Origin of the sequence: Streptomyces thermospinosisporus, assembly GCF_039526425.1 — a bacterium.
GTDB classification, from domain to species: domain Bacteria; phylum Actinomycetota; class Actinomycetes; order Streptomycetales; family Streptomycetaceae; genus Streptomyces; species Streptomyces thermocarboxydovorans.
In genome coordinates, this window is record NZ_BAAAIZ010000030.1 from 1 (window position 1) to 48,686 (window position 48,686).

The window sequence follows — 48,686 nt, forward strand, 5'->3', positions numbered from 1 at the left end:
ACCAATCACACGAACGAGCGATCACGAACCCAGAGAGATGGGACTTAACGCCCTCTCAGTTCCACCGTGGTCAGCGTCTGGAACTTAGCCATCGCCTTGCGGACGCCGGCCCGCACAGGCTTGTCCAGCTGCTCGTACTCGGCCCAGAGGGTGTTCGCGACGGCGAGCTGCGGCAAGAGTAACTCCCCTGAGATACAGGTCTGATGGCAGGTTCGTCAGGATATCGCTGCTGCACGGAGAGGTGCTTAGGGCTGAGTGGCAGAGGCGGGAGACCTCTGTCGTACGGATGAGGAGTGGCGTCGTTGCGTCCGGGCGCGCGGTGTCCGGGGCCACCCGTGCGAAGGGTCATCACCCTTCGTCTCACAGATTCAGTTCCGCTGCCCTCAGCGCTTGCAGCAGGGATCTTCACTTGGCCGCCGCGTTCACTCCCTATGGCGAGCGTGGTCCCTTGCCCCGCCGTGTGGTGCGCGTCGACTGTGGGCGGCGCGACCTCGCCACGACGAGGCGTTGCGCTGAAAAACCGCTGGCGCATCGTCTGGCCAGGTGGCTAGGGTCGGGTTCGTTCCTGTGGCTGCTTCGTGCCGCCGCCGTTCGTTGCGTGTGACCTGGGAGGTGTGACCGATGGCTGTCGTTGCGATGGGCGTTGCCCGCATCCGGAAGTTCATTCAGTCCACCTTCGTGGTTTCCGGCTGACCTCACTCTTCTCCCGCGCCAGTGGGCGCGGTGCCGGGGCCACCCGTGTGAAGGGTCACCCCTTGTCTTTCTCTTCTTCTTCGGTTTCGTCGCACCCTCTCGCCACCTATGGCTGGGACGAGGGATGGGAAGCCGAGTTCGCTCCCTACGCCGAGCAGGGTCTCCTGCCCGGCCGCGTCGTACGCGTCGACCGCGGCCAGTGCGACGTTGTCACCCCCGTCGGCACTGTCCGGGCCGACACCGAGTTCGTCGTCCCGCGTGACCCGATGAAGGTCGTGTGCACGGGGGACTGGGTCGCCGTCGATCCCGAAGGCAGCGATCCGCTGTACGTGCGGACGCTGCTGCCGCGCCGCACCGCCTTCGTACGGTCGACGTCGTCGAAGCGTTCCGAGGGCCAGGTGCTGGCCACTAACATCGATCACGTCGTCATCTGTGTGTCGCTCGCGGTCGAACTCGACCTCGCGCGGATCGAGCGGTTCCTGGCTCTGGCCATGTCCAGCTCGAACGGTGAGGCACTGCTGCATAACGCGGCGGACTCCTGGGAGTCCGGGGCGCAGCCGGTGGTCGTCCTCACCAAGGCCGACCTGGTGCCGGACCCGGTCACCCGGTCCCATCTGGTGCAGGACGTCGAGACCAGCGCGCCCGGCGTGCCCGTGTTCGCCGTCAGCGCCCAGACCGGGGAGGGGCTCGACGTCCTCGCCGCGGTCGCCGCCGGCGGCACCTCCGTGCTGCTCGGCCAGTCCGGCGCGGGCAAGTCCACCCTCGCCAACGCGCTGCTCGGCGAGGAGGTCATGGACGTCCGGGCCGTCCGTGACGTGGACGGCAAGGGCCGGCACACCACGACCACCCGCAACCTTCTCGTTCTGCCCGGCGGCGGCGTCCTCATCGACACACCGGGACTGCGCGGCGTGGGTCTGTACGACGCCACCACCGGCGTCGGCCAGGTGTTCGCCGAGATCGAGGAGCTCGCCGAGGGCTGCCGCTTCCACGACTGCGCCCACGAGAGCGAGCCGGGCTGCGCCGTCCAGGAGGCCATCGCCGAGGGCGAGCTGCCGCACCGCCGCCTGGAGAGCTACCGCAAGCTGCTCCGCGAGAACCAGCGCATCGTCGCCCAGTCCGACGCCCGGCTCCGGGCGGAGATCCGCAAGGACTGGAAGCGCAAGGGCGCGCAGGCCAGGGCGGCGATGGAGTTCAAGCGGGGTGGTCACTGGCGATAGCCGGTCGTCCACCGGCCTGCGTTCACCGTCGGCGCCGCCCGGACGGGGAGACGGAGAGCGACGTCCATGTCCGATTTCCGCCAGCCGCGGGCTCCCGCATGGCGGAGACTGGACCCTGTGACGGACGAAACCAGCAGGTACGAGGCGGTACGCAGCCGCGACGGGCGTTTCGACGGCGTGTTCTTCTTCGCCGTCGAGACGACCGGCATCTACTGCCGGCCCAGCTGCCCCGCGGTCACCCCGCGACGGCGCAATGTGCGCTTCTTCCCGACCGCCGCCGCCGCGCAGAGCGCCGGATTCCGGGCCTGCCGGCGGTGCCGGCCGGACGCCGTGCCCGGGTCCCCCGAGTGGAACGTGCGCGCCGACGTCGTCGGCCGCGCCATGCGGCTGATCGCCGACGGCGTGGTGGACCGCGAGGGCGTCGCCGGACTCGCCGCGCGGCTCGGCTACAGCCCCCGCCAGGTGCAGCGGCAGCTCACTGCCGAGCTGGGCGCGGGGCCGGTCGCGCTGGCACGGGCGCAGCGCGCGCACACCGCGCGGGTCCTGCTGCAGACCACCGGCCTGCCGATCACCGAGATCGCCTTCGCCGCCGGATTCGCCAGCGTGCGGCAGTTCAACGACACCATCCGGGCCGTCTACGCGGCCACGCCCAGCGAACTGCGCGCCGCCGCGCCCAGAAGCCCCGGCCGCACGACGCGCCGGGCGGCTCCCGACGCCGGTGTTCCGCTGCGCCTCGCCCACCGCGGCCCCTACCGCGCCGGTCCCGTCTTCGACCTGCTGGAACGGGAGGCCGTACCCGGCGTCGAGGAGGTGAGCGGCCAGCGGGGTGCCCGCACCTACCGGCGTACGCTGCGCCTGCCCTACGGCACCGGCATCGCCGCAGTCGAGGAGCCCGGCGAGGCGGGCCGGAAGGGACGTGCACCGTCCGGCTCCCGGCCCGGCGGCTGGCTCGAGGCCCGCATCCACCTCACGGACCCGCGCGACCTCACCACGGCCGTGCAGCGCCTGCGCCGCCTGTTCGACCTGGACGCCGACCCGTACGCCGTCGACGAACGCCTCGGCGCCGACCCCGACCTCGCCCCGCTGGTCGCCGCCCGGCCCGGCCTGCGCTCACCCGGTGCCGCCGACCCGGAGGAACTGGCCGTACGGGCGCTGGTGGGCCGCGAGGAGGCCGCACGGCTGGTCCAGCGGTACGGCAAGGCGCTGGACGCCCCCTGCGGCGGCCTCACCCACCTGTTCCCCGAGCCCGCCGTCCTGGCCGGCGCGGAACCGGACGGCCCCCTGGGCGCGCTCACCGCCGCCCTCGCCGACGGCACCCTGCGCCTCGACCCGGGCGCCGACCGGGATGCCGCCGAGGCCGCCCTGCGCGCCCTGCCCGGCATGGACGGCCCCACCATCGCCGAGATCCGCATGCGCGCCCTCGGCGACCCCGATGTGGCGCCCCCCGGCCGGGACGCCCCCGACGTCCCCGACCGCTGGCGCCCCTGGCGCTCCTACGCCTTCTGCCACCTGCGCGCGGCAGCCGAGCCCGCAGCCACCGAGCCCGCGGCGGCCGATCGCAGGGCCACCGAACACGCGACCACCGACCTCGCGACCACTGACCTCGTGACCACTGACCTCGTGACCACTGACCTCGTGACCACTGACCTCGCGACCACCGACCTCGTGACCACTGACCTCGCGACCGCCGACCTCGCGACCACCGACCTCGTGACTACTGACCTCGCGACCGCCGACCTCGTGACTACTGACCTCGCGACCGCCGACCTCGTGACTACTGACCTCGCGACCACCGACCTCGTGACCACCGACCTCGTGACCACTGACCTCGCTGCCACCGACCTCGTGACCACTGACCTCGCTGCCACCGACCTCGTGACCACCGACCTCGTGACCACCGAACCGGAGCACTGATGAGCACCTACTGGACGACCCTCGACAGCCCCCTCGGGCCGCTTCTCCTCACCGCCGGCCCCGACGGCGAGCTGACCTCGCTCTCCCTGCCCGGGCAGAGGAACGCCCCGGCCGTCCCGCCCGGCGGGCGGCTGGACTCCGGCCCCTTCCGCGAGGCCGAGGAGCAGCTCGGCGCCTACTTCGCCGGCGACCTGAAGGAGTTCCGGCTGCCGCTGCGCACCACCGGTACGCCCTTCCGGGAGAAGGTCTGGGCCGCCCTCGACGCCATCCCCTACGGGGCCACCACCTCCTACGGCGAGATCGCGGCGCGGGTCGGCGCCCCGAGGGCCGCGGTGCGGGCGGTCGGCGGTGCGATCGGGGCGAACCCGCTGCTGATCGTCCGCCCCTGCCATCGCGTGATCGGCGCCGACGGCTCCCTCACCGGGTACGCGGGCGGCCTGGAGAACAAGGTGCGGCTGCTGACGCACGAGGGGGTGCTGCAGGGGGCGGTCTGAGAGCGGATCCCCGCCCCCGCCCCCGCTACCGCCTCACCGCCGTCAGCCCCAGAAGACCGCGCCCAGCCAGGCCGCGGTGATCAGCTGGCAGGTGAACAGCTCCGTCAGCACGCTCCAGCCGCCCGCCCGCATCGTGGTGCGCAGCGACGCCACCGCCTCGCCGTGGCGGCCCAGACGGATCCGCTCGCAGAGGTAGATACCGGCGAGGAACCCCGGGATCGCGCCCACCACCGGCAGCAGCACGAACCCGGCCAGTGAGCCGACCCCCGCGAACGTCATCATCCGGGCGTCGTCGCCGGTGGGCTGCAGGTGCCGGGGCGGCAGCGCCCAGCGGATCACCTGGGAGAGCAGCAGGACCGCCGTCGCGCCCACCAGCACCCACCAGGCGACCGGCCGCGGGTCCTTCAGCGCCCACCACATGACCGCCGCCCAGACCAGCCACGACCCCGGCACTCCGGGCAGCAGCACTCCGCACAGACCGAAAAGGATCACCAGTCCGGCCAGCAGGAGTTCCCACGCTCCCATCTGTCCAGGGTGCAGGAGGGTGAGGGGCGGCGCAGAACCGCGCCGAACAGCTGTACCGGCCGTCACCCGACGTGTGGTCCCTGGCCGGGGGAGGGACGGGGATTTTCCGGATGCCCCGTTTTCATCAGGGCTGTGCGGTGGACAATTGGGGGCATGAGCCAGCAGGGGGGAAGGCCCACCGGCCCCGAGGACGACTGGTGGGCGCAGCTGTACGACGACTCCACGGGCGACACGGGCGCCACACCGGCCCCCGACTCCCTGGACGACCGCTTCGCCTCGGCGAGGGTGACCCTGAACGGCCCCCCGCCCCCGCAGGACGCGGCCCCGTCGCCTCCGCAGGGCACGCCACCGCTGCCCCCGCCGCGCACCCCCTGGGAACCCCCGTCCTCCACCTCCACCACCACCCACCCCACCGTCCCTCTCACCTCCGCGCCCCCTGCGCCTCCCTCCTCCGGCTTTTCCGACCCGGCGCCCCCGGCAGCACCGGCCGACGCACCACCGGGTTCCACCCCGCCGGACGCTCCGTCCGACGGCCCGCCCCGCGATGCTTCGTCAGCCGGTGAGCAGGCCCAGGCGTTGCCCCACGACACGGCCGAGACGGCTGACGCGGCCGACACGACCGAACCCGTCGATCCGGCCGACACGACCGACGCCCCGCCCGTCCAGGCGCCGCCCCCGTCACCGCCCACCGAGGCACCGCAGCCCTCACCCCACCCTGCCCCCTCCGGCACCGAACCCGGCACCGACCCCCGAACGCCCCCTCGTACCGACACCGACCCCCGAACGTCCCCTCGTACCGACCCCGACCCGCGCACCGACCCCCACGACGCCCAGCCCCCAGGCGCGGCGCCGGCGCCACCCCCCGCCCGCGCCTACGTCGGTTCCCGGCCGCCCACCTACGACCCCGAGCCCACCGCGCTGCCCGCCGCCGATCCCGAGCGGCTGGACGATCTCGTACCGGACACCGTTCTGGACGGCGCCCGGTACGGGGCCTGCACCTTACGGGCGGCTTCCGTGCGCGGGGATTCCGCCCGGTACCGGGGGGAGCAGCGCCGGGACGCCCTGCTCACCGCCCGTTACGGCAACGGCGAGCACGCGCTGCTGCTCGTCGCCGTCGCGACCGGTGCCCGGACCGCGCCGCTCGCGCATCGCGCAGCCGCCGAGGCCTGCCGGTGGATCGGCAGGGCCGTGGGCCGCAGTCACCCCCGGCTCGTCGAGGACATAAGAGCCGCCCGGCGCGGCGACCTGAAGTCCGGGCTGCAACGGCTCACCGACCGCAGCCTCGGCCGGCTCCGCGCCGGCGCCGCCGAACAGGGGCTCGAACCGGAGGAGTACGCGGCGACCCTGCGCTGCCTGCTCCTGCCCGCCGACCCCGACTGCCGCACCCGGGTCTTCTTCGGCGTCGGGCCCGGCGGGCTGTTCCGGCTCCGGGACGGGATCTGGCAGGACATCGAACCGCAGGTCAGCGAGGTCAAGGGCGAGCCCGTGGCCGGTTTCGGCTCGCCGCCCTCCGAGACCGCCGAGGGCGACCGTCTCACCATGGACCTCGGCATCCCGACACCCCCGGGCCCGTCCTACGAACCGGCCCCCGAACCACCGCGGGAGCCCTTCCGCTTCCGCACCTCGATAGCCCGCCCGGGTGACACCCTGCTGATGTGCGGCCCCGGGTTCGCCGAACCCCTGCGCGGCGAGGAGGAACTGCGCGCCCACCTGGCCGGCCGGTGGTCCCGTCCCGAACCGCCCGGGCTCGCCGCGTTCCTGGCCGACACCCAGGTGCGGGTCAAGGGTTACGCCGACGACCGTACGGCTGTGGCCGTCTGGGAGGCGTGAGCGTCCGCCATGTGAATTCATGGATTCCATGGCCAAACAGAACGTCGCGGAACAGTTCGTCGACATCCTCACCCGCGCGGGCGTCAAACGCCTGTACGGCGTGGTCGGCGACAGCCTCAACCCCGTCGTCGACGCCGTTCGCCGCAACCCCGCCATCGACTGGATCCACGTCCGGCACGAGGAGACCGCCGCCTTCGCCGCCGGCGCGGAGGCGCAGATCACCGGGCGGCTCGCCGCCTGCGCGGGCTCCTGCGGGCCGGGCAATCTGCACCTCATCAACGGCCTGTACGACGCCAACCGTTCCATGGTGCCGGTCCTCGCCCTGGCCTCCCACATCCCGTCCAGCGAGATCGGGCTCGGCTACTTCCAGGAGACCCACCCCGACCAGCTGTTCCGGGAGTGCAGCCAGTACTGCGAGCTGATCTCCAGCCCGCGGCAGATGCCCCGTCTGCTGCAGACCGCCATCCAGCACGCCATCGGCCGCTCCGGCGTCGCCGTCGTCTCCATGCCCGGCGACATCGCCGACCAGCCCGCACCGGAGCAGGTCGCGGCGTCCGCCCTCGTCCCCGGCCGGCCGACCGTCCGCCCCGGCGACGCCGAGATCGACCGGCTGGTCGACATGATCGACGCGGCCGAGAAGGTCACCCTCTTCTGCGGCAGCGGCACCAAGGGCGCACACGCCGAGGTCATGGAACTCGCCCAGCGCATCAAGTCCCCCGTGGGCCACGCCCTCAGAGGCAAGGAGTGGATCCAGTACAACAATCCCTTCGACGTCGGAATGAGCGGTCTGCTCGGATACGGCGCCGCCTACGAGGCCACCCACGAGTGCGACCTGCTGATCCTCCTCGGCACCGACTTCCCCTACAACGCCTTCCTCCCCGACGACATCCCGATCGTCCAGGTCGACATCCGGCCCGAGAACCTGGGCCGCCGCTCACGCCTGGACCTCGCGGTGTGGGGCGACGTACGGGAGACGCTGCGCTGTCTGATCCCCCGGGTCCGCGTCAAGGACGACCGGCGTTTCCTCGACCGGATGCTCAAGAAGCACGCGGAGGCGCTGGAGGGGGTGGTGAAGGCCTACACGCGCAAGGTGGAGAAGCATGTGCCGATCCACCCCGAGTACGCGGCCTACGTCCTCGACGAACTCGCCGACGACGACGCCGTCTTCACCGTCGACACCGGCATGTGCAACGTCTGGGCAGCCCGCTACATCTCGCCCAACGGCCGCCGCCGGGTGATCGGTTCCTTCTCCCACGGCTCGATGGCGAACGCGCTGCCCATGGCGATCGGGGCGCAGTTCACCGACCGGAGCCGTCAGGTGGTGTCGATGTCCGGCGACGGCGGATTCGCCATGCTCATGGGCGACTTCCTCACCCTCGTCCAGCACGACCTGCCGGTGAAGGTGATCCTCTTCAACAACTCCTCCCTCAGCATGGTCGAGCTGGAGATGCTGGTCGCCGGGCTGCCGTCCCACGGCACCGCAAACAGGAACCCGGACTTCGCCGCCGTCGCCCGGGCCTGCGGCGCCTTCGGCCTCCGGGTGGAGAAGCCCAAGGACCTCGCCGGGGCCCTGAAATCCGCGTTCAAGCACAAGGGCCCCGCCCTCGTCGACATCGTCACCGACCCCAACGCCCTGTCCATCCCACCCAAGATCAGCCGCGAAATGGTCACGGGCTTCGCCCTCTCCGCCTCCAAGATCGTCCTCGACGGCGGAGTAGGCCGCATGCTCCAGATGGCCCGCTCCAATTTGCGCAACGTGCCTCGGCCTTAGGGCCTGTCGTCCCGCTCACCGGTGCTGACAAGGCGCCGGCGATTCCCGCAGGCTGATCCAAACGAAAGGCCTTAGGAGTCCTCACGCAGACGCCAGCGGCGGTTCAGGGTGTCGTACTCGTAGTGGGGGAGGCCGGTGATGGCGGATGTGCGGAAGGGGCGGCCGTGGTCGTCGATGCGGACGGTGCCGGTGCGGCCCTGGGAGGACCAGTCCAGCTCCAGATACCAGCGGCAGTCGCAGGTGCCGGTGCGGGCGGTGACCAGCAGTACCTCCGGCTCCTTGGAGGAGACCCGGTAGGGCAGGCGCACGGCCGGGATCGGGGTGCCCGCGTCGTTCCCGGCGACCGCGCGGGCGATGGGCCGGTCCTTGTCGAGGTCCACGTCGAAGTAGCGGGGCGTCAGCGCGCCACCGCAGCCCTGGTCCATGCCGTACGCGTTGCCCGCCACCGGCTTGGAGCGGCCGGCGACACGGACCCGCAGCGCGGTCAGCACGACCGCCGCCTCGGACTTGCCCTGGACGGACACCTCCACCCGCGTTTTCCCGCCGTGCACGGCTCCCTGCGCGGCCGCCCAGGCGGGGGCGTCCTGCGCGGCGGGCGGCGGCGGGACCCGTGCCGGTGGCTTGCCGATGACGTAGTCGTGCCCGCAACCGCCCTCCCACACATGGGAGTCGAGGGTCCAGACGAGCGGCGGGCCGGCCGCGCCCGCGCCGGGTGCGTTCGAGGCTGGCCCGCCGTCCTTGGAACCGCGGGAGGAGGGCTTGGTCTCTGAGCCGTGCTCACCGTCCTTGGTGTCCGGGCCGGTGGAAGGGTTCTTGGAGGGTGAGCCGGAGGCGGGGGACGAAGGGGACTTCGACTGGCCGCGCTGCGGGCCGGTCGCGGCGCCGCCGGTCGTCGGCTCGCCCGTGGCCTGGACATCCTGGGAGGCCGAGCGCTTTCCGGAGTCGGGCAGGGCGGACAGGCTGCCCACCGCGGCCAGTACGGCGCAGGCGGCGGCGACGAGGGTGCGCTTGCGGCGGTACCAGCGTCGTCCGGGAGCGGTGCCGGCCGGAGATGCGGGGGCGTTCGACGACGGTCGGTGGGTGGAGGGGGTGACAGGGCCGCGCACCACACCGCCGTCCAGGACGTGTCCGGTGTCCTTCGCGGTGTCGGGTGTCGGTGTGTCGGGTGCGGGTGCGTCCGTGGGGCCGGTGGGGGGTGTGGCGTCTGCTGGGGGACGGGGGCTCGTCTGCTCGGAGGGGGCGTCGGGTGCCGGCTCCGGGCGGTCCGTTGCCTCCTCCGCTCGGTCCGTGGCCGATGTGCCCGTGTCCGCCGCAGGGTGGGCCGGCTCGTCGGCCGGTTTCGATTCCGTGTCCATGCGCTGCCGGTCGCTCGCCTCGCCCGTGGCGGCACCGCCGGAACGTGCGGAAGCGGCGGTCGCGGACCTGCCGTTGCCCCGGGGGCGCCGGCGGGCCGCCGTGGCCTGGAGCCAGCGGCGGTGGAGTTCGAGGCGTTCCCCGGGGCTCGCCCCGCACAGCGCGGCGAAGCGTTCGATGGGGGCGAAGTCGACGGGGACCGCATCGCCGGCGCAATAGCGGTGCAGGGTGGAGGTGTTCATGCCGAGGCGGCGGGCCAGCGAGCCGTAGCTGCGGTCGGTCCGTTCCTTCAGCTCCCGGAGCAGCGCCGCGAAGCCGGCCACCTCGTCCTGGCCGCCGCCCTGTGCCGACACCGTCATCCTGCCTCTCGTCGCCTCACGTTCACTCGTTGGCGGGGCCTCAGCGCCTGGGACGGCATCCCAGGCACCCCATATATCTGCACGTCAGACGGGCTGGGATGGTTCCATGCCCGCCGGAACGCCACCGGTGCTTGCACCGGCCGCACGGGACGTCCGATGCTCATGGCACCTGACCGCACCGCCCCGGCGGCCGCCGGACGGACCATCAGGGCCGTCGCGGTGACCCCGGCCCGCGCACCACGGGGACCCTACGGTCCCCGCACCTCGCGCCGCGGTCTTTCCATCCATCCACTCACTCCGTACGGGGACACGTATGACCAACCGCACCCGGGCCAGAGCTCTCGCCACCGCTGCCGTCGCGGCGCTCGCCGCCGGTACCGCGCTCACCGCGCTCACCGCACCGGCCGGAGCCGCCTCGGCCAAGGGCAAGGAGCCGCGGTTCCTCTCGGCGTCCCAGCTGCCGCCGCACCCGTCCTCCGGCTGGACCGCCGGCCCCGTCACCGGCGGCTTCCCCGAGCAGCTCGCCTACTGCCTGGGCGAGGGCGTGCCCGCCTACGACTACCGGCACCGCCTGTTCCACACCGACCTCGACACCCAGGCCGTGCAGGTCACCACCGTCACCGGCTCGGCCGCCAAGGGCAAGGCGCTGGCCGACCGCCTGGCCAAGGAGATCCGCACCTGCGCGGACCGGCTGGAGCGGCAGTACCCGGACATCGAGGCCGAGGGCCGCTACTACGGCGCGCTGAAGGTCGAGGAGGGCGCCAAGGTCTACGGCCTGCAGACGAAGAGCTCCTACGGCGCCATGGACATCAACCTGCTGTCCGTCGGCCGGGACGGACGGACCGTGACGATCGTCGGCTGGGGCCAGATGGGCGACTTCGGGGACGCCCCGGTGGCCGCCTTCAAGAAGACGACGAAGACCGCCGTCGACAAGCTCTACTAGACCGCCGTCAACAAGCTCCGCGGACAAGCCCCACCGACCCGCACACCCCCCACCACCGCGAGAAGCCGGGGCCGTCCTCCCGCCACGGGGGCCGGGAGGACGACCCCGCGCAGCCCGGTGGCCGTCGCACTTCGGCCAACAACCGGCCGTGAGCACCCGGACATGCGTGCCCTCCTGCCGACGGGGCATGGATTCCCGTGTACGTGTTCGAGACGCCGGGGGAGCCGAACGGCACACGGACGGGGGGTCATGACGAGTCAGGTGCGAGAGGGCAGGCCCGGCACGGGCGGATCCTCGGTGAGAAAGGGGCAGGACCAGCCCGGCGGAAGGCGGGGCCCGGCGGCCCAGCTCCGGCGCAGACTGGGGCGCGCCGACTTGAGGGCGGTGCCGGAGTCCCGCCGGGCGCTGCGCGAGCTGCTGCGGCACTGGGGCCGGCCCGGCCGCTCGGAGATCGCGGAGCTGCTCACCAGCGAGCTGGTCACCAACGCCCTGGTGCACACCGACCGCGAAGCGGTCCTGACGGCCACCGTCGGGCCGCGCCGACTGCGCGTGGAGGTACGGGACTTCGTGGCACGCGAGCCCCGGCCGTGCGTACCGGGCGCCGGCGACGGTACGCACGGCCGGGGCCTCGTTCTGCTGGAGTCCCTGGCCGATCAGTGGGGGGTACGGCCGCACGCCGTGGGCAAGGCCGTCTGGTTCGAACTCGGCGCCGACGCCGCCTGAGACGCGGGCCGTACGGGACCGAGCAGGGCCGTACGCGACGGAGCAGGGCCGTACGGGACGGAGCAGGGCCGTACGCGACGGAGCAGGGATGCGTGCGTGCAGAGACGCGGAACGCGAACCCGCGGTGCGCGGACGCCGCGGACGTGGTCAGCCGAACTGCTGCTCCAGGTCCTTCAGCTTGCGCTCCAGGGAGTCCAGCCGCGGCAGCGCCTGTGTGTCGTCCTCCGCCGTCAGATCCACGGTCACCGCGTCAGTGGTGCCGCGCACCGGCTGGAGGGAGGGCCGCGTGCGCACGGGCAGGGGCTCCGGCGCGGATATGGCAGGCTCCGCCGTGACCACCTCGTCGTCGCGCTCCACGGTCGTGGTCGCCGTCTCCAGCTGACGCCCGCCGCGCCCCACGAAGCCACGGTGCCCGCGGCTGATGGCCTTCAGCTGGGCCCGTTCCACCCGCTCCTGCTCCCGCCTGCGCCGGCGGGCCTCCTGCTTCTGCCGCTGGTCCTCGCGGACCTCCTCGACCGCCTCGTCGAGACTGCGCACGCCCTCCAGCAGCATCAGCGACCAGGCGCGGTAGGTCTCCCGGGGAGCCCGCAGCCAGCGCACGATACGGATCTGCGGCAAGGGGCGCGGCACCAGGCCCTGTTCGCGCAGGGCCGCCCGGCGGGTCTGCTTCAGCGCACGGTCGAACAGCACCGCCGCCGACAGCGACATGCCCGCGAAGAAGTGCGGGGCGCCCGCGTGCCCGGCACCGCGGGGCGCGTGCACCCAGTTGAACCATGCCGCCGCGAACGCGAACGTCCATACGAGTATGCGGGAACCGAGTGCCGCGTCGCCGTGGCTGGCCTCGCGCACGGCGAGCACCGAGCAGAACATGGCCGCTCCGTCCAGGCCGAAGGGGACGAGGTACTGCCAGCCGCCCGACAGGCCGAGGTTCTGTTCACCGAAGCCGACCAGGCCGTGGAAGGAGAGCGCCGCGGCCACTGCCGCACAGCAGAACAGCAGGACATAGGAGACGGTGCCGTAGATGGCCTCCTTGCGCCTGCGGCGCTCCTCGCTGCGCTCCCACGAGTCGTCCACACTCGTGTCCTTGACCGAGGAGCGCTTGCCGCGCGCCAGCACCGCCACCGCCGCCAGCATGCCCAGGAGCAGCACGGCGCCCGGAAGCAGCCAGTTCAGCGATATGTCGGTCAGTCTCATCTAGGGGTCCCTTGCATTGGGATAGGGCGTAACGCCCGTCATAGTGGCCCAATCCCCACAGCTCTCAGGGGGTTTCGGGGCAACAGGCCGCCAAGGAGGGGCAAGGGGCCGTCCCAGACGCCTCGGGACTCGAACTCCCGCTTGAAACACGGCAGTTGCGTTCGAATAACTGTGACCGTGCGAGTGGTTCGTGCGGCGGGTGGTTGCGGTGGGCGCGGTGATGCGGGAAGCCGCCCGGAGGGTCAGCCGGCCTTCGCCAGCTCCCGGCCGCGCGCCCGCTGGGTCGCACAGGTGCGCGGGCAGGTGGCGCACACCTCGTCGGGGCGCAGCGTGTAGAACATGCAGCAGCTGACCCGGTCGCGGGTGTGCGCGGGCTCACCCGCCGGACCGGTCGTGGGGCGGAAGGCCGCGGCACCCACGTACGGCTTGGTCGTGCCCGGCAGCAGCAGCTCCAGTTCGTGCCTCGCCCGCTCCTCCTCGCCGAGCAGCTGGGCCACGTACCACAGGCTCTCCACGACCTCGTCGGTCGCCATGCCCCACAGGGCCCGGCCGCGCCGCCGCATCCGGGGCCCGAAACCGGTCAGGACGGGTTCGAGGTGCTCGGTGACCGCCGCCCGCACCTCGGCGCGCAGCGCGTCCTCGTCCGGGACGACGCGGGCGCCGGGCAGGTCCGCGGCCGGATCGCCGGGCAGGCAGGCGAAGCCGGCCGGGCGCACCGCCATGCGGCCGACGGCGAGGCCGGGCGCGGTGCGGTCGAAGGAGACATGCGTCACGGGGTAGCGCGGCACCCGGCGCAGCAGGAACCACGGCACGGTGATCAGCAGGCAGGCGGGCCAGGCGTAGCGGTGCAGCCCGAAGCCGGCCACCACGTCGGGGCGGGCCCGGACACCGTAGTCGCGCCGCACCTGGCTGTCGTCCCAGCTCAGAAACCTCTCAAGGCCCGCGCCGCCCTCGGCGAGCTCGGACGCCGAGACCCAGCCGCCGCCGGCCGGCGCCTCCTCGCCCGCACGGAGCTCGGTGACGGCGAGGGCCGGGAAGGCCGCGGCCAGGCGGTCATAGGCGTCCGCGACGGCCGAACCGGGCACAGGCATGGGGCCACCCATTCACATGTCGTGGGACCGAGTCGTTGCACGAGCCGGACAAGGTAAGGCTCACCTTACCCAAACTCGGTGAGATGTGAACCGGCGGGCCGGTCGCTTAGGGTGCTTGACGGACGGACAGCAACCCGCCGTAATGACCCGAAGTACCGACACGTCCGCCGCCCAGTCCACTGCCTACTCCGTCGCCGTCAGGAGGACCCCGTGAAGCAGGGCACCCAGGGCTCCGCCGAGCCCGGCATACGCCGCGCGCGGGTGCCGGCCCAGCCGGGACGCGAGGACGTGGACCGGGCCTACCGGCAGCGCGGGCCCGAACGCCGGACCGAGCCGCCGCAGACGGCAGGACCCGGTCACGACACGGCGGTACGGGGCGAGCACACCCACAGCGAACCGGCACCGGTGCGGCCCGCCCGGCCCGCGGTGCAGCGCACCTCGGTCCGGGAGCAGATCCTCACCGCGCTGCGCACCGCGCTGGTGAGCGGGGAGCTGCGGCCCGGCGAGGTCTACTCGGCGCCCGCGCTCGGCGAGCGGTTCGGCGTCTCCGCGACGCCCGTGCGCGAGGCCATGCAGCAGCTCGCGCTCGAGGGCGCGGTCGAGGTCGTCCCGAACCGGGGCTTCCGGGTCGTCGAGCGGGACCGCCGGGAGCTGGCCGAGCTGGCGGAGGTCCGGGCGCTCATCGAGGTCCCGGTGATGCTGCGGCTGGCCCGCACCGTCCCGGCCGAGCGGTGGGCCCAGCTGCGGCCCCTCGCCGAGGCGACGGTCCGCGCGGCCTCCTCCGGCTGCCGGGCGACCTACGCGGAGACCGACCGGGCCTTCCACCGCGCGGTGCTGTCCCTCGCCGGCAACGACCAGCTGGTCCGCATCGCCGAGGACCTGCACCGCCGCGCCCAGTGGCCCCTGGTCGGCACCGCCCCCGGCTCCCACAGCCGCGCCGACCTCATAGCCGACGCCCACGAACACACGGCCCTGCTCGACGCCCTGATCGCCGGCGACGCCGGCCTCGTACGAGCCTTGGTGGAAGAACACTTCACCGGCGCCCGCTGACGCCACCTGACAACTCCGGCCGACTGCAACTCCCTCAGGGACGGGGGAACCTGCGGCACGACTCAACCCCGCACAGCCGCAACTCCCTCAGGGGCGCGGGGAACTGCGCGAGCAACCCTCACGCGCCCGCACGCGGTCCTCACCGGAACCATCCCTCACGCGCTCGCCGCCCCCTCCGCCGGAGGCACCCGCCCCGGTGATGACACATGTCCCAACTGCCCCGCCAACCACGTCGGCACACCCCCCAGCAGCCGGAACAACCGCCGCGCCTCCTCCCGCAACCTGGACGCCTCCGGCTCCTCCTCCGTCTCCGCCAGCGACACCAACGCCGGCGCCGTCCCGACCAGGTACCCGAGCTCCTCCCGGATCCGCAGCGACTCCGCGAACCCGTGCCGCGCCTCCGCCAACTCCCCCTCCCGCAACGCCAGCCCCGCAAGGTGCCGCCAGGTGGCCGAGAGCAGCAGCGGATCCGCGTGCGCCGCAGCCCCCGCATGCGCCCGGCGGTACGCCGCCCGCGCCGCCTGCGGCGACCGCGTCAGGTTCTCGGCGATCAGCCCCCGCCGGAAGTCCAGCAGCGCCCTCCCCGCCGCCCCGGGCGCGATCAGCGCCGCCGCCCGGCCGAGTGCCGCCCGCGCCTCGTCGGCCCGGTCGCGGACCTGGAACAGGGTCGCCGCATAGGCCAAGTACCCGCGTTCACAAGCGGCCGCCCCCCGCTCGTCGTCGGTGTGGGCCACCGCCTCCGCCGTGCGCAGCGCGTCCTCCGCCTCCTCCCAGCCGGCCTCGGTGTACAGGCACCGTTCCACCAGCAGGGACGCCCGCTGCAGGGCGGCGGCCGGAGTGGTCGGCGTGATCATGGCGGCGGCGTCGGCCCAGCAGGCGCGCGAGCGCAGCCGCCATACCGCGGTCTGGAGAGGATCGTCACCGGCGGTCGTTCCGTTACCAGACATGGCGGTATGCGCCACGTTGCCCTCCCCGAGCACGCCATCGAGCTGTTGAGTGGTGGCCGCATCTCAGCACGAACAACGTGGCTCGGCCAAGAGGGTGGGTGAAGGATTTCACAAAGTCGTGGGGCAAGAGCCCGGAACGCGGAAGCGGGCCGGGTGGCGCGCTGGATCACTCGCGCCCCTCGGCCCGCCCCTGCCCCGCGAACTCCCCCCTCAGCAGGGCTTGACCGGGATGTCCCCCGCGTCCAGATGGCCGTTGCAGACCCATCCGTCAGCACTTCAGCCGCCTCTTCCGGGCCGCCTACGGGATGCCGCCGCGGGACTGCAGAAACGTGGCAGGCGGAACCGCCCCCCGCCTCAGCTCATCCGCAGCGCCAGGAAGAAGTCCAGCTTGTCCTCCAGCCGGGACAGGTCACGTCCCGTCAGCTGCTCGATCCGGCCCACCCGGTACCGCAGCGTGTTGACATGCAGGTGCAGCCGCGAGGCGCACCGGGTCCAGGAGCCGTCGCAGTCCAGGAACGCCTCCAGCGTGGAGATCAGCTCGGCGCGGTGACGCCGGTCGTACTCGCGCAACGGGTCCAGCAGCCGGGCGGTGAAGGCCCGGCGCACGTCGTCCGGCACGAAGGGCAGCAGCAGTACGTGCGAGGCCAGCTCCTCGTGGCCCGCCGCGCAGACCCGGCCCGGGCGCGCCGCCGCCACCCGCCGTGCGTGCCGCGCCTCCTCCAGCGCTCCGCGCAGCCCCTCCGCGGAGTGCACGGCGGCGCTCACGCCGAGGGTGATCCGGCCGTCGCCGTCGAGGCCGGCCGACAGGGGGCCCTGCACGGCCTCGAGCAGCACCTCCGCCGGCATGCCCTGCTCCGTACCGTCCTGCTCGCTGGTCACCGCGGGCAGCGGGACCAGGGCGATCGCCTCCTCGCCGTTGTTCGCGACCGCGATCCGGTCGGAGGGCTCGGGCCCGGTGGCCTCCGGGTCGACCAGGATCTCCTCGAGCAGCGCCTGGGCGACCGGTCCGCTCTCCAGCTCCGCGTCGTCCCACTCCACGCGGGCCACGACCACCTGCCAGCGGGGTGCGGCGCCGAGACCGGGCAGCAGCACGGGCGCCGCCACCCGCAACCGGGCGGCGATCTCGGCCGGTACCGCGCCCGTCTGCACCAGCTCCAGCACCTCCTGCGCCAGCCGCCGCCGCACCGTGCGGGCGGCGTCCCGGCGGTCGCGCTCCACCGCGATCAGCTGGGTGACCCCGTGCAGCAGGTCCAGGCGCTCCTCGGCCCACTCCCCGGCGTCCGCCTCGACCGCCAGCAGCCAGTCCGACAGGAGCGTCTCGCGCACGTCCCGGGCGGGCTGCGGGTCGCGTCCGGTGCTGCGCACCGGGAACAGGCTGTACGTGGTGTGCCCGAGGGTGACCCGGTGCGGTCCGCGCCGCCCGGTGCGGGCGGCCGCCAGCTGCTCCGTCGCCAGCCGAGCGCACACCTCCGGGGGCAGTGCCGGGCCGCCCTCCTTGGCGCCGGCGATCAGCCGCCCGGTCGGCGACAGCACCCAGGCCCGCAGGTCCAGGTCGGAGCGGAGCAGGTCGAGCACGACGTCGGGGCCGCCGCCCGCGGGGCCGGAGGTCATCATCCGCCGGTGCCGGTCCACCACGGCCGCCAGGTCCCCGGCCCGCTCGCCGGACACCTGCCGCACCACGTGCTCGGTGATCGTCGCGAACGCCACCGACTCGTGTACCGCGAACAGCGGCAGCCGGTGCCGGGCGCAGGCCACCACCAGGTCGTCCGGGATCTCGTTGAGCTCCGCCTCGCCCGCCGCCAGCGCCGCCACCCCGGACTGCACCAGGATGCGGACGAACGGCTCGGAGTCCGCGGCGTCACGGCGCCAGGCGAGGCCCGTGAGCACCAGTTCCCCGCCCGAGAGGTAGCGGCTGGGGTCGCGGAGGTCGGTGGTCATCACACCGCGCACGGTGCGGTCCAGTTCCTCCTCGCCGCCGAGCAGCTTCAGGCCCAGCGCGTCGGTCTCCAGCAGTGCGCGCAGCCGCATTCTCGTCGCCGCCGTTCCTTGTCTCGATACTTACGATGAAGGGTGAGGGGTCTTCCACGGATCTTCGGAATCTTCGGAGCTTCGGCGAGGGCCCGTCCTTGGCTGAGCAGAGGTGCCGGCCGTCTCCTGGACTGTGTCCTCAGTTTTCCGGGGGAAGGTGGGAGGCTACCGCGGCCTCCGTTCATATGAATCTACAAGATAACCCGTCTGGCCAGCCAACTCCTTCATGCTTTCCGTGACTGACCCGTGCGGGCACTCGGCGGTGTACTGAGTCCACTCCGAGTGAACTTCACGTGAACGAGCCGGCCCCCACCGCACGCGGAGTGGCTCGATCTGCACGCCCCACCCGAGACGCAACGAGAGAGCAACAAGAGAGTCGGTCATGGACTTCCTTCGCCCCACCAGCTGGGAGGAGGCGCTCGCCGTCAAGGCCGGGCACCCTGCCGCGGTGCTGATCGCGGGGGGACCGATGTGATGGTCGAGATCGACTTCGGCCACCGCCGGCCCGAGCTGCCCGAGCGGGCCGGGCTGCCCGGCCTCGCCCTGGGTTCGTGGACGCGGTCCGCCTGGCCGCCGCCCGCCGCCCAGAGGGGGTCTGGGATGCCCGCCACCGGCACACCCGCCCGGATCACCCGGATCACCCGGGACGCCGAGGGCGGCATCGGCGGGTCCACCCTCCACCCCGACGGCGTCCACGAGGTCACCGGAGAGTTCGCCGACGACCACGCCCCGCACGGACCGCGCGGCGCCGGCGAGGCCCCCACCCTGTCCTCGACTCCGGCGATCCCGGCCGCCACCCGCGACGCCACGGGCCCGGAGCCGAGCAGGGCTCCGGTACGACCGGAACACCTCACAGGCACGGTGTAGAGCCTCTCGACACCGCCGCCGATGCGGCCGGCCGCGCCGCTCCCGGACCCTCGACGGCCCGGGACGGCCTGGGAGACCCCCAGGACAGCGGACGGACGCACCGGCACCCCGGCGCCGCAAGCCGCACGCACGGTCACCGGCGCCGGTTCCGCACAGTTCCTCACACACAGGTGCAGTACCGGGCCGTCCCCCGGGTCTGGCACCTCCCAAATCCCGGCACGGCGCAGTGCCGGGTGCCCCTATGAACCTTGGGAGATGGCACCATGACCCAGCAGTCCGTGGAGCCCAGGACCGCCGAGGACGCGGGCGCGGGAACCCGCGTCGCGGCCGGACGGTCCTGGCTCGACCGGTACTTCCACATCACGCACAGAGGATCGACGGTCGCGCGTGAAGTGCGCGGCGGCATCACCACCTTCATGGCGATGGCCTACATCCTCCTGCTCAACCCGCTGATCCTGTCCGGCGAGGACGCCGCGGGCAACACCCTCGAACAGACCGCGGTGATCACGGCCACCGCGTTCGCCGCCGCCCTGACCACCCTGCTGATGGGATTCATCGGCAAGGTGCCGCTCGCCCTCGCCGCCGGCCTGTCCGTCTCCGGAGTGCTCGCCGGCCAGGTCGCGCCCCAGATGACCTGGCCGCAGGCCATGGGCATGTGCGTGATGTACGGCGTGGTCATCATGCTGCTGGTCGTCACCGGCCTGCGCGAGATGATCATGAACGCGATACCGCTCGCCCTCAAGCACGGCATCACCATGGGCATCGGACTGTTCATCGCCCTGATCGGCCTGGTGAAGGCCGGCTTCGTGCACGAGAACCCGGCCCCCGGCGGCGGCCCCGTCGTGCTCGGCCCCAACGGCGAACTCGCCGGCTGGCCGGTGCTGCTGTTCGCCGTGACCCTCCTCGCCATCTTCATGCTCCAGGCCCGCGGCGTCCCCGGCGCCATCCTGATCGGCATCGTCGGCGGCACCATCCTCGCCGTCGCCCTCAACGCCTTCGGCGTCATCAGCCCCAAGCAGTGGGCCAGCGGAGCGCCCGAACTCCACGGCAGCGCCGTCTCCATGCCCGACTTCTCGATCTTCGGCCAGGTGGAGCTCGGCGGCTGGGGCGAGGTCGGCGCGATGACCGTCGGCATGATCGTCTTCACCCTGGTCCTCGCCGGGTTCTTCGACGCCATGGCCACGATCATCGGCGTCGGCACCGAGGCCAGACTCGCCGACGACAAGGGCCGCATGCCGGGCCTGTCCAAGGCGCTGTTCATCGACGGCGCCGGCGGCGCGATCGGCGGCATCTCGGGCGCCTCCGGCCAGACCGTCTTCATCGAGTCGGCGACCGGCGTCGGTGAGGGCGCCCGGACCGGCCTGTCCTCCGTGGTCACCGGACTCTTCTTCGCCGCCTGCCTGTTCTTCACCCCGCTCACGGCGATCGTGCCGGGCGAGGTCGCCGCGGCGGCGCTGGTGGTGATCGGCGCCATGATGATGATGAACGCCCGGCACGTCGACTGGGCCGACCGCGCCACGGCCATCCCGGTCTTCCTCACGGTCGTCCTGATGCCGTTCACCTACACCATCACCACGGGCGTGGCCGCGGGCGTCATCTCCTACGTCGCCATCAAGGTCGCCCAGGGCAAGGCGCGGGAGATCGGTGCGTTCATGTGGGGACTCACCGCGATCTTCCTGATCTACTTCGCGCTCAACCCCATCGAGGGCTGGCTCGGCGTCCACTGACCGACCGGCCGGCCCGCCGTCCCCCGTGCCCACCGCTGCCGCCCCTAGGGGAGGCGGCGGCGGTGGCACGAACGTCAGGAGGACGAGGAGGACGAGGAGGACGGCGAGGACGGCGAGGACGGCGAGGACGGCGAGGACAGGGCGACGACGGCCCGGCGGACCTCGTCGAGCAGCAGGGTGAGCGCGTTGGTCAGATCGTCCTGGTGCCGCGGGGTCTGCCGGGCCGCCAGCGTCTGCATGCGCAGCACCGGGTTGACCAGGAACTGGTGCAGCGGCTTCGCCGCGGTCGCCACGTCGAGCAGCAGATCCTTGACGCGGCCCAGCCCGACCTCGCCGGCCGCGGTCACCTCGCCGGCCGCCGTCACCTCGCCGAGCGCCGTCGACGAGGCCGACGGCATCTGGGCCCGGGTCAGCTCCGTCCGGAACTGACCGGCCCTGCGCTGGACGAACAGCACCACGTCCGCCTTGAGTTCGCCGAACCCCGTGCCGGACACGTGCTGCGTGGGCCGCTCGAACGTGCTCCAGATCTCGTGCAGTACGACGGCGACCCGTCCTCGAGCGCCGGACGGAACGGGTTGCCGACCGCCGGCCTGAACGAACGCCGGACTGCCGGCCGGTGCACGACTGCCGTCACTGTCCGGGACAGGCACCCATCTGCCGGCCTCGGTCCGCGGCGAGACCACCGGGGCCTTGGACGGCGCGACACCGGGACGGGCGGTCTCCTCCCGCGCACCCCCTTCTGGCCCGTCCGGGATCACCACTTCGGGGGATCCGGGACGCTCCCCACCCGCGAGATCCACGTACGCCCCGCACGCGTGCGCCGCGAGCCGGAAGAACCACGAGCGGTCGCGGTCCGGGTACCGCTCGCGCGCGGTGAACATCAAGGCACACGCCTGCAGCGCCAAGAACCACTGAGCACGCCACGCCTGGGTGACACGCCGGGTGGCAGCCCACCCGGTCAGCTCCGTGCGCACCCGGACGACCAGCTCGGCCAGCCCCTGCGGAATCAGCAGCCCGTCGCACCGGGACTCCGGCTCCGCGCCGGTGCCGGTGAGCGCGCCCAGCAGTTCGGCGCGGGCCTCCTCGGACAGATGAGGCAGGTAATGGTCGGCGATCAGGCACAGCAGCAGGTGCACGGGGTCACGGGCCAGCAGCGCACCCTCGCTGAACCGGGACAGGTCGATGAGCCAGTAGTCGTCCTCCGGGGCGTCGTCGCGCACCGGCACCATGATGTTGCCCGGATGCAGGTCCCCGTGGCCCCTTCCCCGGGCGGCGAACTTGACCGGCAGCCGGACGAGCGGTGAACCGTCGCCCAGCGCCAGGGGATTGGGCAGCACGGGGCCCTGGCCCTCCGCCGCGAACCAGACGCAGTCGTGCACCCCGTCACCGAAGTGACTCCTGACCCAGGTGTGCAGCGGGCTGTCGTCCTTGCAGCGCGCACCGAGGAGCTCCCGCACGAAGGCGGCGGCCGTCAGGCCCTGGTCGATCTCCGGATCTCCGGGATTCCAGCCGCTCAGCAGCCCCTTGACGATCTGGGCCGCCAGTCCGGGCAGGCGTGCGCTGCGGCCGAGCGCGGCGAGCGTGACCGTCGGGTCCTTCCCGTCCCCGGCGGGCTCCTGGAACATGACCCAGTACTCGCCCAGTCTCCAGTGCCTGCCCGCCAGTCCGACCAGGTGCCGGTCGACGAAGGACGCGTTGCCGGAGGAACGGCTGCGCAGCGCGGCCTTGTGGTTCCGCGGTTCGGCCTGTGCGTCAGGAGAGGGAGCCACCAGCTTGATGATGCGCATGCCCCCGGTCTGCTCCTGGTCCAGCTCCCGGAGGAAGGCCGACACCAGCTTGCCGCCGCTCTGCCCGGTCTCCAGCAGCTCCGGGTGCACCAGCTCGAGTTCGTTGGCGTCCAGCCATTCGGCGAGGGCCCGGTCCACCTCGGGCATGCCGAAGATTCGTAAGACGTGGGGGGACTGGGACGGGAAACGTTCCATGAACCCAGTATGACCGGAGTGCCTGCATGGTCCGGATCTGTGTCGGGCGCCGGCCCGCGGATGTGATATTCCATTCCGTTGGGACGGCAGAGGGGGATCAACGTGGCACGGCTCGGGGGAAGTCGGCGCACGCGCCGTGCGCTCCGCTCCGGCGAGATCGACGCCGGAACGCTGTGCGACCTCATCACGGAACGCGGCACGGACGACGGGCAACCGGTCCAACGCTACGAGGGGTTGCGAATCACGGGCGCGCTGCGTCTGGACCGCCGCCGCATTGCCACCGCGCTCTCCCTCGTCAACTGCGTGTTCGAGGAACCGGTCGACCTGACCGGACTCACCGTCCCCTCGCTGGACCTCTCCGGCTCCACCCTCCCCGGCCTGCGGGCCGACCGCCTCACCGTCGACGGCGAACTCCGCCTGGCCGGCACGAGAGTGGGCGACGGCACCGGCGACCCCCGTCCGATGGCCGACCCGACCGACTCCCGCACCGGGCGACGCGCACCGCGGCGCCTGTACGAGGACTCGGCCACCGCCGCCGTACGCCTGACCGACGCGCACATCGCGGGCAACCTCGTCGTCGAAGGGCTCACCGTCGCCGACGACAGCCCCTGGTCCCTGCTCGCGCCCCGCCTCACCGTGGAGGGCTCGCTCCACGGCCGCGGCCTGATGGCCAACGGCGCCCTCTACCTGCGCGACGCCCGCGTCACCCACGCCGTCAACCTGCACGCCGCCGACGTGGGCGGCATCGACGCCACCGGCATCGTCTGCACCGGCTTCTACGCCGACTGGGGCTTCCGCAGCACCGGCCAGGTGCTGCTGCGCGCGGCCGAGGTCGCCGGGGTGGTCACCTTCCACGACGCCGTCCTGGCCGCGCCCGCCGGCTCCCTGCTGTGCGGCCGGCTCCGCGTCCCGCGGCTGAGACTGGACCTGCGCGAACCGCCCGCCGGCAAGGTGGTGCTGCAGGACGCCGCCGTCGACGTCCTGGTGGACTCCGAGGCCACCTGGCCCGCCCCCGGCGCCCTCTCCCTGGAGGGCTTCACCTACCAGCGGCTGGAGACCGAGCGGCCCGTCGGCCTCCGCGCCCGCGTCGCCTGGCTCACCCGCGACCCCCGGGCCGGCGCCCGCGCCTTCGAGCAGCTCGCGAGATCGTACGAGAGCGGGGGCGACGAACGCTCGGCCCGCGCCGTACGGCACGCCAAGGAGCGCCACCTCAGCCGCAACGACCGCCTCACCGGCCGGATCTGGGGCCTGGTGCAGGACGTGCTCTTCGGCTACGGCTACGCGCCCCGGCGGGCGCTGCTGTGGCTGCTGTCCCTCGTCGCCCTGGGCTCCGCCTGGTTCGCCTCCCATCCGCCCCGCCCGGTCGGCGGCGACTCCAGACGCGCCTGGGACCCCGTCCTCTACAGCCTCGACCTGCTCATCCCCGTCGCGAGCCTCGGTCACCGCGGCGCCTGGGACCCGACGGGCCCGAGCAAGGCCGTCGCCCTCCTCCTGGTCGTCTCCGGCTGGGTCCTGGCCACGGCCGTCATCGCCGGCGCGCGCAGGGTGCTGGGCCGGGGCTGACCTTTCGCGCACAAGCCACCACAGATCGGGCGGCAGCCGGTACGCTCGACGCGGCCCCGTCCCACCCGTGGTGCATGAGGCGGTGCCGGCCTGCGTACGAGGACGCGGCATTGCCGACGAGCGGGACCCGAGGTACTTCATGGCGCACGACGACTACTGGGTGGCCGTATCCCGGGAGGGAGCCCTGCTCGGTGGCGGCTTCTTCGTGACCGGATCCCATGTGCTCACCTCCGCCGCCTGCGTGCCGGGACTGGAGGTGCGGGACCCGGTCGACGTGTACACCGCGCGGGGACTGCAGCTGCGGGCCATGGTGTACGAGTTGGCCGAGGACGTCGGCCTCGCCCTGATCAGTGTCCTGTCGGACCCCGGAGCCGACCACGGGGCGCCGCAGGCCGACAGCGCCGCCAAGGGCGACCCGTGGTACGCCCCCTACCGTCCCGGCCCCGCCCGGTCCGCCCTGCGCGGCACGGTGGACGCGGTCGTCCCGGACACGCGGGGTGGGCGCCCGCTGTGTCTCGTCCAGCTCGCGGGCGACCAGCCGCTGGACGACTGCGAGGGGTACGCGGGAGGACCGGTCGAGCGGCGGACGGCAGGGCACGATCCGGCCGTCTTCGGCATACTCCTGGACGCCGAGGCCTCCGGCCGGCTGAGCGGGGCCGGTGAGGGCACCTTGACCGCCGGCATGCTCAGCAGCGCGTTCAAGCTCTTCGAGAAGCTGTCGGCCGGCTACCTGATGGGGCTGCTGACCGAGGGGCTTCCCACGGTGCCGGCGTCCGACGCAGCACCCGGAACCGGCATCGCCCGTGCCTCCGGCACCATGCCGGCCCCCGACACCGTGTCCCCGCCTCGCACCATGTCCGCATCCGACGCCGTGTCCGCGCCCGAATCCGCCGCCGCACCCGCTCCTCCCGACCCGGCCGGCCCCCTGCGGGAGAGGCGGCTCAAGGTGCGGGAGGTGTTCGATACCGGCCGGTTCGTGGCCCGTGAGTTGGAGGCCCTGGCCGCCGACGTCCCGCACCTGGCACGGGACTTGGAGCCGTACTACATGCGCCTGGCGAGCGAGGTCTGCGACGAGGCGTTCCGTGTCATGTGGGGAGAGCAGGACGGTGATTGACTCCTTCGGCGCAGCGGCACAGTGCGCGGAGGAGGCACTGCGCGATCCCGGCGGCCTCCGCTTCGCGCATGTGCCGAGCCTCGTCGCGTTCGTGTCCGGCTTACGGACCGGTGGGGACTGCGGCCCGGCCTGGGACGCCGGCGAACTCGCCCAGGGGGTGCGCCTGGACCGGCTCCTGTGGGAACTCGGTCTGCGCGAAGAGGCCAACCGGCTGTTCGACGTGCTCGCGGAGCGCGTCCAGAGCGCCCCGGAGGGCGCCGCGCACGCTCTGGAGCTGCACAACTCCCTGGCCGTGGTGGCCTTGGCCCTCGGCCTGCCGCACCGGGCGCGGCACCTTCTGCGGACGGTGTCGGCCGACGCCGCGGGACTGCTGGGCACCATCACCTGGATCAACCGTGCGGTCGTCGAACTGTCCCTCGGCGACACCGGATCGGCCAGGATCGCCTCACTGGTCGCCCGGGCCCGGCTCGCTGCCCTGGACGCGGAGCGCAGCGCCGAGCCGGACGAGGTCCTCGCCACCGTGGAGCTGCGCCTGGCCGTCCTTGACGGCCACCGTGCCGCCGGGGGCGGAGACCGCCTTCCGGCGCAGCCCGAACCGGTTGCCGCGAGGGGCGATGCGCGCCTGGGTCAACTTGCCCACCGCGCAACCACGTTCGTGAGAGAGGCGGGGGAGGACGACCCGCGCGCGTTCCTCTCGGTCGCCGGCTTCGCCCTCGCCCGCATCGCCGCCGCGCTGCGCGACCAGGACCTCGAGGCGCTGACGACGTCCGTGCATGTGCTGGAGGTGGCGTCCCAGCGGCTCTCGGCGATGCTCGGTGCCGACCATCCTCAAGTCCTCGGTGTACGCGCCGACCTCGCGGCCGTGCATGTGGAGTCCGCTCGGGTGACGCGCTCGGCGGACCGGCTGGAGCGCGCGCTTGTGCGGCTCGCATCCGTCTCCGAACGCCTCGACGCGCGACTCGGCCCCGAACACCCCCGATCGGTGGCGGCACTCACCAACCTGGTCACCGCCCAGGTGGATTCGGTCCGGGCCACCGGCGAGGCCGAGCGGGCCGTGCGGGCCGAGCGCACGGCCGATGAGCTGGCGGAGCAGGCGCGCCGTGCGGAGAGACGGCTCGGCGAACGGCATCCGGTGACCCGTCTGATGCGTGCCTCCTCACAGACCTGCCGCAGAATCGCCTCGCGCGGCGACGCCCCGTGGAACAGCGGCAGTACGTTGCTGATGACACTGACCGAGGCACCACACGGCTGGGCGACCGACGCCGGGGCCTATCGCTCGTTCGACGAGGCGGTGGAGCGGCTCTCCACCCGCGGGACGGCGCGGGCGTTCGGCAGGCCGCTCGTCCCGGGGCATACGGCGAGGCGCATGCGGATGCTGCTCGGCGTCGGCCGGGCCGCGCCGGCAGCGGGGCAGATCGTGCCCGGCACCGTCGCCGCCTTTCGCCCTGAGGGCGTGGTGCTGTCGCTGGACCACGGCACGGGTTTCGTCCCCGCCTCGGAGCTGTCGCTCCGAGGCGGGGCATGCCGACTGGCGGCGGGCCAGCACGTCGAGGCGATGACCCTGGGCCGCCGGGACGCGGAGGGCCGTGCCGTCATGTCCGTCCGGCGTGCCCGGGCCGAGCGCGCGTGGGACAGTCTCGCGCACCTCGGGGGGACGGGCGGCGAGGTGAGCGGAACCGTCATCGAGGCCGTCAGAGGAGGCCTCGTGGTCGATGTGGGCTTACGGGCCTTCCTGCCGGCAGGCCTCGCCGACTGCGGCCAGGGTGCCGACCTTGGTGATGTGGTCGGGGCGGAGCTGAAGGCGAGGATCGGCGAGCTCGACCGGAGGCGTGGCCTGGTGGTGCTCACCCGTCGCGAGCAGGCGGAGCAGGTTCCCACCCGGGGGAGGCGCGATCGGGTGCCGGTCCGGGTCCGGCAGCTGTGGACAGTTCGTGCTGTGAAGGTCTCCCCACGGGGAGTGCTCGTGGAAGAGGCGGATGCTCCGCACCGGCGCGGGCTGATTCTCCGCACGGAGCTGTCGTGGCTGCACGTCGAGGACCCGGCGCACTTCGTCGGGGTGGGGGAGATGCTCCGCGCCCGCGTCGTCGGCCGCGACAGCGGCACCGGCCTGTGGCTGCTGTCCCTGCGGGCGGCCCACGACGACCCTTGGCGGGCGTTCACCCTCGTGCACCGACCCGGCGAGATCATCGAGGCCACCGTCGTCAAGGCGCTCGCCGGCGGAGTCCTCGTCCGCGTGGAGGACGGCATCGATGCCCTGGTCCGCCGCCGCAGCGCGCCCGGCGATCGGGAGGGCACGGCCCGCGACGGCGTCATGCCCCCGGACGAGCGGGTCTTCGTCGCCCTCACCGGCATCGGCCACGAACACCAACGCCTGTCTTTCTCCTTCGAGGAGGCCGATGCCGTGGGCGTCGAGGACGGGGAACCGAACCCTGTCCGGTACGGGATGGGCGCGTACTGCGACAGCAGAGGGGAGCTGATGCTCCCGGACGGCTATGACGAGGAGGCGGGTGTCTGGCTGCCGGGCTACGAGGACCAACGCGAGTACTGGGAAGGCATGTTCACCGAGATGACGGAACGCTGCCTCCGGCACCGGGCATGGGTCGCCGAGCGGCAGCGCCGTCGTCGCACAACCGGTACCTAGCAGCGCATCAGCAACTCACCCGTGCCACCTGGGCGGGCCCGCAGGTGTTCGTTCACTCGGCATCGAGCTGGTGATCCGCCCAGACGTAGGTCTCCGGCAGCAGGTCGGTGACGGGGACGGCGCGTTGGGCGTCGCCGTTGCCGACGATGACCTTCAGGGACGGGAAGTAGTCGAGGAGGACCTGGCGGCAGCGGCCGCAGGGTGGGACCACCCCGCGGTCGCGGTCGCCCACGGCGACGACGGTGGTGAGCTCGTAGGCGCCCTGGGCGGCCGCCGTACCGATGAGGACCAGCTCGGCGCAGGGGCCGCCCGTGAAGTGGTAGGCGTTCACGGCGGTGATGATCCGTCCGTCGGCGGCGCGGGCCGCGGCCGCCATGGTGTGGTTGTCGCCCCGGCAGCGGGTGCGGGCGATGTGCGCCGCGGCCCGGACGAGTTCGTGGTCGACGGGGTGGGACCGGGGCTGCGGGACCAACTCTCCTCCTTTGTACGGGTGTTGTTGCGCGGCCTCGCTCACGGCTGCCTCAGCAGCCGGTTCACCGTGCGCCCGAACACCTGACGGCCCGCGCGGCCCAGTACCGGGTCCAGTACGCCGGGGACCCCGCGGACGCGGATCTGCTCGCGCCACACCACGCGGGCCCGGCCGCCGGGACCCGGGCGCACCTCCAGCTCGGCCCAGCCCCTGACGACCCGTCCGCGCTTCTCCAGGCGGCACCTGCCGGGGACGTCGCCGTCGGGCGGCTGCCAGAGGGTCACCTCCATGGGGTCGTCGAAGGCGAGCGGGCCGAGCCCCGTACGGGCGACGATGCGGGTGCCCTCGCCGGTCGGCGGGGGAGTGGTGACGGTGACCCGGGTCAGGGGGACCGCTTCGCCGTGCCGGTGCCACCGGGTGAGCCGGCGCCAGGCCTCGTCGAGGGGGAGCGGCACGGTGCGCTGGAGCAGGAATTCGGCCACATGAAGATCTTATGGAATCCGCCCCGACCTGGGGCCCGCCCGGGTCGCCGTCACCCGGTCGGCGCAGTCGCCGGCGCAGAGTTTGCCTCCGGTACGTCGTCGCGCGGGCGTGCGTGGGCCGCCTACCCCGCCCGGCGGGCCGTGAGGGCCTCCACCAGCCGGTCGGCACCGTCGGCCGCCCTGCCCTCGCGGAAGGCGTCGCGGGCCTGGCGTGCGGCCACGCGGCCCGAGGTCAGGCACCAGTCCCACCAGCGTTCCAGCCGCCGTTCCGTCAGCTCCTCGGCGGGCACCAGGGCGGGCCAGCCGCACACCCGGGCCTGCGCCGTCACCGTCGCGCCGCGCGCCACCGGGTCGATCGCCAGCACCGGTGTGCCGACCCGCAGCGACAGCACAAGGCCCTGCAACTGGTCGGTGACCACCAGATCGAGCCGCGCCAGCACGGACTGCACCTGCGCGGGTGTCGCGCTCAGATGCCAGTCGCGGGTGTCCAGCCGGGTGTCCAGCTCCAGCCGGGCACAGTCCTTGCCGGCCAGCCAGTGCGTCACCTTCCGGGCGACCTGATCGTGCCGCCGCTGCTCGCCGTACTCCTGCTCGCCGTAGGTGAGGATCACCCCGACCACGGGCCGGGCCGGCACGGCCGGAGCACGGGCCGCCAGATCCTCCGTCGGCTGGACGTCCGGGACGTCGCGCGCCAGCACCCGGTGGAACCCGCGCACCGCCTCCGCGCCCGGATCGATCACCGAGGCCCCCACCGCGATCCGCACACAGTGCGCGAACCGCCGGTGCAGCTCCTCGATCTGCGGTCCCTCCAGCGGGCCGCACACGAACACCAGATGCGAGTAGTCACGCGGCCGCACATCGTCCAGATGCCGGGCCTCGGGCCGGAAGCCAGGGCTCCACGCCACGTCGTAGGGGATCCCGGCGCCCCGCAGCACCTCCTCCACCCGCTGCAGCGCCAGCACGTCCCCGGCGGTCGCCTCCCCGTCCCGGAAGCTGAACCACCCGGCCAGCAGGACCCGCTTCGGTCCCATGAGCTCACTCACCTGCACAATGCCCCCCGAGTGCCCCACCCGCCCCAGCCGCAACCGTCCCTCGGGCCACGGACCGCGAGGACCGGAGTGGTGGCGTCCGCGGACCACCGCAAGCCCGACGGCTCCGGCTGGGTGATCCTCGCCGACCCCGAGGGGAACGAGTTCTGCGCCCTGCGCAGCGAGTCGGACCGAGCCGAGCAGGAGCGCCGCACCCAGGGCCGCTGAACCCCGGGGTTGCCCAACCTAGGGCTGCTGAACCTAGGGCTGCCGAGGGGCGGCCTGGGTCCGGGACTGCTGCCGGGGGCCGGACTGCTCCTGGGGGCGGGACTGCCCTTGCGGGCCGGGCCTTCCCTGCGGACCAGGCCTGCCCTGGGGGCCGGGCTGCCCCTGGGGGCGGCGGCTGGGGAGGGGCTGCTGGGGGCGGGGGCCGGCGGGAGGCTGCTGCTGGGGGCGGGGGCCGGCGGGGGGTTGCTGCTGGGGACGGTGATCAGTGGGGGGTTGCTGCTGGGGGCGGGGGCCGGTGCGGGGTTGTTCCTGAGGGCCGGGACCATTGCCGGGTTGCTCTGAGGGGCGGGGACCGTTGCCGGGTTGTGGCTGGGGGCCGCGCCCGTCGGGGGACTGCTGCTGCGGACCGGGTCCGGCGAAGGGCTGCTCCTGGGGTCCGCGTCCGGCGAAGGGCTGCTCCTGGGGACCGCGTCGGCCGAAGGGCTGCTCCTGGGGGCCGTGCCCGTCGAAGGGCTGCTGCTCGGGACCGCGACCGGCGGGGGGCTGCTGCCGGGGCTCGTGACCCGCGAAGCGCTGGTGGGGGCGGTGGTGGCCGGAGAGGGCCTCGTGGGCCTCGCGCTGCGTGCGCTCGGCGACCTCTCGGGTCTCGGTGAGGACGTCGCCGAGTTCGCGCACCAGGCTCTCGTAGACGGGCAGGCGGTCGTGAGCCGAGGGAGGGCGTGTCACAGGGCTGGTCCTTCGTGTGGGAGGTCGTTCCGATCATGGGCGCCACCGAGGGCCCTGGAGAGTCAGCGTCCCGCGGCGCCCCGGATGTCACGGGCGTTGCGAGATGTCCCGGAAACGGGCACACGCTCTCCACTTCTCATCGCGGCCCTCACTGCGGGGCTCTCCTTGCGGACGGAAGCTGACCGCAAGCGGCGTTAGCGTGCCGGCATGACCCAGACGAAGCGCACCGCCACCCCGGCCGGCGGCCCCGTACTCGGCACCCGCGCCCTCAACCGGGCCACCCTCGCCCGTCAGCTGCTGCTGACCCGCTCCCCGATGTCCGCGAAGGAAGCGGTGGAGCATCTCGTCGGACTGCAGGCCCAGGAGGTGAAGCCGCCGTACCACGCGCTCGCGGCCCGCCTGGAGGGCTTCCGGCCCGAGGAGCTGTCCGGGCTGCTGGAGCGCCGCGAGGCGGTGCGCATCGTCACCCTGCGCTCGACCATCCATCTGCACACGCCGGACGACTGCATGGCGCTGCGGCCCCTGGTGCAGCCGGTGCGGGAACGGGAGATCGGCATCTTCCGCAAGGGGCTGGCCGGTGTCGACCTGGAGCGGCTGGCCGTGCTCGCCCGCGCCTTCGTGGAGGAGGAGCCGCGCACCATGAAGCAGCTGCGGGAGATGCTCGGCGACGAGTGGCCGGACGCCGACCCGCAGGCGCTCGCCATCGCCGTCCGCTGCACCCTCCCGCTCGTCCAGGTCACCCCGCGCGGGATGTGGGGCCGCGGCGCCCAGGTCGCCCTCACCACCGCCGAGCACTGGCTGGACCGCCCCACGGAGCCCGCCCCCTCGCCCGACACCGTCGTCCTGCGCTACCTGGCCGCCTTCGGGCCGGCCTCGGTGAAGGACCTGCAGACCTGGTCGGGGCTGACCCGGATGCGCGCGGTCTTCGAACGGCTCCGCCCGCGGCTGCTCACCTTCCGCGACGAGAACGGGGTCGAGCTGTTCGACCTGCCCGACGCACCCCGCCCCGACCCGGACACCCCGGCGCCGCCCCGCTTCCTGCCCGAGTTCGACAACCTGATGCTCTCCCACGCCGACCGCACCCGGGTGATCCCGCCCGCCGACCGCCGCAGCACCTGGCAGGCGAACACCTTCTACTGCCCGCTCCTGGTCGACGGCTTCCTCTCCGGCGTGTGGCGCATCATCGGCCAGGACCTCGTCATCGAGCCGTTCCGCGAGCTGTCGAGGGCCCGGCGCACGGAGGTCCTCGAGGAGGGCGCGCGGATGCTGGACACGCTCTACCAGGGGGCCGTCTCGTACGACGTCCGCTTCGGCACGGTGCGCGAGCAGGGGCCGCAGTGACCGTGAGCCGGGCTGCAGTGACCGTGAGCCGGGCTGCAGACGGCGAGGACCCGGCACGGGCTCCCGGCGAGCAGGGCCCGGAGCCGCGGACCTCATCGCCCCCGGATCGTCATGCCAGCAGCTGGCCGAACTCTGCTGCCGTCTCCCCGTACCGGACGTTCCAGCCCTCGACCACGGCCGGCTCGAGGACGGCCGTGTCCACCTCCTCCAGCAGACGCGGTGACGGCTTCCCCGGCGAGTGCTCGTAGTTGAACGCGATGACGTCCAGGAACACCGGACGCCTCAACGGGGTGTTGTCCAGCCGCAGCAGCAAGGCCTCGGCGAGCGCCGGGTACGGGGTGAACTCCGGGTTGCGGAGCCAGTCGGTCAGATCCGTCTCGGGCACGCTGTGGTCGACGCCCGCCTCGCTCAGCGCGTCGATGAACGCGAGGGGCGTCGCCTGCGCCTGCAGGAGCCGGCTCAGTTCGCCGCGGCCGGTGGCGTCGAGGGCCGGCGGCCGGTTGATGAGGCTGAACGCCTGCCTCAGCCAGGCCTGTTCGGCCCGTCGGCGGGTGGCCAGGTCGCTCCAGGGCGGCTCGGCCGACGGCCTGCGGAACGGCGCGGGCATGCGCTGGTGCCGCTCCGTGATCCGGCGCAGGCAGGCGTCGAACTTCTCCTCGTCCTCGGGGTGGATGCCCTCGGTCCATCCCTGGGCCGTGAACACGGCCGTCGCGGACGCCGTCGCCCCGCTTCCGTCGGCCGTGACCACGGCGGGCGTCTCGTAGCGCTCACCGCCGCGGGAGGTGAGTTGCAGTTCGGACGTGGCCGGATCGAGCGTGTAGTCGAGCGAGAAGGCCGTCCCGTCCACCGGAACGCTGACGTTTCCGCCCGGGGCGCTCAGCGGCACTCCGCCGACGGTCCAGGTGAACACGGGCGGCGCGTCGACGGGCACGCCGCTGCCGCCGAAGCCGGTGCTGCGCACCCCGAGGCGGGCGGTCGTGGAGGTGGCGAAGGTCCCCCGGCGCAGCGGGTCGCCGCACGGCGTCATGGTCTGCTGGATCTCTCCGACGGGGCCGACCACGTCGTCGCTCTGGGGTCCCCGGACGATCTCGACCGTCTGCGCCGCGCCCGCGGTGACCGACAGGTCCACCCACTGCCGGCCGGGATCGACCGCCGTGGTGCGCACGACGAGCGGTGTGGTCGCCACGGCGACATCGGTGTCCGGCGAGGTGGTGGGCACCGAACCCCGGTACCACGCGCGCGGCCCCTTGTTCGGGATCTCGACGACCGTGTGGACGACCACGCCTTCCCGCGAGAGGCTCGGCCCCACCGGGTCCATGCCGGCGTCCCAGCCCTCCGGGACGCGGTACTCGACGTAGACCCGGCCGACCCCGTTGGCCGGTTCGCCCGGCGGGTGCAGCACGAGCAGGCAGGTGCCGCTCGGCGCGGACGCGGGGACGATGCGGGCGGTCACCGGGGCACCCGGCTGCGGGAAGGCGGCCTCCGTCACCCGGCCGGCCAGCGCGTCCGGCATGAAGAGGTGCAGGTTCGCGCGTGAGAGGTTCGGGCCCATGGAGAAGGCACCGGGGTGCGGCCAGCCGGCCACTGCCGGTCCGGTGAAGGTCGGCTCGGCGAAGTACGTCGGCCCCGTTCCCAGGAAGCGCCCGGCAAAGGTCGCCGACGACATGAGGTCGTAGGGGGAGCCGTACTCCTGGCCCACGACGATGTTGGCGTCGGCCGGGTCCCAGTCGGTGCCGTTGTTGTCGAGTCCGAAGGTGTGGTCCAGGCCGAGGACATGGCCGACCTCATGGCACATGAAGGTGTGGTTGCACGACATCGCCGGAAGCACGGCGACCGGCAGCCCGTCCACCACGGTCGCGCCCGCGTCGAAGCTCTGGGTGAGGGTGGCGGGCTGGCCCGGCTGCCCCGCTTGCGGATTCGGGACGGTCCGCTCTCCCGGGTGGGTGATGACGACCAGACCGCTGAGGCCGGGCCACTCCGGGGGGTCGGGGAACCGGGCGCGCAGCGCGTCGACGGCGGCGCGGGCCTGGGCCAGACGGGAGGTGTCGTTCCCGATCACCGAGTCGACCCACGGGAACATCGGCGAGTCGACGAAGTCGAGGTGGCCGTGTGAGGTGTCTTCCCAGAACCGCAGCAGGGCGTGGTCGCCGGTCATCAGCATGGCGATACAGGCGGGATCGGGGATGACGGGAACACTGGTGTCGTGCCGGGCACGGATGATGCCGAGGCGTACGGACTTGGCCATGATGGACGGCTCCTTGCCGGGAGGCCCGACGCGCCCGTACTCGGTGCGGATCCGGCACCACGCCATATCTCCAAGCTACCGCGCGACCCCGCGCCTTGCAGCCGCGAGACGGCACGACCGGCCCCCGGGGCACGCCCGCCTCCCCACGGGGGATGAGCCAGATGCCTACGGCCGCTCGCGCCGTCAGTCGGCCCGCCCGGTGACCGCCACCGACACCCCGAGGCCGATCATCGTGCAGCCCCCCGCGCCGCCGATCAGGGACAGGCGCCGGTCGGAGCGGGCGAACCAGGCGCGGGTGGCCGAGGCGGTCAGTCCCCACAGGGTGTCCGTGACCAGGGCGATCAGAATGGGCATCAGGCCCAGCACCAGCATCTGCGCGGGCACATGGCCCGCCGAGTGGTCGACGAACTGCGGCAGCACGGCGGCGAAGAACACCACGCCCTTCGGGTTGGTGACCCCGACCAGGATCCCGTCGAGCACCGTCCGCAGATCCCCGCGCGCCGGTCCGCCGCCGGCCGCCGTGATCTGCTCGGCCCTGAGCTTCGTCCGGTGCCGCAGCGCCTGGACACCGAGATACACCAGATACGCGGCCCCGGCGAACTTCACCGCCAGATAGACCGTCACCGAGCGCTCCACGACCGAGCCGACGCCCAGGGCGACCGCCACGACCAGCAGATAGGAGCCGATGACATTGCCGACGACGGTCGCCAGCGCGGTGCGCCGGCCATGGGCGAGCGCCCGGCCGATCACGAACAGCACGCTCGGCCCGGGTATCACGATCACCAGCAGGGACATCGCCGCGAAGGCGGCGAGGCGTTCCGGGGACACCATGGCTGGGATTGAAACACGGGTGAGGCCCTACAGGTCAGTGCTGTGCAGGGAATCAGTCATGCGCAGCCGCGTGCATTGGAGAGGGGGCGTTGCGGGCTGCTCGTGGAAGCCCGCAACGCCCCCTGGCACTGGCCCGAGAGGCGGTGCCCCTCGGGAAACCGACGGGACCTACGAGTTGACCTGGGCGGTCACCTGCGCGGAGAAGGTGGTCAGCCGGGTGTAGACGCCGGGGGAGTCGGCCGCCGCGCAGCCGTCGCCCCAGGAGGTGATGCCGGCCAGCCGGCCGCCTATCAGCAGCGGGCCACCGCTGTCGCCCTGGCAGGTGTCCACACCGCCGGAGGCGTAGCCGGCGCACACCATGTCGCTGCTGATGTAGCGCGAGCCGTAGGAGTTGCGGCAGCTGGAGTCGGAGACGGTCGGCACGGTCGCGGTGCGCAGCTGGTTGGAGGAGCTGCCGCCGGAGGAGGTGGTGCCCCAGCCGAGGATGCGGGCGGTGGTGCCCGGCGCGTACACGGAGGTGTCCGAGGAGGAGACGTACGGGGCCGTCGCGTACGGCATCGAGGTGGACAGCGTCAGCACGGCCACGTCGTCGCCGCGGGTGACGCTCCGGTAGTCGGGGTGGATCCAGATGTTGCTGACCCTCGCCACCGTGCCGTTGGTGCCGTTGCGGTAGGTGCGCCCGCCGACCACCCGCACGCTGCTGGTGGTCTCGCCGACCATGCAGTGCGCGGCCGTGACCACCTTGGTGGGAGCCACCAGGGTGCCGCCGCAGAACTGGCGCTGCGAGGAGTCGGTGATCTGCATCATGAACGGGTACGCCGACGTGGTGGTCGTCGTACCGCCGACGATCGGCTGGGGAGCGGCACCGGCGGCCGGGGCGGTGAACAGCGCGGTGGCGGCGGCCGCGGCGGTCGCGGCGGCGAGGGCGGCGGTGCGTCTGGCGCGCGTGAGGCGGGACATGGGTCTCCTCAGGGGTTGCCGGTGGGGGATCGCGCGGGGTGGGGGGTGGTGCACGAGGGCCTGGTCAACCGGCCCCGTGTGCCCGGGCGAGCGGCACGCACTTACGCTACGACCCGGAGCGCGGTGCCCCAATGAGGGACTCCCCTAAGGGAGTTGTGAAGGGAAAACCCTATGTCCCCGCCGGCCGGCTCATGTTGATCACGTGCCGGTCGTGGGGGTACCCACAGCTGAGCCGGTGTCAGTTTCAGCCACGGTCGGGTGACTTCGGACCCCATGAGGCCGAGCCCGCCTCACCTGGCCGGGCCCGAACCTCACTTCGTGTTGCGCCCCGCCGCCAGCCGGACGATGTCCACCCGGGAGCGGATGCCGAGCTTGCGGTACACCCGGGTGAGGGTCGCCTCGACCGTCTTGACGCTGATGAACAGGCGCGCGGCGATCTCCCGGTTGGTCGCGCCCTCCATCACCAGCGCGGCCACCTGGCGTTCCATGGCGGCGAGCCCGTCCAGGGCGGCCGGGGTCGCGGCGGGTGCCGCCTCCGGCTCCGCCCGGCCCGCGGCGGCCGCCGCCTCCACCTGGCGCAGCCAGGGCAGCGCACGGCAGCGCCGGAACAGCCGGGCCGCCTCGTCGTAGGCAGGCGGCCCCGGGCGCCGGGAGCGCAGCCGGGCCAGCGCGAACGCCGCCCGCGCCTCCTCGAGGCCGTAGCCCAGCTTGCCGAGCCGGTCCCGCGCGGACGCCAACTGCGCCTCGGCGGCGTCGTGTTCGCCGCGTGCGGCGCGCACCAGCGCCTCGGCGCGGTCCAGTACGGCGAGCACGCCCGCCCGGTCCAGGCGCAGTGCGTGCACCCGGGTGAAGTTGATCAGCTCCTGGGCCTCGCCCGGCTCGCCGATCCGCACCAGCGCCTCGGCGAGGTCGCCCTGCCAGCGGCCGCGCGCCGGGTCGCTGATGCCCATGCCCTGCTCAAGTTCCCGCACCCGCCGCAGCGAACGCACCGCGGCCGCCGCGTCCCCGGAGACCAGCTGGGCGTAGCCGAGCGCGGCCAGGGCGCGCGAGAGGTACATCTGGTCGCCGTCCACCTCGGCGTGGTCCGCGGCCTCGCGGGCCAGCGCCAGTGCGCGGTCCACGTCCCCGCCGGACGCCTCGGCGAGTGAGGCCAGCATCGCGGAGGCGCCCTCGCCGATGCCGGAGTCGCGGGCCAGGCGCAGGCTCTCCCGGGCCAGGTCCAGGGCCCGGCCGCAGTGCCCGGAGCGCAGCTCGGTGTCGGCGAGGAAGCGCAGGAAGTGCACCTCGCTCTCGACCATGCCGCGCCGCCGCGCCTCGCGCAGCAGGGCGGTGATGGACATGCGGGCCTGGGGCAGCTGATCGCTCATCAGCAGCCAGCGGAAGCGGGCCATGCCGGCGCCGTTGTGGTGGCAGGCGACGTACGGGTCCTGCGGCTCGCGCAGGGCCCGCTTGATGGTGACGGGGGCGTCGGGGTGGCCCATCAGCGTCTCGGTGGACGCCTGGAAGGCCAGCGACATCAGCTCCGTGCGCCGGTCCCCGCCCCGGGCGGCCAGCTCCGCCGCGTGCGCGGCCTCTCGGCGCGCCTTGTCGAAGTCGCCGTCGACGACCAGTTCCCGCCAGGCCAGCTGGTAGTGGACCAGCGCCAGCAGCCGCGGGTCGTCGCCGGCGTCGGCCAGCACCTGCGGGAAGACCGCGTCGACCTCGCCGAGCGCCTGCCCGGCCGCCTCGATGACCACCATCCAGGCCCGCACCCGCTCGGCGGGCACGGTGGCCCGGGTGAGCACCTCGCGGGCGATGTCCCGCGCCAGGTCCGCCTCGCCGGCGGTGATCGCGTCCTCCGCGGCCTGCAGCCGCCGCTCGTCCGGTCCGGGCGAGCTGCCGGCGGGGGTGTGCCGGGCGGCGAGCAGCCCCAGCGAGGCGGCGACCGAGGGCGCCCCGCGGTCCCGGGCCAGCGCGGCGGCCTCCGCGAGCCGGGCCGCCACTTCCGGGTCGGTGCCGGTCGTCGCCAGCGCCAGATGCCGGGCCCGCTCGATCGGGTCGGAGGCGGCCCGGGACAGCGCGGTGTGCACCGCTCGCCGCTCGTGCGCCGGGGCCTCCGCGTACAGGGCCGCCGAGATCAGCGGATGCGCGAACCGCAGCGCCGGCTCCTCCGGGTCGGTCGCCAGCAGCCCCAGGGCGGTGGCCTGCGCGGTCTCCGCCTCGGCGTTCTCCCGGCCCGCCGCGTGCAGCAGCGCCAGCGTGGGACGGGCGCCCGCGCTGGCCACCAGCAGCGTGCGGCGCGCCTCCGCCGAGAGCATCTCCAGGCGGCTGAGGACCAGCGCCCGCAGCGAGGTCGGCACCGGCAGCGGCTCGCCCGGCCGGGGCCTGGTGGGGCTCTCGGCGAGGGCACGGCCGAGCTCCAGCGCGAACAGCGGATTGCCGCCGCTGGTGCGGTGGATGTCGCGGGCCGTGGAGCGGGACAGGCCGGTGTAACCGCGGTGGTCGAGCAGCGCCGACACCTGGGCGCGGGTGAACGGCCCCAGCCGCACGGCGAGCGTGTCCGGCGGGCAGGCCCGCAGATGCCGGTCGTACTCCTCGTCCTCGGTGCGCACCGCACACAGCATCTGCACCGGTGTGTCGCCGAGCCGCCGGGCGGCGAAGCCCAGCAGCTCGGCGCTGGCCGAGTCCAGCCACTGCAGATCGTCGGCGACCACCAGCACCGGCCCGTCGGCGGCGAGCGCGCGCAGTGCGGACAGCACCGCCAGGCGCAGCGCGAGCCCGTCCCGCTGCAGGGTGGACTCGCGGCCGGTGAGCGCCGACTCCAGGGCGGTGCGCTGTGCGGCGGGCAGCCGCGGGGCGACCCGGTCGAGGACCAGACCGAACAGATCGGCCAGCGCCAGGAACGGCAGATGCGATTCGGACTCGGTGGCCGAGCAGCGCAACACGGTGCGCGGCGCGGCGGCGTTTTCCGCCGCAAGTGCCCGCAGCACGGTCGATTTTCCTATTCCCGCGGGGCCGTGCAGCAGCACGCTGCCCCCACGGGCCAGCTGCTCGCGGGCGTCGGAGAACAGCTCCTCCCGCCCGATGACCAGGTCGGGGCGGCTCCTGGCAGGCTCCTGGAAGTCCCGTCGCACGGTCACCGCTCCCCTCCGTGTGGCGTGTCCCGGCCAATATTAGGCAACGGGCTGTCTATTTCGGACGGACGGTCTCGTGAGGGAAATAACAGCGGCCGCCGCAACGGCAAATCCAAAACGCTCGTCGGCGGTAATCACGACCGTGCAACGATGGCTGACAGAAATCGCCGCAAACCTACGGCAACCACCCGGCCCGGCGGGCCGCCACGACGGCCTGGCCGCGGGTGCGGGCGCCCAGCTTCCGCATCGCGGAGCGCAGATACGCCTTGACGGTTTCGGCCGTCACGCCCAGCTGGCGGGCGGCCACCGCGTTGGTCGCGCCGGCCGCCACACAGGCCAGCACGTCCAGCTCGCGGGGCGCCAGCCGCACCGGCGCCGAGGGGTCGGGCCCGGCCGTCAGCAGGGAGCACGCCTGCAGCAGCTCCGCCCGCAGGGCCGGGTCCGCGATCCGCGGGGCGAGCGCCCGCAGCGCCGCGTGCGCCTCCCGCACCTGCTCCCAGGCGGCCCCGGACGCCGCGTCCGGCCCCGGCTGCGGGCGGGCCGCCGCCAGCAGTTCACCCGCCTCCTCCCGGACCACCAGCGCCTGCTCCACGTCGCGCGCCGCCTGCACGGCCAGCCCGAGCACCCGGTCGCCGAGCGGCTGAGCCGCGCGTAGCGCCCCGTACAGCACGCCCCGCACCCGTCGCCGCACCACCACCGGGACGGCCACCACCGCGCGCAGGCCCTCGGCGGAGACCGGGCCGTCGTACTCGTGGCTGATCTGCCGCGACGACGAGTAGTCCGTCACCGCGCACGGGCGGGCCAGCGCCAGCGCCTTGCCGCCAAGACCGTTGCCCGCGGTCACCGCGAGCGAGCTGAGCGCGGGCGTGGCCGTGCCGCTGAGCTCGCTGATGCGCACCTGCTGCCGCCCGGGCTCCACCAGACCGCCGAAGGCCACCGGCAGGCCGGTGGTGCGCCGCAGCCGGGCCAGCGCACCGCGGATCTCGGCCGCGTCGTCGACCGCCGTCATCCGGTCAGCTGTCACCTGTTCGCCCCTCCACTGCGGCTTCCTGCGGGCGCACCCCCCCTTTCGGGGGTAGTGAGACCTGCATCACGGATTACACGATGGCGACGAGCCGCTCGGCAAGGCTCCGGGACAGGCCGGGGAAGAGTCCGGGACCGAAGGAGGACACATGACGGCGACGGAGGAGTTCCGCAGGGCCAGGGACTTCCTGCTGGAGCACCGGGAGGACTACGCCACGGCCTACGAGGAGTTCCGCTGGCCCCGGCCCGGGCGGTTCAACTGGGCGCTCGACTGGTTCGACGTGATCGCCGACGGCAACGACCGCACCGCGCTCCACCTCGTCGAGGAGGACGGCAGCCAGACCCGGCTGTCCTTCGCCGACCTCGCCCGCCGCTCCGACCAGGTCGCCAACTGGCTGCGCGACCAGGGCGTGAGTGCCGAGGACCGGGTGCTGGTGATGCTCGGCAACCAGGCGGAGCTGTGGGAGACCGCGCTCGCCGCGATGAAGCTGCGCGCCGTCGTCATCCCGGCCACCCCGCTGCTCGGCCCCGCCGACCTGCGGGACCGCGTCGACCGGGGACGCGTGCGGCATGTGATCGTCCGGGCCGCCGACACCGCCAAGTTCGACCAGGTGCCCGGCGACTACACCCGCGTCGCCGTGGGCGAGGGCGCCGGTGACGGCTGGCTGCCGTACGCCGACGCCTACGGCTCCGCCGAGCACTTCGCACCGGACGGGCCGACCCTCGCCGACGACCCGCTGATGCTGTACTTCACCTCGGGCACCACCGCACGGCCGAAACTCGTCGAGCACACCCATGTGTCGTACCCGATCGGCCATCTTGCGACGATGTACTGGATCGGCCTGAAGCCCGGCGACGTGCATCTCAACATCTCCTCGCCGGGCTGGGCCAAGCACGCCTGGTCCAATCTCTTCGCCCCCTGGAACGCCGAGGCGACCGTCTTCCTGCACAACTACACCCGCTTCGACGCGGTCCGCCTGATGGCCGAGATGGACAAGGCCGGCGTCACCACCTTCTGCGCCCCGCCGACCGTGTGGCGCATGCTCATCCAGGCCGACCTGACCCAGCTGCGCACCCCGCCCCGCGAGGTCGTCGCCGCGGGCGAACCCCTCAATCCCGAGGTCATCGAACAGGTGCGGCGCGCCTGGGGCGTGACCATCCGGGACGGCTTCGGGCAGACCGAGACCGCCGTGCAGGTCTCCAACAGCCCCGGTCAGGTCCTCAAGACCGGCTCCATGGGCCGCCCCAGCCCCGGCTACCGCATCGAACTGCTCGACCCCGTCTCCGGCGCGCCCGGCGCCCAGGAGGGCGAGATCGCCATCGACCTGTCCCAGCGCCCGGTGGGCCTGATGACCGGCTACCACGGCGACCCCGAGCGCACTGCGGAGGCGATGGCCGGCGGCTACTACCGCACCGGCGACATCGGCTCCCGCGACGCCGACGGCTACATCACCTACGTGGGCCGCGCCGACGACGTGTTCAAGGCCAGCGACTACAAGATCAGTCCGTTCGAGCTGGAGTCGGCGCTCCTTGAGCACGAGGCGGTGGCCGAGGCGGCCGTGGTGCCCGCGCCGGACGAGCTGCGCCTGGCGGTGCCGAAGGCGTACATCGTGCTGGCGGAGGGCTGGGAGCCCGGCCCGGACACCGCGAAGGTGCTGTTCGAGCACTCCCGCGAGGTGCTCGCCCCCTACAAGCGGATCCGCCGGCTGGAGTTCGGCCCGCTGCCCAAGACCGTCTCCGGCAAGATCCGCCGCATCGAACTGCGCGAGGCGACGGCGGCCGGTTCGGACAACGAGTACCGCGAGGAGGACTTCCGGTGAGCGCGCTCTCCTACACCCACGGCACCGGCGGCACGGCGCTGCTGGGCGACACCATCGGCGCCAACCTGGACCGCGCCGTCGCCGCCTGGCCGGACCGCGAGGCCCTGGTGGACGTGCCGTCCGGGCGGCGCTGGACCTACGCCGAATTCGCCGCCGAGGTAGAACGGTTGGCGTCCGCGCTGCTCAACTCCGGCATCGCCAAGGGCGACCGGGTGGGCATCTGGGCGATCAACTGCCCCGAGTGGGTGTTCGTGCAGTACGCCACCGCCCGCATCGGCGCGATCATGGTGAACATCAACCCGGCCTACCGCACCCACGAGGTCGAGTACGTCCTGAAGCAGTCCGGCGTCCGGATGCTCATCGCCTCGCTCAGCCACAAGACGAGTGACTACCGGGCCATGGCGGAGGACGTGCGCGGCCGGTGCCCCGAGCTGCGCGAGGTGGTCTACATAGGCGACCCCAGCTGGGACGCGCTGATCGCCCGCGCCACCCCGGCCCCCGCCTACCCGGAGCTGTCCTGCGACGACCCCATCAACATCCAGTACACCTCGGGCACCACCGGCTTCCCCAAGGGCGCCACCCTCTCCCACCACAACATCCTCAACAACGGGTACTTCGTGGGGGAGTTGATCGCCTACAGCGAGCAGGACCGGGTCTGCATCCCCGTGCCCTTCTACCACTGCTTCGGCATGGTGATGGGCAACCTCGCGGCCACCTCCCACGGCGCCTGCATGGTCATCCCCGCCCCGTCCTTCGACCCGGCGGCCACCCTGCGCGCCGTCCAGCAGGAGCGCTGCACCTCGCTGTACGGCGTGCCCACGATGTTCATCGCGGAGCTGAACCTGCCCGACTTCGCGGACTACGACCTGTCCTCCCTGCGCACCGGCATCATGGCGGGCTCGCCCTGCCCGGTGGAGGTGATGAAGCGGGTGGTCGCGGAGATGCACATGGCGGAGGTGTCCATCTGCTACGGCATGACCGAGACCTCCCCGGTGTCCCTGCAGACCCGGCGCGACGACGACCTGGAGCACCGCACCGGCACCGTCGGGCGCGTCCTGCCGCACATCGAGGTCAAGATCGTCGACCCGGCCACCGGCATCACCCAGCCGCGCGGCACCGCGGGCGAGTTGTGCACCCGCGGCTACAGCGTGATGCTCGGCTACTGGGAGGAGCCGGAGAAGACCGCCGAGGCGATCGACGCCGGCCGCTGGATGCACACCGGTGACCTCGCGGTGATGCGGGAGGACGGGTACGTCGAGATCGTCGGCCGCATCAAGGACATGATCATCCGGGGCGGGGAGAACATCTACCCGCGCGAGATCGAGGAGTTCCTCTACGGCCACCCGAAGATCCGGGACGTGCAGGTCGTCGGCGTCCCGCACGAGCGGTACGGCGAGGAGGTCCTGGCCTGCGTCATCCCGCGGGACCCGGCCGCCCCGCCCACGCTGGAGGAGGTGCGCGCGTTCTGCGAGGGCCGCCTGGCCCACTACAAGGTGCCCAGCCGCCTGCAGATCCTGGACTCCTTCCCGATGACGGTCTCCGGCAAGGTCCGCAAGGTCGAACTGCGCGAGAAGTACGCAGGGACGACCGCCGGCCAGGCCGTCGGCTGACAGCCGCCGCCGGGCCCCGGGAACTGCACCAGCCGGCCGCCGGTGATGGTCAGCCGGCCGACCGCCGCATGCAGACCCGGGGCCACAGGTCCAGGCCGATCCGCGCCTCATGGGCGCGGATCTCCCGCAGCCCCTCGGTGAGTTCGCCGTCCGCGAGGGTGCGGAAGCCGAGGCGCGCGTAGTACGGCGCGTTCCACGGCACCTCGGCGAAGGTGGTCAGCGTGAGACCGGCCAGCCCCTCCTCGCGCGCTCGCTCGGCGGCGTAGGCGAGCAGTTCCCGGCCCACACCCCGGCGGGCGGCCCGGGGATGCACCGAGACCTGCTCGACATGCAGCGCCCCGTCCACGGGCTCGGCCATCAGATACGCGTCGGCGACGTCCCCGTCGTCCAGCACACCGACGGCCACCCAGAGCCGCCCGGCCCGCCGGTACCCCTCCAGCACATCGATCCCGGGCGGCTCGTCCTCGGCGACCCGATCCATCCCGAGCCCCCGGAAGGCCTCACCGGCCGCCCGCTCGATCTCCTGAAGCCGGCCCAGGTCACCAGGTCCGGCGGGACGTATGCGCATCCGCCGAGTATCGCCCCGGTCGGCCCTGGCCGCCCCTCGTTTTGCGCATGCTCGCATCCGTCGCGCGCGTCCCCCCACCCGGTTCGGCGTGCCCCGCACCCGTGCTGCTCACGCAGGACCTCTGCTCACGCCCCGCTGCCGTCCAGCTGGTCCGCCGAGGGGTTGACGGGGGTGACCGTGCCGCTGCGTTCGAGAAGGAAGAGGGGGATGCCGAGGGTGTCGGCGCGGGTGTGGGACTCCTTGGTGTAGCCGGTGAGGGAGAAGTAGAGGCAGCCGACGGACTCCGTCATGGCCGTCAGCCACAGGCACTCCACGTCGCGCAGGGTGGCCGGGCGGGCGGAGGGGTCGACATGGGCGAGGACGCCGCGTCCGGCCAGGCCGATGCCGCAGGGCGGGCGGCGGTCGGCGCGGCGGATGCCGCCGTAGCCGAGCCGGTGCAGGTAGAGCACGACTGCGGTGACCGCGTCGCGTGCCGTGCGGATGGTCACGGAGGGCAGGGCCGGGCGTTCCGGGGCGTCTGCCGTCACCGGGATGCGCAGCACGGTGCCGCAGGGGCAGCCGAGCTCCGGACGCGGCCACTGCCCGCGCCGCCCGCAGCTGCCGCAGGGCACCGTGATCCAGTCCTCCTGCCAGGCCCGGTGCACCACCCGGGTGGCCACCCCCTGCTTGTCCAGCGGGGGGACGACGGGCGCGCCGCAGGCGCAGGGGTACGAGGGCGCCGTGTAGCGGTGCGCGCGCCGGCAGGCGGGGCAGCGCACCGCCAGGCTCTGGGGCATGGCCCACTCCCGGATGTCTCTCGGCTCAGGGCAGCGCCCCCATGGTGCTCCACCGCCCGGGTGCCTGTCCGGCGCTTGGCCGCTCTCTTGACGGGCTTCCGCCCGCCCGCCTACATTCTCTTTCAGATCGTAGAAACTGGTTTCCGTAATGCGGAAGTACGGAAACTCCGGAAGTTCACGGAGACAGCTCACCGCGTGGGCGCGACGGGAGTGCGAATCCGATGGCCGAAGCAGGAGTACTCGATGGCTCGAATGACCGCTGCCCGCGCGGCAGTTGAGATCCTCAAGCGCGAGGGCGTCACCGACGCGTTCGGCGTCCCCGGCGCGGCGATCAACCCGTTCTACGCGGCGCTCAAGGCCTCCGGCGGGATCACCCACACCCTCGCCCGCCATGTCGAGGGCGCCTCGCACATGGCCGAGGGCTACACCCGGACGCACCCGGGCAACATCGGCGTGTGCATCGGCACCTCCGGACCGGCCGGCACCGACATGATCACCGGCCTGTACTCGGCGACCGGCGACTCCATCCCGATCCTGTGCATCACCGGCCAGGCCCCGACCGCGGTGATCCACAAGGAGGACTTCCAGGCCGTCGACATCGCCGCGATCGCCAAGCCGGTCACCAAGATGGCCGTCACCGTCCTGGAGGCCGCGCAGGTCCCCGGCGTCTTCCAGCAGGCCTTCCACCTGATGCGCTCCGGCCGGCCCGGCCCGGTGCTGATCGACCTGCCGATCGACGTCCAGATGACCGAGATCGAGTTCGACCCCGACACCTACGAGCCGCTGCCGGTCTACAAGCCCGCCGCGACCCGCGCGCAGATCGAGAAGGCGATGGGCATGCTGAACGCCGCCGAGCGCCCGCTGATCGTCGCGGGCGGCGGCATCATCAACGCCGACGCGGCCGATCTGCTCGTGGAGTTCGCCGAGCTGACGGGCACTCCGGTCGTGCCCACCCTGATGGGCTGGGGCGTCCTGCCCGACGACCACGAGCTCAACGCCGGCATGGTCGGCCTGCAGACCTCGCACCGCTACGGCAACGCCACCTTCCTGGAGTCCGACTTCGTCCTGGGCATCGGCAACCGCTGGGCCAACCGCCACACCGGCAAGCTGGACGTCTACACCGCCGGCCGGACCTTCGTGCACGTCGACATCGAGCCCACCCAGATCGGCAAGATCTTCGCCCCGGACTACGGCATCACCTCCGACGCCAAGGCCGCGCTGGAGCTCTTCGTCGAGGTGGCCAAGGAGCTGAAGGCGGCCGGGGCCCTGCCCGACCGCTCCGCCTGGGCCGCCTCCGCACAGGAGCGCAAGGCGAAGCTCCAGCGGCGCACCCACTTCGACGACATCCCGATCAAGCCGCAGCGCGTCTACGAGGAGATGAACAAGGCCTTCGGCCCCGAGACCCGGTACGTCTCGACCATCGGCCTCTCCCAGATCGCCGGCGCGCAGATGCTGCACGTCTACCGTCCCCGGCACTGGATCAACTGCGGCCAGGCGGGCCCGCTGGGCTGGACCGTCCCGGCCGCGCTCGGCGTCGCCAAGGCGGACCCCGAGGCGCAGGTCGTCGCCCTCTCCGGTGACTACGACTTCCAGTTCATGATCGAGGAACTGGCGGTCGGCGCCCAGCACAAGATCCCCTACGTCCACGTCCTGGTGAACAACTCCTACCTGGGCCTGATCCGCCAGGCGCAGCGGGCCTTCGACATCGACTTCCAGGTCAAGCTGGAGTTCGAGAACATCAACTCGCCCGAGCTGGGCGTCTACGGCGTCGACCACGTCAAGGTCGCCGAGGGCCTCGGCTGCAAGGCGATCCGGGTGACCGATCCGAACGAGCTGGGCGAGGCCCTGGAGCAGGCCAAGAAGCTCGCCGCCGAGTACCGGGTCCCGGTCGTCGTCGAGGCCATCCTGGAGCGCGTCACCAACATCTCCATGTCGGGCACCAATGACATCTCCAACGTGGTGGAGTTCGAGGAGCTGGCGACCCGGCCGGAGCACGCGCCGACGGCGATCAAGCCGCTGAAGGTCTGACGCCCGCGCGCAGGAACGAGGGGCGGTCCCGCAGGGGCCGCCCCTCACTGCCGTGTCCGGCCCCCGCACACTGCGGTACGCAGAAGCAGTTCAGTCCCCTCCGCCTCCGCCGCCCCCGCCGCAGTAGTGGACGCCCCCGCCGTTGCCGGTGCCGCCCCTGGGGTGGTGGCGGAGCATCCCCCGGTCCCGCACCTCGGCCCGCGGCACCAGACCCGCCCGCAGGGCGAACCGCGGCACCAGCACCCGCAGCGCCGGCTCGCCGTGCAGGGCGACGGCGAGCAGCTTGGCGTGGTCCGGCAGACCGCGCCGGCTCGCGGGCACGGGATACGCCTTGCGCAGCACCCGCAGCCGCCGGCGGGCCGCCCGGGTCGCCCAGAGCGCCGGCCACCCCACCAGGCCCGCCGCCGCGAGGCCCACGCGCACCTCGGCGACCGCCCATTTCACCACCGGGTCGCGCACCAACTCCCGCAGGTCGGACGGCTCATGGAGGCACTGGTACACGGCGCTCTCCAGATACAGGGCCCGCCAGTCGCTCCCCACCGGGTCGTCCGGGAGGTCCGCCTCCGGGGCGTCCGGCAGCTCCTCGTAAGACGGCGGCTCTTCGTCGTACCCGGCCCAGGCCGCCTGGCGCAGCTCGGGCGGCGGATCCAGGGCGACTCCCGGCGGCGGCAGCTCCGGCAGCGCGTCGCCCGCCTCGGACTCGACGGCCAGCATCGTCCCCGGGGCGCCCGCCACCACCGCGCCCCGCAGATACAGGGAGACGACGGCGACCGTGACCGCGGCGCACGGGCCGCCGCGCAGCAGTGCGAGCTCATGGGGCGTCTGGCGTACGCCGGGAAGCGGGTTCATGACGGCACCCCCCTCGGAACACGGAGCCCGCCGCCCCCGTGTCGGCGGGTTCCGTGTGCGGGAAGTGTGCCCGCCCGAGGGGGCGCCCCAAGCCTCGCCGGCCCGGTTCAGAGGTTGATTTGAGCATGCCGTAGGCGGGCTACGACGCCTGGCGTAGGTGCGCTCGCGGTATCACCGGCCCGGCGCCGCGCCCCGCCGTCCCTCAGTGCTCGTGCTGCTCGTGCCGCTTCTCGTGCGGCTGGTGGTGGTGCTCGTGGGGCTCCGAGAGGCCCGGCCAGTCGTCGGGGCCGCCGCCCTGCCATTCGATGAAGTCGGCGTCCTCGAGGTCGGTGACGTACAGATCGGCCAGCCGCAGGATCTCGCTGACGTCGTCGGCGTGCGTGGCGATCCCCAGCGTCTCGTCGTCGTCCGTGGTGACCCGCCGGGAGCCGTCCATGGCCGGGGGATGCACCACGATGTGCGGATGCTCCGTCGGATGTGCCATGTCCCCAGACTGCTGCGCACCGCGCCGTTCCGCACGCCGGGGCCACGGTGACCGCCGGGGAGACGAGAAGCGCCCCGGA

General features: G+C 73.1%; 37 protein-coding genes and 2 pseudogenes. 18 read left to right on the forward strand and 21 right to left on the reverse strand.

Features of this window, described 5'->3' with window-relative positions; translation table 11 throughout:
• Nucleotides 1-44: 44 nt before the first annotated feature.
• Nucleotides 45-176: a hypothetical protein gene (locus tag ABD207_RS11435; protein WP_344012182.1), complete on the reverse strand. Its 132-nt coding sequence runs from the start codon at nt 174-176 to the stop codon at nt 45-47.
• A gap of 579 nt (nt 177-755) precedes the next feature.
• Between ABD207_RS11435 and rsgA the strand changes: the two genes are divergently transcribed.
• The 3 genes and pseudogenes from rsgA (at nt 756) to ABD207_RS11450 (ending at nt 4,318) form a co-directional block, all read left to right on the forward strand.
• The gene (gene rsgA, locus ABD207_RS11440) at nt 756-1,910 is read left to right on the forward strand and encodes a ribosome small subunit-dependent GTPase A (RefSeq protein ID WP_344012184.1); all 1,155 of its coding nucleotides are present in this window, start codon (nt 756-758) and stop codon (nt 1,908-1,910) included.
• Nucleotides 1,911-1,976: 66 nt separating this feature from the next.
• Nucleotides 1,977-3,437, forward strand: a pseudogene (locus ABD207_RS11445) (DNA-3-methyladenine glycosylase 2 family protein); the annotation flags it as partial.
• A 386-nt stretch (nt 3,438-3,823) separates the two neighbouring features.
• Nucleotides 3,824-4,318, forward strand: a complete 495-nt coding sequence (locus ABD207_RS11450; protein ID WP_344012186.1) for a methylated-DNA--[protein]-cysteine S-methyltransferase — start codon at nt 3,824-3,826, stop codon at nt 4,316-4,318.
• A gap of 42 nt (nt 4,319-4,360) precedes the next feature.
• Here the strand turns inward: ABD207_RS11450 and ABD207_RS11455 are convergent, their stop codons facing one another.
• Complete coding sequence (locus ABD207_RS11455) at nt 4,361-4,843, reverse strand: DUF456 domain-containing protein (RefSeq protein WP_344012188.1); 483 nt, start codon at nt 4,841-4,843, stop codon at nt 4,361-4,363.
• A 153-nt stretch (nt 4,844-4,996) separates the two neighbouring features.
• Between ABD207_RS11455 and ABD207_RS11460 the strand changes: the two genes are divergently transcribed.
• Together ABD207_RS11460 and ABD207_RS11465 are read left to right on the forward strand one after the other, a co-directional pair.
• Entirely contained in the window at nt 4,997-6,673 is a 1,677-nt protein-coding gene (locus tag ABD207_RS11460) for a protein phosphatase 2C domain-containing protein (protein WP_344012189.1), read from the forward strand.
• Between the two features lie 28 nt (nt 6,674-6,701).
• Complete coding sequence (locus tag ABD207_RS11465) at nt 6,702-8,444, forward strand: pyruvate dehydrogenase (RefSeq protein ID WP_344012191.1); 1,743 nt, start codon at nt 6,702-6,704, stop codon at nt 8,442-8,444.
• A gap of 71 nt (nt 8,445-8,515) precedes the next feature.
• On the opposite strand, the gene ABD207_RS11470 is transcribed toward ABD207_RS11465, so the two are convergent.
• Nucleotides 8,516-10,156, reverse strand: a complete 1,641-nt coding sequence (locus ABD207_RS11470; RefSeq protein ID WP_344012193.1) for a helix-turn-helix domain-containing protein — start codon at nt 10,154-10,156, stop codon at nt 8,516-8,518.
• Nucleotides 10,157-10,469: 313 nt separating this feature from the next.
• Between ABD207_RS11470 and ABD207_RS11475 the strand changes: the two genes are divergently transcribed.
• Together ABD207_RS11475 and ABD207_RS11480 are read left to right on the forward strand one after the other, a co-directional pair.
• Nucleotides 10,470-11,099 (forward strand): hypothetical protein, encoded by a 630-nt coding sequence (locus tag ABD207_RS11475; protein ID WP_344012195.1) that lies wholly within the window; start codon nt 10,470-10,472, stop codon nt 11,097-11,099.
• Between the two features lie 297 nt (nt 11,100-11,396).
• A complete protein-coding gene (locus tag ABD207_RS11480; RefSeq protein WP_344012196.1) occupies nt 11,397-11,822 on the forward strand; it encodes an ATP-binding protein in 426 nt (141 codons plus the stop codon).
• 147 nt (nt 11,823-11,969) lie between these two features.
• On the opposite strand, the gene ABD207_RS11485 is transcribed toward ABD207_RS11480, so the two are convergent.
• Complete coding sequence (locus tag ABD207_RS11485; protein WP_344012198.1) at nt 11,970-13,016, reverse strand: DUF2637 domain-containing protein; 1,047 nt, start codon at nt 13,014-13,016, stop codon at nt 11,970-11,972.
• Between the two features lie 242 nt (nt 13,017-13,258).
• On the reverse strand, nt 13,259-14,107 hold the full coding sequence (locus tag ABD207_RS11490; RefSeq protein ID WP_344012199.1) for a (2Fe-2S)-binding protein: 849 nt from the start codon (nt 14,105-14,107) through the stop codon (nt 13,259-13,261).
• A gap of 210 nt (nt 14,108-14,317) precedes the next feature.
• On the opposite strand from ABD207_RS11490, the gene ABD207_RS11495 reads away from it, so the two are divergent.
• Nucleotides 14,318-15,157, forward strand: a complete 840-nt coding sequence (locus tag ABD207_RS11495) for a GntR family transcriptional regulator (protein WP_344012200.1) — start codon at nt 14,318-14,320, stop codon at nt 15,155-15,157.
• Between the two features lie 155 nt (nt 15,158-15,312).
• Here ABD207_RS11495 and ABD207_RS11500 read toward each other — a convergent pair whose 3' ends face one another.
• Nucleotides 15,313-16,104: a hypothetical protein gene (locus tag ABD207_RS11500; RefSeq protein ID WP_344012201.1), complete on the reverse strand. Its 792-nt coding sequence runs from the start codon at nt 16,102-16,104 to the stop codon at nt 15,313-15,315.
• A 354-nt stretch (nt 16,105-16,458) separates the two neighbouring features.
• Nucleotides 16,459-18,132 carry a PucR family transcriptional regulator gene (locus ABD207_RS11505; RefSeq protein WP_344012203.1) on the reverse strand — a complete coding sequence of 558 codons (1,674 nt, stop codon included), beginning with the start codon at nt 18,130-18,132 and terminating at the stop codon, nt 16,459-16,461.
• A 382-nt stretch (nt 18,133-18,514) separates the two neighbouring features.
• Here ABD207_RS11505 and ABD207_RS11510 point away from each other — a divergent pair.
• Together ABD207_RS11510 and ABD207_RS11515 are read left to right on the forward strand one after the other, a co-directional pair.
• Nucleotides 18,515-18,756, forward strand: a pseudogene (locus ABD207_RS11510) (FAD binding domain-containing protein); the annotation flags it as partial.
• Between the two features lie 506 nt (nt 18,757-19,262).
• Nucleotides 19,263-20,726 carry an NCS2 family permease gene (locus tag ABD207_RS11515; RefSeq protein WP_344012205.1) on the forward strand — a complete coding sequence of 488 codons (1,464 nt, stop codon included), beginning with the start codon at nt 19,263-19,265 and terminating at the stop codon, nt 20,724-20,726.
• Between the two features lie 74 nt (nt 20,727-20,800).
• Here the strand turns inward: ABD207_RS11515 and ABD207_RS11520 are convergent, their stop codons facing one another.
• Entirely contained in the window at nt 20,801-22,708 is a 1,908-nt protein-coding gene (locus ABD207_RS11520) for a hypothetical protein (protein WP_344012206.1), read from the reverse strand.
• Between the two features lie 234 nt (nt 22,709-22,942).
• On the opposite strand from ABD207_RS11520, the gene ABD207_RS11525 reads away from it, so the two are divergent.
• From ABD207_RS11525 to ABD207_RS11535, 3 genes are all read left to right on the forward strand, one after another.
• The gene (locus ABD207_RS11525) at nt 22,943-24,271 is read left to right on the forward strand and encodes a hypothetical protein (RefSeq protein ID WP_344012207.1); all 1,329 of its coding nucleotides are present in this window, start codon (nt 22,943-22,945) and stop codon (nt 24,269-24,271) included.
• A 67-nt stretch (nt 24,272-24,338) separates the two neighbouring features.
• Nucleotides 24,339-25,385 carry a hypothetical protein gene (locus ABD207_RS11530; RefSeq protein WP_344012208.1) on the forward strand — a complete coding sequence of 349 codons (1,047 nt, stop codon included), beginning with the start codon at nt 24,339-24,341 and terminating at the stop codon, nt 25,383-25,385.
• Nucleotides 25,378-28,026, forward strand: coding sequence for a S1 RNA-binding domain-containing protein (locus tag ABD207_RS11535; RefSeq protein WP_344012210.1), 2,649 nt, complete (start codon nt 25,378-25,380; stop codon nt 28,024-28,026). The genes ABD207_RS11530 and ABD207_RS11535 overlap by 8 nt, the downstream gene beginning before the upstream one ends.
• A gap of 52 nt (nt 28,027-28,078) precedes the next feature.
• Here ABD207_RS11535 and ABD207_RS11540 read toward each other — a convergent pair whose 3' ends face one another.
• From ABD207_RS11540 to ABD207_RS11550, 3 genes are all read right to left on the reverse strand, one after another.
• Nucleotides 28,079-28,498, reverse strand: a complete 420-nt coding sequence (locus tag ABD207_RS11540) for a cytidine deaminase family protein (protein ID WP_344012211.1) — start codon at nt 28,496-28,498, stop codon at nt 28,079-28,081.
• Nucleotides 28,499-28,536: 38 nt separating this feature from the next.
• Complete coding sequence (locus ABD207_RS11545) at nt 28,537-28,977, reverse strand: SRPBCC family protein (protein ID WP_344012212.1); 441 nt, start codon at nt 28,975-28,977, stop codon at nt 28,537-28,539.
• A 122-nt stretch (nt 28,978-29,099) separates the two neighbouring features.
• Nucleotides 29,100-30,008, reverse strand: coding sequence for a polysaccharide pyruvyl transferase family protein (locus ABD207_RS11550; protein WP_344012214.1), 909 nt, complete (start codon nt 30,006-30,008; stop codon nt 29,100-29,102).
• Between the two features lie 90 nt (nt 30,009-30,098).
• Here ABD207_RS11550 and ABD207_RS11555 point away from each other — a divergent pair, with 90 nt between their 5' ends.
• Entirely contained in the window at nt 30,099-30,233 is a 135-nt protein-coding gene (locus ABD207_RS11555; RefSeq protein ID WP_344012397.1) for a VOC family protein, read from the forward strand.
• A 33-nt stretch (nt 30,234-30,266) separates the two neighbouring features.
• Here ABD207_RS11555 and ABD207_RS11560 read toward each other — a convergent pair whose 3' ends face one another.
• The gene (locus ABD207_RS11560) at nt 30,267-30,959 is read right to left on the reverse strand and encodes a hypothetical protein (protein ID WP_344012216.1); all 693 of its coding nucleotides are present in this window, start codon (nt 30,957-30,959) and stop codon (nt 30,267-30,269) included.
• A 207-nt stretch (nt 30,960-31,166) separates the two neighbouring features.
• Between ABD207_RS11560 and ABD207_RS11565 the strand changes: the two genes are divergently transcribed.
• Entirely contained in the window at nt 31,167-32,300 is a 1,134-nt protein-coding gene (locus ABD207_RS11565; protein WP_344012218.1) for a winged helix DNA-binding domain-containing protein, read from the forward strand.
• A gap of 109 nt (nt 32,301-32,409) precedes the next feature.
• Here the strand turns inward: ABD207_RS11565 and ABD207_RS11570 are convergent, their stop codons facing one another.
• The 5 genes from ABD207_RS11570 to ABD207_RS11590 form a co-directional block, all read right to left on the reverse strand.
• Entirely contained in the window at nt 32,410-34,545 is a 2,136-nt protein-coding gene (locus ABD207_RS11570; protein ID WP_344012220.1) for a zinc metalloprotease, read from the reverse strand.
• A 183-nt stretch (nt 34,546-34,728) separates the two neighbouring features.
• Entirely contained in the window at nt 34,729-35,376 is a 648-nt protein-coding gene (locus ABD207_RS11575) for a LysE family translocator (protein ID WP_344012222.1), read from the reverse strand.
• 168 nt (nt 35,377-35,544) lie between these two features.
• Nucleotides 35,545-36,336, reverse strand: coding sequence for a S1 family peptidase (locus tag ABD207_RS11580; protein WP_344012223.1), 792 nt, complete (start codon nt 36,334-36,336; stop codon nt 35,545-35,547).
• A 311-nt stretch (nt 36,337-36,647) separates the two neighbouring features.
• Nucleotides 36,648-39,455 carry an AAA family ATPase gene (locus tag ABD207_RS11585; RefSeq protein ID WP_344012224.1) on the reverse strand — a complete coding sequence of 936 codons (2,808 nt, stop codon included), beginning with the start codon at nt 39,453-39,455 and terminating at the stop codon, nt 36,648-36,650.
• A 169-nt stretch (nt 39,456-39,624) separates the two neighbouring features.
• Nucleotides 39,625-40,458 (reverse strand): LuxR C-terminal-related transcriptional regulator, encoded by an 834-nt coding sequence (locus ABD207_RS11590; RefSeq protein ID WP_344012381.1) that lies wholly within the window; start codon nt 40,456-40,458, stop codon nt 39,625-39,627.
• 163 nt (nt 40,459-40,621) lie between these two features.
• Between ABD207_RS11590 and ABD207_RS11595 the strand changes: the two genes are divergently transcribed.
• Both ABD207_RS11595 and ABD207_RS11600 read left to right on the forward strand, forming a co-directional pair.
• Nucleotides 40,622-42,292, forward strand: coding sequence for an AMP-binding protein (locus ABD207_RS11595; RefSeq protein WP_344012225.1), 1,671 nt, complete (start codon nt 40,622-40,624; stop codon nt 42,290-42,292).
• Nucleotides 42,289-43,902 carry an AMP-binding protein gene (locus tag ABD207_RS11600; protein ID WP_344012226.1) on the forward strand — a complete coding sequence of 538 codons (1,614 nt, stop codon included), beginning with the start codon at nt 42,289-42,291 and terminating at the stop codon, nt 43,900-43,902. Before ABD207_RS11595 ends, ABD207_RS11600 begins: the two co-directional genes overlap by 4 nt.
• A gap of 49 nt (nt 43,903-43,951) precedes the next feature.
• On the opposite strand, the gene ABD207_RS11605 is transcribed toward ABD207_RS11600, so the two are convergent.
• Nucleotides 43,952-44,470: a GNAT family N-acetyltransferase gene (locus tag ABD207_RS11605; protein WP_344012227.1), complete on the reverse strand. Its 519-nt coding sequence runs from the start codon at nt 44,468-44,470 to the stop codon at nt 43,952-43,954.
• A gap of 125 nt (nt 44,471-44,595) precedes the next feature.
• Nucleotides 44,596-45,246, reverse strand: coding sequence for a hypothetical protein (locus ABD207_RS11610; RefSeq protein ID WP_344012229.1), 651 nt, complete (start codon nt 45,244-45,246; stop codon nt 44,596-44,598).
• A gap of 243 nt (nt 45,247-45,489) precedes the next feature.
• On the opposite strand from ABD207_RS11610, the gene gcl reads away from it, so the two are divergent.
• Nucleotides 45,490-47,274, forward strand: a complete 1,785-nt coding sequence (gene gcl, locus ABD207_RS11615; protein WP_344012231.1) for a glyoxylate carboligase — start codon at nt 45,490-45,492, stop codon at nt 47,272-47,274.
• A 90-nt stretch (nt 47,275-47,364) separates the two neighbouring features.
• Here the strand turns inward: gcl and ABD207_RS11620 are convergent, their stop codons facing one another.
• Nucleotides 47,365-48,123 carry a TIGR04222 domain-containing membrane protein gene (locus ABD207_RS11620; protein ID WP_344012232.1) on the reverse strand — a complete coding sequence of 253 codons (759 nt, stop codon included), beginning with the start codon at nt 48,121-48,123 and terminating at the stop codon, nt 47,365-47,367.
• Nucleotides 48,124-48,325: 202 nt separating this feature from the next.
• Nucleotides 48,326-48,607, reverse strand: a complete 282-nt coding sequence (locus tag ABD207_RS11625) for a hypothetical protein (RefSeq protein WP_344012233.1) — start codon at nt 48,605-48,607, stop codon at nt 48,326-48,328.
• Nucleotides 48,608-48,686: the final 79 nt, after the last annotated feature.

What these genes read in the sequence shown, in the direction of transcription:
- ABD207_RS11595 (WP_344012225.1), top strand. Translation starts at nt 40,622, where the DNA reads ATGACGGCGACGGAGGAGTTCCGCAGGGCCAGGGACTTCCTGCTGGAG.
- ABD207_RS11565 (WP_344012218.1), top strand. Translation starts at nt 31,167, where the DNA reads ATGACCCAGACGAAGCGCACCGCCACCCCGGCCGGCGGCCCCGTACTC.
- ABD207_RS11470 (WP_344012193.1), bottom strand. Translation starts at nt 10,156, where the DNA reads ATGACGGTGTCGGCACAGGGCGGCGGCCAGGACGAGGTGGCCGGCTTC.
- ABD207_RS11520 (WP_344012206.1), bottom strand. Translation starts at nt 22,708, where the DNA reads ATGGAACGTTTCCCGTCCCAGTCCCCCCACGTCTTACGAATCTTCGGC.
- ABD207_RS11550 (WP_344012214.1), bottom strand. Translation starts at nt 30,008, where the DNA reads ATGGGACCGAAGCGGGTCCTGCTGGCCGGGTGGTTCAGCTTCCGGGAC.
- ABD207_RS11580 (WP_344012223.1), bottom strand. Translation starts at nt 36,336, where the DNA reads ATGTCCCGCCTCACGCGCGCCAGACGCACCGCCGCCCTCGCCGCCGCG.
- ABD207_RS11515 (WP_344012205.1), top strand. Translation starts at nt 19,263, where the DNA reads ATGACCCAGCAGTCCGTGGAGCCCAGGACCGCCGAGGACGCGGGCGCG.
- ABD207_RS11570 (WP_344012220.1), bottom strand. Translation starts at nt 34,545, where the DNA reads ATGGCCAAGTCCGTACGCCTCGGCATCATCCGTGCCCGGCACGACACC.
- gcl (WP_344012231.1), top strand. Translation starts at nt 45,490, where the DNA reads ATGGCTCGAATGACCGCTGCCCGCGCGGCAGTTGAGATCCTCAAGCGC.
- ABD207_RS11610 (WP_344012229.1), bottom strand. Translation starts at nt 45,246, where the DNA reads ATGCCCCAGAGCCTGGCGGTGCGCTGCCCCGCCTGCCGGCGCGCGCAC.
- ABD207_RS11465 (WP_344012191.1), top strand. Translation starts at nt 6,702, where the DNA reads ATGGCCAAACAGAACGTCGCGGAACAGTTCGTCGACATCCTCACCCGC.
- ABD207_RS11590 (WP_344012381.1), bottom strand. Translation starts at nt 40,458, where the DNA reads ATGACGGCGGTCGACGACGCGGCCGAGATCCGCGGTGCGCTGGCCCGG.
- ABD207_RS11500 (WP_344012201.1), bottom strand. Translation starts at nt 16,104, where the DNA reads ATGTCTGGTAACGGAACGACCGCCGGTGACGATCCTCTCCAGACCGCG.
- ABD207_RS11620 (WP_344012232.1), bottom strand. Translation starts at nt 48,123, where the DNA reads ATGAACCCGCTTCCCGGCGTACGCCAGACGCCCCATGAGCTCGCACTG.
- ABD207_RS11605 (WP_344012227.1), bottom strand. Translation starts at nt 44,470, where the DNA reads ATGCGCATACGTCCCGCCGGACCTGGTGACCTGGGCCGGCTTCAGGAG.
- ABD207_RS11460 (WP_344012189.1), top strand. Translation starts at nt 4,997, where the DNA reads ATGAGCCAGCAGGGGGGAAGGCCCACCGGCCCCGAGGACGACTGGTGG.
- ABD207_RS11450 (WP_344012186.1), top strand. Translation starts at nt 3,824, where the DNA reads ATGAGCACCTACTGGACGACCCTCGACAGCCCCCTCGGGCCGCTTCTC.
- ABD207_RS11490 (WP_344012199.1), bottom strand. Translation starts at nt 14,107, where the DNA reads ATGCCTGTGCCCGGTTCGGCCGTCGCGGACGCCTATGACCGCCTGGCC.
- ABD207_RS11575 (WP_344012222.1), bottom strand. Translation starts at nt 35,376, where the DNA reads ATGGTGTCCCCGGAACGCCTCGCCGCCTTCGCGGCGATGTCCCTGCTG.
- ABD207_RS11475 (WP_344012195.1), top strand. Translation starts at nt 10,470, where the DNA reads ATGACCAACCGCACCCGGGCCAGAGCTCTCGCCACCGCTGCCGTCGCG.
- ABD207_RS11625 (WP_344012233.1), bottom strand. Translation starts at nt 48,607, where the DNA reads ATGGCACATCCGACGGAGCATCCGCACATCGTGGTGCATCCCCCGGCC.
- ABD207_RS11505 (WP_344012203.1), bottom strand. Translation starts at nt 18,132, where the DNA reads ATGCGGCTGCGCGCACTGCTGGAGACCGACGCGCTGGGCCTGAAGCTG.
- ABD207_RS11455 (WP_344012188.1), bottom strand. Translation starts at nt 4,843, where the DNA reads ATGGGAGCGTGGGAACTCCTGCTGGCCGGACTGGTGATCCTTTTCGGT.
- ABD207_RS11485 (WP_344012198.1), bottom strand. Translation starts at nt 13,016, where the DNA reads ATGAGACTGACCGACATATCGCTGAACTGGCTGCTTCCGGGCGCCGTG.